This window comes from Pseudoalteromonas obscura (assembly GCF_030135505.1).
In the GTDB taxonomy this organism is placed as follows: Bacteria; Pseudomonadota; Gammaproteobacteria; order Enterobacterales; family Alteromonadaceae; genus Pseudoalteromonas; species Pseudoalteromonas obscura.
Map to the genome: position 1 here is coordinate 1 of NZ_JASJUT010000014.1, position 57671 is coordinate 57671.

At 44.3% G+C, this 57671-nt stretch carries 50 protein-coding genes and 1 tRNA gene (1 of these 51 running past the window's edge); 23 read left to right on the forward strand and 28 right to left on the reverse strand.

Annotation, left to right across the window (positions count from 1 at the left end):
* The 14 genes from QNM18_RS23770 to deoC form a co-directional block, all read right to left on the reverse strand.
* On the reverse strand, positions 1-664 hold a 664-nt coding region (locus QNM18_RS23770), incomplete at its 3' end, for a GTP-binding protein (RefSeq protein ID WP_284138617.1).
* A 57-nt stretch (positions 665-721) separates the two neighbouring features.
* On the reverse strand, positions 722-2836 hold the full coding sequence (gene fusA, locus QNM18_RS23775) for an elongation factor G (RefSeq protein WP_211012797.1): 2115 nt from the start codon (positions 2834-2836) through the stop codon (positions 722-724).
* Positions 2837-2863: 27 nt separating this feature from the next.
* Entirely contained in the window at positions 2864-3334 is a 471-nt protein-coding gene (gene rpsG / locus QNM18_RS23780) for a 30S ribosomal protein S7 (RefSeq protein WP_023400582.1), read from the reverse strand.
* A gap of 101 nt (positions 3335-3435) precedes the next feature.
* Positions 3436-3810, reverse strand: a complete 375-nt coding sequence (rpsL, locus tag QNM18_RS23785; protein WP_010387308.1) for a 30S ribosomal protein S12 — start codon at positions 3808-3810, stop codon at positions 3436-3438.
* A 427-nt stretch (positions 3811-4237) separates the two neighbouring features.
* Entirely contained in the window at positions 4238-8419 is a 4182-nt protein-coding gene (gene rpoC, locus QNM18_RS23790) for a DNA-directed RNA polymerase subunit beta' (RefSeq protein ID WP_284138618.1), read from the reverse strand.
* A 104-nt stretch (positions 8420-8523) separates the two neighbouring features.
* Positions 8524-12549, reverse strand: coding sequence for a DNA-directed RNA polymerase subunit beta (gene rpoB, locus QNM18_RS23795; protein WP_211012799.1), 4026 nt, complete (start codon positions 12547-12549; stop codon positions 8524-8526).
* 264 nt (positions 12550-12813) lie between these two features.
* Positions 12814-13176 (reverse strand): 50S ribosomal protein L7/L12, encoded by a 363-nt coding sequence (gene rplL / locus QNM18_RS23800; RefSeq protein WP_023400585.1) that lies wholly within the window; start codon positions 13174-13176, stop codon positions 12814-12816.
* 72 nt (positions 13177-13248) lie between these two features.
* On the reverse strand, positions 13249-13743 hold the full coding sequence (gene rplJ, locus QNM18_RS23805; protein ID WP_023400586.1) for a 50S ribosomal protein L10: 495 nt from the start codon (positions 13741-13743) through the stop codon (positions 13249-13251).
* 337 nt (positions 13744-14080) lie between these two features.
* Positions 14081-14785, reverse strand: coding sequence for a 50S ribosomal protein L1 (gene rplA, locus QNM18_RS23810; protein WP_023400587.1), 705 nt, complete (start codon positions 14783-14785; stop codon positions 14081-14083).
* A gap of 6 nt (positions 14786-14791) precedes the next feature.
* On the reverse strand, positions 14792-15220 hold the full coding sequence (gene rplK / locus QNM18_RS23815; protein WP_010387320.1) for a 50S ribosomal protein L11: 429 nt from the start codon (positions 15218-15220) through the stop codon (positions 14792-14794).
* 186 nt (positions 15221-15406) lie between these two features.
* Complete coding sequence (nusG, locus tag QNM18_RS23820) at positions 15407-15964, reverse strand: transcription termination/antitermination protein NusG (RefSeq protein WP_023400588.1); 558 nt, start codon at positions 15962-15964, stop codon at positions 15407-15409.
* Positions 15965-15968: 4 nt separating this feature from the next.
* Entirely contained in the window at positions 15969-16346 is a 378-nt protein-coding gene (gene secE / locus QNM18_RS23825; protein WP_023400589.1) for a preprotein translocase subunit SecE, read from the reverse strand.
* 126 nt (positions 16347-16472) lie between these two features.
* Positions 16473-16549 (reverse strand) — tRNA-Trp (locus QNM18_RS23830).
* Between the two features lie 287 nt (positions 16550-16836).
* On the reverse strand, positions 16837-17595 hold the full coding sequence (gene deoC, locus QNM18_RS23835) for a deoxyribose-phosphate aldolase (protein ID WP_284138619.1): 759 nt from the start codon (positions 17593-17595) through the stop codon (positions 16837-16839).
* A gap of 392 nt (positions 17596-17987) precedes the next feature.
* Here deoC and cysG point away from each other — a divergent pair, with 392 nt between their 5' ends.
* From cysG to QNM18_RS23870, 7 genes are all read left to right on the forward strand, one after another.
* Positions 17988-19409, forward strand: a complete 1422-nt coding sequence (cysG, locus tag QNM18_RS23840) for a siroheme synthase CysG (protein WP_284138620.1) — start codon at positions 17988-17990, stop codon at positions 19407-19409.
* 34 nt (positions 19410-19443) lie between these two features.
* Positions 19444-20343, forward strand: a complete 900-nt coding sequence (gene cysD / locus QNM18_RS23845) for a sulfate adenylyltransferase subunit CysD (RefSeq protein WP_023400592.1) — start codon at positions 19444-19446, stop codon at positions 20341-20343.
* Positions 20343-21758 (forward strand): sulfate adenylyltransferase subunit CysN, encoded by a 1416-nt coding sequence (gene cysN / locus QNM18_RS23850; protein WP_284138621.1) that lies wholly within the window; start codon positions 20343-20345, stop codon positions 21756-21758. The genes cysD and cysN overlap by 1 nt, the downstream gene beginning before the upstream one ends.
* A 64-nt stretch (positions 21759-21822) precedes the next feature.
* Complete coding sequence (locus tag QNM18_RS23855; protein ID WP_284138674.1) at positions 21823-23517, forward strand: SLC13 family permease; 1695 nt, start codon at positions 21823-21825, stop codon at positions 23515-23517.
* An 11-nt stretch (positions 23518-23528) separates the two neighbouring features.
* Positions 23529-24125 (forward strand): adenylyl-sulfate kinase, encoded by a 597-nt coding sequence (gene cysC / locus QNM18_RS23860; RefSeq protein WP_211012803.1) that lies wholly within the window; start codon positions 23529-23531, stop codon positions 24123-24125.
* Between the two features lie 12 nt (positions 24126-24137).
* Complete coding sequence (gene cysQ, locus QNM18_RS23865; RefSeq protein ID WP_211012804.1) at positions 24138-24908, forward strand: 3'(2'),5'-bisphosphate nucleotidase CysQ; 771 nt, start codon at positions 24138-24140, stop codon at positions 24906-24908.
* Between the two features lie 173 nt (positions 24909-25081).
* Positions 25082-26101, forward strand: coding sequence for a phospholipase A (locus tag QNM18_RS23870; RefSeq protein ID WP_211012805.1), 1020 nt, complete (start codon positions 25082-25084; stop codon positions 26099-26101).
* A 52-nt stretch (positions 26102-26153) separates the two neighbouring features.
* Here the strand turns inward: QNM18_RS23870 and QNM18_RS23875 are convergent, their stop codons facing one another.
* Positions 26154-27047 carry a bifunctional GNAT family N-acetyltransferase/hotdog fold thioesterase gene (locus QNM18_RS23875; protein WP_211012806.1) on the reverse strand — a complete coding sequence of 298 codons (894 nt, stop codon included), beginning with the start codon at positions 27045-27047 and terminating at the stop codon, positions 26154-26156.
* A gap of 163 nt (positions 27048-27210) precedes the next feature.
* Between QNM18_RS23875 and QNM18_RS23880 the strand changes: the two genes are divergently transcribed.
* Complete coding sequence (locus tag QNM18_RS23880; protein ID WP_211012807.1) at positions 27211-27906, forward strand: spermidine synthase; 696 nt, start codon at positions 27211-27213, stop codon at positions 27904-27906.
* On the opposite strand, the gene dtd is transcribed toward QNM18_RS23880, so the two are convergent.
* From dtd to QNM18_RS23895, 3 genes are read right to left on the reverse strand one after another with little or no spacing between them, the layout of a single operon-like run.
* A complete protein-coding gene (dtd, locus tag QNM18_RS23885) occupies positions 27903-28340 on the reverse strand; it encodes a D-aminoacyl-tRNA deacylase (protein ID WP_284138623.1) in 438 nt (145 codons plus the stop codon). The genes QNM18_RS23880 and dtd overlap by 4 nt on opposite strands.
* 1 nt (position 28341) lies before the next feature.
* Positions 28342-29292: an alpha/beta fold hydrolase gene (locus QNM18_RS23890; RefSeq protein ID WP_284138624.1), complete on the reverse strand. Its 951-nt coding sequence runs from the start codon at positions 29290-29292 to the stop codon at positions 28342-28344.
* A gap of 9 nt (positions 29293-29301) precedes the next feature.
* Positions 29302-30174 (reverse strand): virulence factor BrkB family protein, encoded by an 873-nt coding sequence (locus QNM18_RS23895; RefSeq protein WP_023400602.1) that lies wholly within the window; start codon positions 30172-30174, stop codon positions 29302-29304.
* 86 nt (positions 30175-30260) lie between these two features.
* Between QNM18_RS23895 and QNM18_RS23900 the strand changes: the two genes are divergently transcribed.
* On the forward strand, positions 30261-30923 hold the full coding sequence (locus QNM18_RS23900) for a DUF2959 domain-containing protein (RefSeq protein WP_284138625.1): 663 nt from the start codon (positions 30261-30263) through the stop codon (positions 30921-30923).
* 70 nt (positions 30924-30993) lie between these two features.
* Here the strand turns inward: QNM18_RS23900 and QNM18_RS23905 are convergent, their stop codons facing one another.
* Entirely contained in the window at positions 30994-33717 is a 2724-nt protein-coding gene (locus tag QNM18_RS23905) for a putative bifunctional diguanylate cyclase/phosphodiesterase (RefSeq protein WP_284138626.1), read from the reverse strand.
* A gap of 51 nt (positions 33718-33768) precedes the next feature.
* Here QNM18_RS23905 and QNM18_RS23910 point away from each other — a divergent pair, with 51 nt between their 5' ends.
* Complete coding sequence (locus QNM18_RS23910) at positions 33769-34758, forward strand: extracellular solute-binding protein (protein WP_211012812.1); 990 nt, start codon at positions 33769-33771, stop codon at positions 34756-34758.
* A gap of 82 nt (positions 34759-34840) precedes the next feature.
* Here QNM18_RS23910 and QNM18_RS23915 read toward each other — a convergent pair whose 3' ends face one another.
* Positions 34841-35113, reverse strand: a complete 273-nt coding sequence (locus QNM18_RS23915; protein ID WP_023400606.1) for a hypothetical protein — start codon at positions 35111-35113, stop codon at positions 34841-34843.
* A 162-nt stretch (positions 35114-35275) separates the two neighbouring features.
* Here QNM18_RS23915 and QNM18_RS23920 point away from each other — a divergent pair, with 162 nt between their 5' ends.
* From QNM18_RS23920 to QNM18_RS23930, 3 genes are read left to right on the forward strand one after another with little or no spacing between them, the layout of a single operon-like run.
* Entirely contained in the window at positions 35276-35662 is a 387-nt protein-coding gene (locus QNM18_RS23920) for an RNA-binding S4 domain-containing protein (protein ID WP_211012813.1), read from the forward strand.
* An 18-nt stretch (positions 35663-35680) separates the two neighbouring features.
* A complete protein-coding gene (locus tag QNM18_RS23925) occupies positions 35681-36139 on the forward strand; it encodes a PaaI family thioesterase (protein WP_284138627.1) in 459 nt (152 codons plus the stop codon).
* A 5-nt stretch (positions 36140-36144) separates the two neighbouring features.
* Complete coding sequence (locus tag QNM18_RS23930; protein ID WP_284138628.1) at positions 36145-37248, forward strand: NAD(P)/FAD-dependent oxidoreductase; 1104 nt, start codon at positions 36145-36147, stop codon at positions 37246-37248.
* 44 nt (positions 37249-37292) lie between these two features.
* Here QNM18_RS23930 and QNM18_RS23935 read toward each other — a convergent pair whose 3' ends face one another.
* The 4 genes from QNM18_RS23935 to QNM18_RS23950 form a co-directional block, all read right to left on the reverse strand.
* The gene (locus QNM18_RS23935) at positions 37293-37802 is read right to left on the reverse strand and encodes a DUF4124 domain-containing protein (protein WP_211012816.1); all 510 of its coding nucleotides are present in this window, start codon (positions 37800-37802) and stop codon (positions 37293-37295) included.
* A 187-nt stretch (positions 37803-37989) separates the two neighbouring features.
* Positions 37990-38730, reverse strand: a complete 741-nt coding sequence (locus QNM18_RS23940; RefSeq protein ID WP_023400611.1) for a phosphoadenylyl-sulfate reductase — start codon at positions 38728-38730, stop codon at positions 37990-37992.
* A gap of 38 nt (positions 38731-38768) precedes the next feature.
* Positions 38769-40493 (reverse strand): assimilatory sulfite reductase (NADPH) hemoprotein subunit, encoded by a 1725-nt coding sequence (cysI, locus tag QNM18_RS23945; protein ID WP_284138629.1) that lies wholly within the window; start codon positions 40491-40493, stop codon positions 38769-38771.
* 51 nt (positions 40494-40544) lie between these two features.
* A complete protein-coding gene (locus QNM18_RS23950) occupies positions 40545-42365 on the reverse strand; it encodes an assimilatory sulfite reductase (NADPH) flavoprotein subunit (protein WP_284138630.1) in 1821 nt (606 codons plus the stop codon).
* Positions 42366-42635: 270 nt separating this feature from the next.
* Between QNM18_RS23950 and QNM18_RS23955 the strand changes: the two genes are divergently transcribed.
* Positions 42636-44273 (forward strand): endonuclease, encoded by a 1638-nt coding sequence (locus QNM18_RS23955; protein ID WP_284138631.1) that lies wholly within the window; start codon positions 42636-42638, stop codon positions 44271-44273.
* Positions 44274-44430: 157 nt separating this feature from the next.
* Here the strand turns inward: QNM18_RS23955 and QNM18_RS23960 are convergent, their stop codons facing one another.
* On the reverse strand, positions 44431-45615 hold the full coding sequence (locus QNM18_RS23960; protein ID WP_284138632.1) for a DUF3103 family protein: 1185 nt from the start codon (positions 45613-45615) through the stop codon (positions 44431-44433).
* 430 nt (positions 45616-46045) lie between these two features.
* The gene (locus tag QNM18_RS23965) at positions 46046-46426 is read right to left on the reverse strand and encodes a hypothetical protein (RefSeq protein ID WP_211012821.1); all 381 of its coding nucleotides are present in this window, start codon (positions 46424-46426) and stop codon (positions 46046-46048) included.
* Between the two features lie 187 nt (positions 46427-46613).
* On the opposite strand from QNM18_RS23965, the gene QNM18_RS23970 reads away from it, so the two are divergent.
* The 5 genes from QNM18_RS23970 to QNM18_RS23990 all read left to right on the forward strand — a co-directional run bounded on the left by QNM18_RS23970 (position 46614) and on the right by QNM18_RS23990 (position 50993).
* The gene (locus QNM18_RS23970) at positions 46614-47321 is read left to right on the forward strand and encodes a hypothetical protein (RefSeq protein ID WP_284138633.1); all 708 of its coding nucleotides are present in this window, start codon (positions 46614-46616) and stop codon (positions 47319-47321) included.
* Between the two features lie 66 nt (positions 47322-47387).
* Positions 47388-48020 carry an endonuclease gene (locus QNM18_RS23975; protein WP_211012823.1) on the forward strand — a complete coding sequence of 211 codons (633 nt, stop codon included), beginning with the start codon at positions 47388-47390 and terminating at the stop codon, positions 48018-48020.
* A gap of 187 nt (positions 48021-48207) precedes the next feature.
* Entirely contained in the window at positions 48208-49830 is a 1623-nt protein-coding gene (locus QNM18_RS23980; protein WP_284138634.1) for a S41 family peptidase, read from the forward strand.
* The gene (locus tag QNM18_RS23985; RefSeq protein WP_284138635.1) at positions 49831-50214 is read left to right on the forward strand and encodes a hypothetical protein; all 384 of its coding nucleotides are present in this window, start codon (positions 49831-49833) and stop codon (positions 50212-50214) included.
* A gap of 89 nt (positions 50215-50303) precedes the next feature.
* A complete protein-coding gene (locus QNM18_RS23990) occupies positions 50304-50993 on the forward strand; it encodes a 4'-phosphopantetheinyl transferase family protein (RefSeq protein ID WP_284138636.1) in 690 nt (229 codons plus the stop codon).
* Between the two features lie 60 nt (positions 50994-51053).
* Here QNM18_RS23990 and QNM18_RS23995 read toward each other — a convergent pair whose 3' ends face one another.
* Positions 51054-51251: a TonB-dependent receptor gene (locus QNM18_RS23995; RefSeq protein ID WP_284138637.1), complete on the reverse strand. Its 198-nt coding sequence runs from the start codon at positions 51249-51251 to the stop codon at positions 51054-51056.
* A gap of 109 nt (positions 51252-51360) precedes the next feature.
* The gene (locus QNM18_RS24000; protein ID WP_284138638.1) at positions 51361-52986 is read right to left on the reverse strand and encodes a cyclic peptide export ABC transporter; all 1626 of its coding nucleotides are present in this window, start codon (positions 52984-52986) and stop codon (positions 51361-51363) included.
* A gap of 289 nt (positions 52987-53275) precedes the next feature.
* On the opposite strand from QNM18_RS24000, the gene QNM18_RS24005 reads away from it, so the two are divergent.
* The 4 genes in view from QNM18_RS24005 to QNM18_RS24020 are tightly spaced (at most 11 nt apart) and all read left to right on the forward strand, a layout consistent with a single transcriptional unit that may run on beyond the window.
* A complete protein-coding gene (locus QNM18_RS24005) occupies positions 53276-54481 on the forward strand; it encodes an isochorismate synthase (RefSeq protein WP_211012829.1) in 1206 nt (401 codons plus the stop codon).
* A gap of 4 nt (positions 54482-54485) precedes the next feature.
* Positions 54486-56084 carry a (2,3-dihydroxybenzoyl)adenylate synthase gene (locus tag QNM18_RS24010; RefSeq protein WP_211012830.1) on the forward strand — a complete coding sequence of 533 codons (1599 nt, stop codon included), beginning with the start codon at positions 54486-54488 and terminating at the stop codon, positions 56082-56084.
* An 11-nt stretch (positions 56085-56095) separates the two neighbouring features.
* A complete protein-coding gene (locus tag QNM18_RS24015) occupies positions 56096-56962 on the forward strand; it encodes an isochorismatase family protein (RefSeq protein ID WP_284138639.1) in 867 nt (288 codons plus the stop codon).
* On the forward strand, positions 56962-57671 hold the 5' portion of the coding sequence (locus QNM18_RS24020) for a condensation domain-containing protein (protein WP_284138640.1). Its footprint extends 598 nt past the window's final position; 710 of the gene's 1308 nt are visible here — the first part of the coding sequence; the start codon lies at positions 56962-56964; the stop codon falls past the right edge of the window. The genes QNM18_RS24015 and QNM18_RS24020 overlap by 1 nt, the downstream gene beginning before the upstream one ends.

A 57671-nucleotide genomic window follows, 5' to 3' on the forward strand; every position in this document is an offset into this window, starting at 1 on the left:
GGATTGAGAATACGTCTTCGATAGGCATGATGAATGGCTTATCGATGTCACGCTCTGGCTCTGGGATGTAAGAATCTAGTGCTTCTGCAAGCTCAACGATCTTGTCTTCCCACTCTTTCTCGCCTTCTAGTGCTTTAAGAGCTGAACCTTGGATTAGTGGTAGGTCATCACCTGGGAAATCGTACTCAGAAAGAAGTTCACGAACTTCCATTTCTACTAGCTCGATTAGTTCTTCGTCGTCAACCATGTCACATTTGTTCATGAATACGATGATGTAAGGTACACCAACCTGACGAGAAAGTAGGATGTGCTCACGAGTCTGAGGCATAGGACCGTCAGTTGCAGCAACTACTAGGATCGCGCCGTCCATCTGAGCAGCACCAGTGATCATGTTTTTAACGTAGTCAGCGTGTCCAGGACAGTCAACGTGTGCGTAGTGACGAGTTGGAGTATCGTACTCTACGTGTGAAGTTGCGATTGTGATACCACGCTCACGCTCTTCTGGAGCGTTATCGATTTGAGCGAAGTCACGTGCTTCACCACCGTATACTTTTGCAAGTACGTTAGTGATTGCTGCAGTTAGAGTTGTTTTACCGTGGTCAACGTGGCCGATTGTACCTACGTTTACGTGCGGTTTCGAACGTTCAAACTTTTCTTTTGCCATTTTAAAATTTCCTATAAAGAAATTAAAGTCCAGTCCTAAGACCGGACCGAACTAAAATTACTTAACAGCGCGAGCTGCAATTATTGCGTCGGCAACGTTTTTCGCCGCTTCTGCGTACTTGGAAAATTCCATTGAGTACGAGGCACGACCTTGCGTTGCAGAACGTAAATCGGTTGCATAACCAAACATTTCAGACAGTGGAACTTGCGCATTGACAAGTTTAAGACCACCAAAAGCGTCTTCCATACCTTCGATCATGCCGCGACGACGGTTTAAGTCGCCTACTACGTCACCCATGTTTTCTTCAGGGGTAGTGACTTCAACTTTCATAACAGGTTCTAAAAGCACTGGTTGCGCTTCTAAAGCACCATTTCTGAAGCCCATTGAACCGGCGATCTTAAAGGCCATTTCATTTGAGTCAACGTCGTGGAAAGAGCCGTCAAATAACGTCGCTTTCACACCTAACAGAGGGTAGCCCGCAAGCACACCTTGTTTCATTTGCTCTTGAATACCTTTATCAACCGCTGGGATGTATTCCTTAGGAACCGTACCACCTACGATTTCATTAACGAATTCGTATGTTGGTGCGTCTTCATCAGAAAAATCCATTGGTTCCAATTTCAGCCATACGTGACCATATTGACCACGACCACCTGATTGACGTACGAACTTACCTTCGGCTTCTACAGAACCACGGATGGTTTCTCTGTATGCCACCTGCGGCTTACCAACGTTACAAACAACGTTGAACTCACGTTTCATACGGTCAACAATGATATCTAGGTGAAGCTCACCCATACCAGAGATGATCGTTTGACCTGACTCTTCGTCAGTTTCAACACGGAAAGACGGATCTTCTGCCGCTAGTTTGCCTAGTGCAATACCCATTTTTTCCTGATCTGCGACTGTTTTCGGCTCTACCGCTACTGAGATCACTGGCTCTGGAAATTCCATACGCTCTAATGTGATCACTGAATCTTGAGAACAAAGCGTGTCACCAGTGGTAACGTCTTTAAGTCCAATCGCAGCAGCAATATCACCAGCGCGAACTTCTTTAATTTCTTCGCGCGAATTTGAGTGCATCTGAACAATACGACCAAAACGCTCTTTTTTACCCTTTACAGGGTTATAAACAGAGTCACCTTGACCTACTGTACCAGAATAAACTCGGAAGAAAGTCAGTGTACCAACAAATGGGTCCGTCGCAATTTTAAACGCCAACGCCGAAAACGGCGCGTCGTCGCTAGCTGGACGAGTAGCCTCAGAATCATCCTCAAGGATACCCTGAATCTCTTTAACCTCAGTTGGTGAAGGCATGAATTCAATAACCGCATCAAGCACAGCTTGAACACCTTTGTTTTTGAAAGCACTACCACAAGACATTGGTACAATTTCATTACTCAATGTCAGTTGACGAATCGCAGATTTAATCTCCTCTTCGCTCAACTCACCTTCTTCTAAATATTTGTCCATTAGCTCTTCAGTCGCTTCCGCTGCACTTTCAACTAAGTGAGAGTGCCACTCTTCAGCTAAATCCTGAAGGTCTGCCGGGATCTCTTCGTATGTGAAAGTCATACCCTGGTCATCTTCATTCCAGTTAATGGCTTTCATTTTGATGAGATCGATAACACCTTTAAATTCATCTTCAGCACCAATAGGTAGCTGAATAGGCACAGGTGTCGCACCAAGACGGTCTTTCACCTGATCCACAACTGCCAAGAAATCTGCACCAGTACGGTCCATCTTGTTAACGAAGATCATACGAGGAACTTCGTATTTATTGGCTTGACGCCAAACAGTTTCTGTTTGTGGTTGTACGCCTGATGAAGCACAAAGAACAACAACTGCACCATCAAGTACACGCAATGAGCGTTCTACTTCGATAGTAAAGTCTACGTGTCCTGGAGTATCAATGATATTGATGCGATGCTCAGGAAACTGAGCATCCATACCTTTCCAGAAACACGTTGTCGCAGCAGAAGTAATGGTAATACCACGCTCCTGCTCCTGCTCCATCCAGTCCATAGTTGCAGCACCATCATGTACCTCACCAATTTTGTGAGACAGACCCGTGTAATAAAGTACACGCTCTGTAGTGGTGGTTTTACCTGCATCTACGTGAGCACAAATACCGATGTTACGATAGCGCTCAATTGGAGTAGTACGTGCCATAATATCCTCTTAAAGGTCTTGGGCAGATTACCAACGGTAGTGAGCGAATGCTTTGTTCGCTTCAGCCATACGGTGAACGTCTTCACGTTTCTTAACCGCAGTGCCTTTGTTTTCCGCAGCGTCAAGGATCTCTTGTGCAAGACGAAGACCCATTGACTTCTCGCCACGCTTACGTGCAGAGTCAACTAACCAACGCATACCTAATGCGTTGCGACGAACTGGACGTACTTCAACTGGTACTTGGTATGTAGAACCACCAACACGGCGAGATTTAACCTCAACCGCAGGGCGTACATTTTCAAGTGCAGCTTCAAAGATTTCTAGGTGCGACTTGCCTGATTTATCAGCAGCCACGTCTAGCGCACCGTATACGATTTTTTCAGCAGTAGATTTCTTGCCGTCTAACATTACTACGTTAACGAATTTAGCAAGAAGTTCTGATCCGAACTTCGGATCTGGAAGAATTTTACGTTGACCTATTACGCGTCTTCTAGGCATTTTATCTCTCCGATATCTTCAGGTTCGTTTTTTAAACGAATACCCAAAACAAATTATTCAATATTAAAACTTAAGTGCTTGGCCTTACTAACGGAGAACCATTAGCCCTTAGGACGTTTTGCACCGTACTTAGAACGACCTTGTTTACGATCGTTAACACCCGCACAGTCAAGCGCACCACGAACTGTGTGGAAACGCACACCAGGTAAGTCTTTAACACGACCACCACGGATAAGGATTACACTGTGCTCCTGAAGGTTGTGACCTTCACCGCCAATGTAAGAAGTTACTTCGAAACCGTTCGTAAGACGAACACGCGCTACTTTACGTAGTGCAGAGTTTGGTTTCTTTGGTGTAGTTGTATATACACGAGTACATACACCACGCTTTTGTGGACAAGCTTTAAGAGCAGCAGAGTTGCTCTTTGTAACCTTGCTGCGACGTGGCTTACGTACTAGCTGGTTAATAGTTGCCATTAAATAGCTCCTGATTAGTTAAAATTACTACTGAAAAAATAAAATCGACCCAAATTTTCCTTCCATTTTAATGGAACGAATAAATGGGTGGCCGAATTTTAATGAGCAAAGATTAACCTGTCAATAAAAATCCATTTTACAGCGGTATTTTTCGTCGAATTTGTCGTTTTTGAGGCCGTACTTTTAGCTCGTAGACTTTTTATGACTTATCCTGATTTGTAAAACAGTTATATGTCACATCATAAGAAAGATATCATCTTATGCACTTCGTACCTTTATCAGAAATTTACTGAAGCCACAAATACTGACACCCGATTAAGACACCACCATGACAGGATGTACCATCTTCAAACTCGTAAAATGTGCACAGATCAAAAAGGCCGCCCTATAGGCGGCCTTTTAATAATGAGTATGGAGCGTTTAAAGCTTACTCATTACCGCCTAAAAGGTCAGCGTTAAGTGCATCTGTAAGCGCTTGTGACGCTTCTTCAGCACTAACCGTTTGCTCTTCCACTGGTAGCTCGCTTTCTTTACGACGGTTAATGCGCTCTTGGTGATACGCAAAACCAGTACCAGCTGGGATCAAACGACCAACGATAACGTTTTCTTTCAGACCACGAAGCTCGTCGCTCTTACCGTTTACAGCTGCTTCAGTTAGGACACGTGTTGTTTCCTGGAACGACGCTGCTGAGATGAACGATTCAGTTGCAAGTGATGCTTTAGTAATACCCATCAGCTGAATTTCGAATTTAGCTGGGATCTTACCTTGCTTCTCAAGCTCACGGTTTGCAATGTTAACGCGTGCAACTTCCGCTTGCTCACCAGCTAAGAACTCAGTGTCACCACCGTCAAGGATGATGCACTTACGTAGCATTTGGCGAACAATTGTTTCGATGTGCTTATCGTTAATCTTTACACCCTGAAGACGGTAAACTTCCTGAACTTCATTGGTGATGTAGTTAGAAACATCAGTTACACCACGTAGACGTAGGATGTCATGCGGAGATTCAGGACCATCGGCAATAACTTCACCTTTAGCAACCTGCTCACCTTCGAACACGTTAAGCTGACGCCATTTCGGGATCATCTCTTCGTATGCATCACCTTGATCTGGTGTGATAACTAGACGTTTCTTACCTTTAGTCTCTTTACCGAAGCTTACAGTACCAGTGATCTCTGCAAGGATGGCAGGATCTTTTGGCTTACGCGCTTCGAATAAGTCAGCAACTCGAGGTAGACCACCGGTGATATCACGAGTCTTCGAACCTTCTTGTGGGATACGCGCTAATACGTCACCCGGCTGAACAGTTGCACCATCTGTCACTTCAATCGTGGTGAATGAAGGTAGACGGATTTCCTGTAGGCCACGCTCTTCGTTTTCGATGATTAACTTAGGCTCTTTTGCATTTACCTTAGCTAGATCTTTAACTACAACACGTGTTAGACCAGTTAGTTCATCAGTCTGAGCTTCTGTGTTTGAGTCATCAATATCGCTGAACGATACCTTTGACTGGTGCTCGATAACGATTGGGTGACTATGCGGGTCCCAGTTAGCAACGATATCGCTACCTTTAACCTCTGCACCATCTTGAACAGTAAGTACAGCACCGTAAGGCACTTTATAACGCTCTTTCTCACGGCCTTGCTCATCAATAACCGTAATTTCTGTAGAACGTGAAGTTACAACGATCTTGCCGTCAGTATTAATTACAAACTTGGCGTTATGTAACTTCATGCTACCGTTGTTTTTAACTTGTACGCTGTTTTCTGCAGACGCTCGAGATGCCGCACCACCGATGTGGAATGTACGCATCGTAAGCTGTGTACCTGGCTCACCGATTGACTGAGCTGCAATTACACCGACTGCCTCACCTGGATTGATGATATGGCCACGTGCAAGGTCACGACCGTAACAGTTAGCACATACACCAAAGTCATTGTCACACGTGATTACAGAGCGAACTTTAACTTCATCTACTGAGTGCTCTTCTAAAAGGTCACACAGTTTTTCGTCAAGCATCACATTACGCTCGACCAGTACTTCATCAGTACCTGGCTTACATACGTCTTCTGCAACAACACGACCTAGAACTCGCTCGCGAAGCGGCTCTACAACGTCACCACCTTCGATAAGCGGCTTCATTACTAGGCCTTCTAACGTGCCACAATCTGATTCATTGATAACCAAATCTTGCGCAACGTCTACTAGACGACGTGTTAGGTAACCCGAGTTCGCTGTCTTAAGTGCGGTATCGGCAAGACCTTTACGTGCACCGTGCGTCGAGATGAAGTACTGAAGTACGTTTAGACCTTCACGGAAGTTTGCCGTGATTGGCGTCTCGATGATTGAACCATCTGGACGTGCCATTAGACCACGCATACCTGCTAGCTGACGGATCTGAGCGGCACTACCACGAGCACCAGAGTCGGCCATCATGAATACTGAGTTGAAAGAGTCTTGCTGCTCTTCTTTACCCTGTGCATTCACAACTGTATCTTTCGATAAGTTCGCCATCATTTCACGTGATAGGTTTTCGTTAACACGTGACCAGATATCGATAACTTTGTTGTACTTTTCACCCGCAGTTACAAGACCTGATTGGAACTGTTGGTTAATCTCAGCAACTTCAGCTTCTGCACGCTCGATGATTTCAGTCTTCGTAGGTGGAATAACCATATCGTTAATACCGATAGATACACCTGACTTCATCGCGTAGTGGAAACCTGTGTACATCACTTGGTCAGCAAACACAACTGTGTCTTTTAGACCTAGGCGACGGTAACACTCGTTAAGAAGACCAGAAATCTGCTTCTTACCTAGTGCTCTGTTGATAAGTTCAAACGGTAGACCTTTTGGCATGATCAATGAAAGGATCGCACGACCTACTGTTGTATCAACAATGTGAGTTATCTCCGAACGCTCGCCAGTTTCTTCGTCAACAATGGTTTCTGTTAGACGAACTTTAACACGTGCGTGAAGCTCTGCTGTACCTGTACGGTATGCTTTTTCAGCTTCTTTCGGGTCTTTAAACGCAATGCCTTCACCTTTTGCATTGATGCGGTCACGCGTCATGTAGTAGAGACCTAATACAACGTCCTGTGAAGGTACGATGATAGGCTCACCACTTGCAGGTGAAAGGATGTTGTTTGTAGACATCATTAGTGCACGAGCTTCTAGCTGTGCTTCTAATGTTAACGGTACGTGTACCGCCATTTGGTCACCATCGAAGTCAGCGTTATACGCCGCACACACCAACGGGTGTAGGTGGATTGCTTTACCTTCGATTAGAACTGGTTCAAATGCTTGGATACCAAGTCTGTGAAGTGTAGGAGCACGGTTCAATAGAACTGGGTGTTCACGGATCACTTCATCAAGTACGTCCCAAACCTCTGGTACTTCACGCTCTACCATCTTCTTCGCAGCTTTGATGGTAGTAGCCATGCCACGGCGCTCTAGTTTACCGTAGATAAATGGCTTGAATAGCTCTAGTGCCATCTTCTTCGGAAGACCACACTGGTGAAGTTTAAGCGTTGGACCAACTGTGATTACAGAACGGCCTGAGTAGTCAACACGCTTACCTAGAAGGTTTTGACGGAAACGACCTTGTTTACCTTTGATCATGTCTGCAAGCGACTTAAGAGGACGCTTGTTAGAACCTGTGATCGCACGACCGCGACGACCGTTATCAAGTAGTGCATCTACCGCTTCTTGTAACATACGCTTTTCGTTGCGTACGATGATGTCTGGTGCAGCTAGGTCAAGTAGACGCTTCAGACGGTTGTTACGGTTGATAACACGACGGTATAAGTCGTTCAGATCTGAAGTCGCGAAACGACCGCCATCTAGTGGTACTAGTGGGCGTAGATCTGGTGGAAGTACAGGTAGTACGCTCATGATCATCCACTCAGGGTTGTTACCTGATTGGTGGAACGATTCCATAAGCTTAAGACGCTTAGTAATTTTCTTACGCTTAGTCTCAGAGTTAATTGTTGGTAACTCTTCACGCATTTCTGCGATTAACTGACCAAGGTCTAGTTCGCGAAGTAGATCAAGTACAGCTTCTGCACCCATCTTCGCTTCAAACTCATCGCCGTGCTCTTCTAGTGCATCTAGGTACTCTTCTTCACCTAATAGCTGACCACGCTCAAGCGTTGTCATACCAGGCTCTGTTACTACGAATGATTCGAAGTAAAGTACGCGCTCGATGTCACGAAGAGTCATATCAAGCATTAAGCCGATACGAGACGGTAATGATTTAAGGAACCAAATGTGCGCTACTGGGCTCGCAAGCTCAATGTGACCCATGCGGTCACGACGCACTTTAGTAAGTGTAACTTCAACGCCACACTTCTCACAGATAACACCGCGGTGTTTTAGTCGCTTGTATTTACCACACAAACATTCGTAATCTTTTACTGGGCCGAAAATACGTGCACAGAATAAGCCATCACGCTCAGGCTTGAAAGTACGGTAGTTGATTGTCTCAGGTTTCTTTACTTCACCGTATGACCATGAACGAACCATGTCTGGAGAAGAAAGACCAATGCGAATTGCATCGAATTCTTCGGTCTTATTTTGTTGCTTCAGAAACTTAAGTAAGTCTTTCACCTTAGCTCTCCTGTCGGAGTTAATCTTGAGGGCGAGCTGTGCTCACCCCTTCATTCTTTACAGTTACAGTCCGGGTTGGCAGCTCAACTGAGCTGCCGGTCGGATTAACTTTCTTCCAACTCGATGTTGATACCTAGCGAGCGGATTTCTTTCAACAATACGTTGAATGACTCTGGCATACCCGGTTCCATCTTGTGGTTACCGTCTACGATGTTCTTATACATCTTAGTACGACCATTTACGTCATCCGACTTAACTGTCAACATTTCCTGTAGTGTATAGGCAGCACCGTATGCTTCTAATGCCCATACCTCCATCTCACCGAAACGCTGTCCACCGAACTGTGCTTTACCACCCAGCGGCTGCTGAGTAACTAGGCTGTAAGAACCCGTTGAACGCGCGTGCATCTTGTCGTCTACTAGGTGGTTTAGTTTCAGCATGTACATGTAACCAACAGTTACTTTACGCTCAAACGCATCACCAGTACGGCCATCATAAAGCGTTACCTGACCACTTGATGGGTAACCACCAAGCTCTAGTAGTTCTTTGATTTCGCTTTCTTTAGCACCATCGAATGCCGGCGTTGCGATTGGTAGACCACCTTTAAGGTTATTTGCTAGGCGACGAACTTCGTCATCTGAGAATGTAGCAATGTCTACTTCTTGACGACAGTCGCCAAGATCGTACGCTTTCTTGATGAAATCACGCAGCTCATGTAGTTCCGCTTGCTCTTTCATCATATCTTCGATGCGCTCACCGATACCACGTGCAGCAAGACCCATGTGTGTTTCAAGGATCTGACCGATGTTCATACGTGATGGTACACCTAGCGGGTTAAGAACGATGTCTACCGTACGACCTCTTTCGTCATATGGCATATCTTCTACTGGTACGATTGTCGAAATAACACCTTTGTTACCGTGACGACCAGCCATCTTATCACCCGGTTGGATACGACGTTTAACAGCTAAGTAAACTTTAACAATCTTAAGTACGCCCGGCGCTAAGTCATCACCTTGTGTGATCTTGCGACGCTTGTTCTCAAACTTTTTGTCGTATTCAGCTTTCAGTTCATCGTACTGCGCAGCTAACTGCTCAAGTTCAGCTTGTTGTGCTTCGTCAGCTAGGCTCTGAGTCAGTAGCTTTTCAGCATTTAGAAGTGCAATTGCATCTTCATTTTGACCAGATTCAACAAGTAGTTTACGAGCACGAGTTAAAATGCCGCCTTCAAGGATCTTGAATTCTTCGTTGAAGTCTTTCTTCGCTTCGCGAAGCTGCATTTCTTCAACTTCAAGTGCGCGCTTGTCTTTTTCAACGCCATCGCGGGTAAACACTTGAACGTCGATAACTGTACCAGAAACTGAGTTAGGCACTCGTAGAGAGCTATCTTTAACGTCAGAAGCTTTCTCACCGAAGATTGCACGTAGTAGCTTTTCTTCAGGCGTAAGCTGTGTTTCACCTTTAGGCGTTACTTTACCTACTAGGATATCGCCGCCTTTCACTTCGGCACCGATGTATACAACACCTGACTCATCCAGTTTACCAAGTGCAGACTCACCTACATTAGGGATATCAGCAGTGATTTCTTCTGGACCTAGCTTAGTATCACGTGCAATACACTGAAGCTCTTGGATGTGGATCGTTGTTAGACGATCTTCTTGTACAACTCGCTCTGAAAGTAGGATTGAATCCTCGAAGTTGTAACCATTCCAAGGCATGAACGCAACACGTAAGTTTTGACCAAGTGCCAAGTCACCTAAGTCCGTTGAAGGACCATCAGCAAGTACGTCACCGCGTACAACTGGCTCACCAACCATACAAGTTGGTTTTTGGTTAATACATGTGTTTTGGTTCGAACGCGTGTATTTAGTTAGATTGTAAATGTCGATGCCCGCTTCACCCGGAACACGCTCATCTTCATTAACGTTAACAACGATACGGCTCGCATCAGCGTACTTAACCACACCGCCACGCTTAGCTACGATTGTTACACCTGAATCTTTTGCAAGTGTACGCTCGATACCTGTACCTACTAACGGCTTATCAGCGCGTAGTGTTGGTACTGCTTGACGTTGCATGTTCGATCCCATCAATGCACGGTTCGCATCATCGTGTTCAAGGAATGGGATAAGTGCCGCTGCCACAGAGATAACCTGCTGTGGAGATACATCCATATATTGGATGCTGTCGCTAGGCATAAAGGTCGATTCACCTTTATGACGACATGGAATTAACTCTTCTGCAAATTGGTTCGCTTCAGTCAAGTTTGTATTCGCCTGTGCGATTACGAATTGACCTTCTTCGATTGCAGATAAGTAATCAACTTCGTCAGTCACTACGCCGTCAACAACTTTACGGTAAGGTGTTTCCAAGAAACCGTAATCATTTGTGCGTGCGTACGTCGATAATGAGTTGATTAGACCGATGTTTGGACCTTCAGGCGTTTCGATTGGACAAACACGACCGTAGTGCGTTACGTGTACGTCTCGAACTTCGAAGCCTGCGCGTTCACGTGTCAAACCACCCGGACCTAACGCAGAAATACGACGTTTGTGCGTAACTTCTGAAAGCGGGTTGTTTTGGTCCATGAACTGTGACAACTGAGAAGAACCAAAGAACTCTTTAACAGCTGCAGAAATCGGCTTAGCGTTGATCAAATCTTGTGGCATCACGTTATCTAGATCACCTAGACTTAAACGCTCACGTACAGCACGTTCAACACGTACTAGACCAACACGGAATTGGTTTTCAGCCATTTCACCAACAGAACGAATACGACGGTTACCTAAGTGGTCGATATCATCCACTTCACCTTTACCATTACGAATGTCGATAAGAACCTTCATAACAGAAACGATGTCTTCTTTGCTCAGTGTACCTGGGCCTGTATCTGAATCATAACCAACACGGCTATTGAACTTCATACGACCTACAGTTGATAGATCATAACGTTCGTCAGAGAAGAATAGGTTATCGAATAAAGCTTCAGCAGCTTCTTTCGTTGGTGGCTCACCAGGACGCATCATACGGTAGATTTCTACCAATGCTTCAAGGCGGTTTGAAGAAGAGTCAATACGAACAGTCTCTGACATGTACGCACCGCTGTCTACTTCATTGATGTAAAGCGTATCGATCTTAGTGTGACCCGCTTTCACAAGCTCAGCCATCAACTCAAGCGACAATTCAGCGTTCGCTTCAGCGATGATCTCACCTGTTGACTCATCGATGTAGTTTTTAGCAACTACGCGACCAATGATGTACTCATGTGGTACTTCAAGTTGCGTGATGCCTTTTTTCTCGATGTTTTTGATATGACGAGCTGTGATACGACGGCCCTGTTCAACCAATACTTCACCGTCTGCATCTTTGATATCAAATGCAGCCGTCTCACCGCGTAGGCGAGATGGTACTAGTTCCATCATCACTTTACCGTTTACAACTTCGAAACCAGTTGTTTCAAAGAATAGCGCTAGAATTTCTTCAGTTGTGAATTCTAGTGCGCGTAAAATGATTGAAGCCGGTAACTTACGACGACGGTCAATACGAACGAAAAGGTTATCTTTTACATCAAATTCAAAATCTAACCATGAACCACGGTAAGGGATAACACGTGCATTATAAAGCACTTTACCCGATGAATGAGATTTACCGCGGTCGTTATCAAAGAATACACCAGGTGAACGGTGTAGCTGAGAAACGATAACACGCTCGGTACCGTTGATTACGAAAGTACCTGTGTCTGTCATGAGCGGGATCTCGCCCATGTAAACTTCTTGCTCTTTAATGTCTTTGACTGTACCTGGAGCTTCTTTGTCCATAAGTACAAGACGTAATTTAACGCGAAGTGGAGCAGAATAAGTCACGCCGCGAATTTGACATTCTTTTACATCGAATACTGGTTCTCCGATACGGTAACTCACGTATTGAAGTTCAGAATTGCCCGAGTAGCTTTTGATAGGGAATACAGAACGGAATGCAGCTTCCAATCCAGTATCGCCATCCGCGTCCGGCGTAATGAATTTTTTAAACGATTCCAACTGCGTTTGCAAAAGGAAAGGTATATCCAAAACTTGTGGACGTTTACCAAAATCCTTACGGATACGTTTCTTTTCAGAATAAGAGTAAGCCATGGGGTTCCTCAGCTTGCTGATCTTTGACCCAACCTGTTCATGCAGAACAGCATTCATTGGCATCTAAGCCATGATAACAACATCTAAATTGTCTACCTAAACCCAACAGTTTCCCAAAAGGTTTAAATTATTGAAAAACTTGAAGAATTTAGGTTTTTATTGCGCAATAGTAATACTTTCGCTCTAGAGCGCAAAAGGGCCGGTGATTAAAAAATCACCAGCCCTTGCCTGATTTCTCAGGCAGCGAACCTAGCGTATGCTAGATTACTTGATCTCAACTTCAGCACCAGCTTCTTCAAGATCTTTCTTAAGTGCTTCAGCTTCTTCTTTAGAAACAGCTTCTTTGATTGGCGCAGGAGCAGACTCAACAAGAGCTTTTGCTTCTTTAAGGCCAAGACCAGTTGCACCACGTACAGCTTTGATAGCAGCAACTTTGTTACCGCCAGCGCCAGCTAGGATTACGTCGAACTCAGTCTTCTCTTCAGCAGCTTCAGCAGGACCAGCAGCAACAACAGCAGCAGCTGCAGTTACGCCGAATTTTTCTTCCATTGCTTCAACTAGTTCAACAACTTCCATTACTGACATTTCAGCAATCGCGTCAAGGATTTGGTCTTTAGTTACAGACATTTTAAGTTTCCTAATTAATCACGAACCCATGAGGTTCAAAAAAATTTATTGATGAAAGTGTAAAAGGTGCGATTAAGCAGCTTCTTCAGCTTTCTGAACACGTACAGCTTCAATTGTTTTAACCAATTTACCAGCTGACGCTTCTTTCATAGCGCTCATTAAGCGTGCAACAGCTTCGTCGTAAGTAGGTAGCTTAGCAAGCATATCTACGTCAACAACATTGCCTTCAAATGCAGCCGCTTTCAGTTCGAACAACTCGTTTTTCTTTGCGAAATCAGCAAAGATACGAGCAGCAGCACCTGGGTGCTCTGAAGAGAAAGCGATTAGGCTTGGGCCTACTAGCGATTCGTTAAGGCACTCATAATCAGTACCTTCAACAGCGCGTTTTGCAAGCGTGTTACGGACAACTTTCATCCATACGCCTGCTTCACGAGCTTCTTTACGAAGCGCAGTGATAGCATCTACTGTTACACCACGAGAATCTGCAACTACTGCAGATAGAGCACCTTTGGCAGCTTCGTTGACTTCAGCAACAATTGCTTTTTTGTCTTGAAGATTTAAAGCCATGGGTGTTACTCCTGGTTAATATGGGAACAAGTCCCCAGTTCTACTTTACTCACAGCCAACTGGCTATGAGCTGCTTTTTACGGCGAGAACCAGAAGATTAGGAAAAATCTAGCTGGGATTCACACCGTCTACGTAGGGAGATTAAGTAACAAAGTTACACCTACGGTCTTGGACGGAAACGCAATTTATCGATTTTATTGTAGACCAAATTTGATAAACAACAGTTCGAAATTATGCGCTTCAACCCGAATTCTTTGCTTCGTTGGAAGTGACTTCTCAACGAAATGGCGCAAAATTATAGTCTAATTTTTACGCCATGTAAACGCTAAAATCTAAATTACGCTAGCTGCGTGTTTAGAGTAGCTTGGTCTACAGCAACACCCGCGCCCATAGTCGTTGAGATGCTTACTTTCTTCAAGTAAGTACCTTTCGCTTGAGAAGGCTTAGCCTTCTTAAGAGCAACGATAAGTGCTTCAAGGTTTTCTTGAAGCTGGTTAGCGTCGAAGTCAACCTTACCGATTGTAGTGTGGATGATACCGTTCTTGTCGTTACGGTAACGAACCTGACCAGCTTTTGCGTTTTTAACTGCTTCTGCAACGTTAGGTGTTACAGTACCAGTTTTAGGGTTAGGCATAAGACCACGTGGACCTAGGATTTGACCTAGTTGACCAACAACGCGCATTGCATCTGGAGAAGCAACAACAACGTCAAAGTTCATTTCGCCTTTCTTAACCTGTTCAGCAAGGTCTTCCATACCTACTAAATCAGCACCAGCTTCTTTAGCAGCGTCAGCGTTAGCACCTTGAGTGAATACAGCAACGCGCACTTCACGACCAGTACCGTGTGGTAGTACAGTTGCACCACGTACGTTTTGGTCTGATTTACGAGCATCGATGCCAAGGTTTACAGCAACGTCAACACTTTCAGTGAATTTAGCAGTAGCTAGTTCTTTAAGAAGAGCAACAGCTTCGTTGATTTCGTACTCTTTAGTTACGTCAACTTTTTCGCGGATTACGCGCATACGCTTAGTTAATTTAGCCATTCTCAATTACCCTTCTACATTCAAGCCCATTGCACGTGCAGAACCTGCAATCGTGCGTACAGCTGCGTCCATATCAGCAGCAGTAAGGTCAGGACGTTTAGTCTCAACAATCTCTTCTAGTTGTGCACGTGTTACAGTACCAACTTTCTCAGTGTTTGGACGGCCAGAACCAGACTTGATACCTGCAGCCTTCTTAAGAAGGTAAGATGCAGGTGGCGTTTTCATATCAAAAGTGAATGAACGGTCGTTGTAAACAGAAATGATTACAGGAACTGGTGCACCTTTTTCGATAGACTCTGTACGTGCGTTGAACGCTTTACAGAATTCCATGATGTTTACACCGTGTTGACCTAGTGCAGGACCTACTGGAGGACTAGGGTTAGCCATACCAGCAGCAACTTGTAGCTTGATTAAAGCTTCAACTTTTTTAGCCATGTTAATAACCTCGTTAAATGGGTCTTAGCCTTGTGCGCGCGAGGACGCGTACTCAAACGGCTTCCCGATTAAAAAATTCGTACTTTTTGTAGTTAGCATTGAGCTAGCTACAAAAAGGCCGCTGATTATAGTTTAATCAGCGGCCTTTTTCAATTACTTTTTGCAATAGTACAAAAATAATGCAAATTAGGTGTCTTGTTCTACTTGGCCAAACTCTAAATCAACAGGTGTTGAACGACCAAAGATAAGTACAGACACTTTTAAGCGGCTCTTTTCGTAATCCACTTCTTCAACAACACCGTTGAAGTCTGCAAATGGACCATCGATAACACGAACCACTTCACCCGGCTCAAATAGCGTCGCAGGCTTAGGCGCTTCTGCGTTCTCTTGAAGACGGTTAAGAATACGATCAGCTTCACGCTGACTAATTGGTGCAGGACGATCAGATGTACCGCCAACAAAGCCCATTACACGTGGTGTGCTATTCACCAAGTGCCAAGTTGCGTCGTTCATCACCATTTGAACAAGGACGTAACCTGGGAAGAATTTACGCTCAGACTTGCGCTTTTGACCAGCACGCATCTCTACAACTTCTTCTGTAGGTACTAGTACTTCACCGAAGTCTTCTTCTAAGCCTTCAATTTTAATGTGCTCGATAATTGTTTGAGCAACGCGCTTTTCAAAACCAGAAAACGCCTGAATTACGTACCAACGTAATTTCTTTTCTTTGTTCTCATCCGACATGGGATCAGATCTCCAATCCAGTTAAAAAGCCAACAGCACGGAATAGCAAGCCATCTAATCCCCAAAGGATAAGTGCCATCACTACTGTTGCTGCCATCACGATAATTGTAGTATGTGTTGCTTCTTGACGCGTAGGCCATACAACTTTACGAACCTCAATACGAGACTCTTTTGCAAATGCAATAAAAGTACGACCTTTTTCAGTTGTCGCTGCGATACCTAAAGCGGCACCCACTGCAACTACAACACCGACGGCGCGAACCAACGCAGACATGTCTGCATACATATAGTTACCAACTACTGCGCCAGTGAGTAGTACAACTGCAACTAGCCATTTTACCGTGTCCATCGAGCTAGACGGGTTTTCAACATTAGTGCTCATAATTGTTTTACCTTAAATACAGACACAACAACCCTGTCTAAGACAGGGTTAATCCATTAAATCCAAATTTATAAATAAGCGACTTAAACTGCACATTATTTTAAATTGGGACTAAAAAGTATTGAGTGGCAGGGGCGGCAGGACTCGAACCCGCAACCATCGGTTTTGGAGACCGCTGTTCTACCAATTGGAACTACGCCCCTGCAAAGTGGATGCCCATTATACTGACGAACAATCTGAAAACAAGTGTAAAAGTTATACATCGTGTGATTTTCACAACTTTTGTTTTTCAATCAGTTATTCACAAGTACGTTACGGCATCACTTTTTGTCGTCTTAAAGCCCAAAACCGAATAATTCAGCCGCTTTGATTCAACACAATACAACCAATATTGGGTACATGACAGAAAATATCAAGGCCTAGGTACAAAGTGAGTTATGAAGTGGATTAAAAGTCACGTTTTCTGTTTACTTTTATTGGTTCAAAGGCATTAGCCTCGAGCAACAACTCCTTTTACATCGGCGAGCAAACTAGATGCACCAAACCTGAAATTGGCTTTTTCAACCCACCCTCTTCCCATAACCTGGCAGGCAACGTCGAGGTAAGGGCACGCCTGTGCAACCGTTTTCACCCCGCCCGCGGCTTTAAAACCAACGGGTTTGCCGTTAATTTTAATACGCTCTAACATCACCTGAGTCGCTGCTAAAGTTGCGTTAACAGTTACCTTACCAGTACTGGTTTTGATAAAATCGGCCCCAGCTAATATCGCGATATCACTGGCTTGTGCGATCAATTCTGGCGTATCTAGCACACCACTTTCAATGATCACTTTTAACTGCACGGAGCTGCCACATACTTCCTTACTCGAGCGAACATATTGCCACGGTGTATCAGGATCTCCGGCGATAACTTGGTTATATGGCATTACTAAGTCAATTTCATCAGCGCCGTCATCAATGGCTTGCTGAGTCTGCGCTAATACTTGTGAAAGGGGCTGTTCACCACAAGGAAAGTTAGTCACTGTTGCCACTTTAACGCTATACCACCCCCGCGATGACAGGTGCTTTTTACACAGCGCCACAAATTGAGGATAAACACAAACAGCAGCTGGCAATGCGACGTCTTCATCTATACTATCAAGCATCTCTAAGATACTTTTTTCTGTATCATCTTCATTGAGCGAAGTTAAATCCATTAGTTCAAGCACGTGCTTTGCAACAGCGGCAGTGACTTGATTATTTGTACTCATGAGATCTCCTTAGGACGCAAACCATCGAATAGGTTCGTCACTATCAATCTTATCCATTTACAGTGTGTTCAAGTTAAATGGATTATTTGGCCTCCCTACAGGACATTTGTCCGCCCCGATGCAGCTTTGACCTCTTCACACTCAGCACTGTGTTATTTTCATGTTCCATTATATCTCATAACCAATCGCTATAAGTTGCTAATATGGATACATTTTGCTCTCTAGACCTTGAAATATAAGCCTTAAACCAAAATCAAAGTCTGTATATAACTTTTAGTTATATATTTTGGGTTAATATTATTTTTTTGTATTTAAAGGCCGATATATTCTGCCCTCCTACTAAGTCATTTTAGTTGGCTTAAATCAAGGTTATGCATTTAGGGGCGAGTACAGTGCAATATTTACCGATATTTACTAAGTTAGACGATAGGCCAGTGCTAGTTGTCGGCGGTGGAGATGTAGCTTTACGAAAATGTCAGGCATTTTTGAAAGCCCGCGCACAGGTGACGGTTGTCGCTCCTGAATTTTGCACTGAGCTTACTGAATTAGCTGCACAAGAGAAGTTAACCTTAGTAAAAGAGTACTTCGACACTCACCACGTACTAGGTATGATGCTGGTCATTGCAGCAACCGACAATGAAACTGTTAATCAAGCGGTGTTCGACGCAGCAAACGCACAGAATATCTTTGTGAACGTGGTAGATGACCAGCCTAAGTGCGGGTTTATCTTTCCATCGATTGTCGACAGAGATCCAATCACCATTGCGATTTCAAGTGCAGGTACAGCACCTGTATTAGCACGTAGAATTAGAGAAAAACTCGAAACAGTTATTCCACATCATACCGGCAAGTTAGCACGTCTTGCCGGTGACTTTAGAGATCAAGTTAAAGCGCGATTTAAAAGCTTTTCAGACCGTCGTCAATTTTGGGAACGCGTGTTCGATTCAAGTGTTGTTAGTAAAGTACAAACTGGTGATGAACAAGGCGCACAACAGCAACTGACTGAGATGCTTACTCAACCGAGCAAACTCGAAGGCGAAGTTTATGTAGTCGGTGCGGGCCCTGGCGATCCAGAGCTACTAACAATCAAGGCATTACAACTAATGCAGCAGGCAGACGTTGTCGTTTATGATTACCTTGTATCAGACGAAATCATGGATTTAGTGAGGCGTGATGCTGACCTTGTCTGCGTTGGTAAAAGGGCTGGCAATCACAGTGTAAAACAAGAAGATACCAACCAAATGCTGGTCAACTTTGCCAAACAAGGTAAAAAAGTTTGCCGAATTAAAGGCGGTGATCCATTTATTTACGGTCGAGGTGGTGAAGAAGTTCAGGTGTTGGCGCAACATGGCGTCAAGTACCAAATAGTGCCGGGTATCACAGCAGCCGCAGGGTGTAGCGCTTATTCAGGCATACCGCTCACGCACAGAGATCATGCACAGGCAATTCAGTTTGTAACGGGTCACTGCAAGAAAGATGGCCAAGAGCTTGATTGGCGTGGTTTAGCTCAACCAAATCAGACTTTGGCTGTATACATGGGGGTGATTAAATCCCCTCATATCCAAGCCAAACTTTTAGAGCATGGTAGAGCGCCTGAAACCCCTATTGCCATTGTTGAAAATGGCACACGTCAATCACAGCGTGTTGTTAGAGGCACACTGAGCGAATTGGCAGAAAAAATAGAGCAGCACGATATTCAATCTCCAGCACTTTTGATCATTGGTGAAGTGGCTGCATTACATGAAGAATTAGCGTGGTTTGGGCAATCAGAGCAAGTAAGTAGCTTTGCACAACCCATTACCCAAGTAGCTTAACGTATTAATTTAATTAACAGTAGGACGACGAACAATGGCTTTAACCCACCTTCAGCAACTTGAAGCTGAAAGTATAAAGATTATTCGCGAAGTCGCTGCAGAGTTCGATAACCCAGTGATGCTTTACTCAATTGGTAAAGACTCTTCAGTGTTACTGCATTTGGCTCGTAAAGCATTTTACCCAGCAAAAATTCCTTTCCCACTACTACATGTAGACACAGATTGGAAATTCCGTGAAATGATTGAGTTTCGTGATCGCTTGGCACAAGAATATAACTTTGACCTGATTGTTCATAAGAACCCTGAAGGCATTGCCATGGGCGTCGGCCCGTTTACACATGGTTCAGCTAAACACACTGACGTGATGAAAACACAGGGCTTGAAACAAGCGCTTGATAAATACGGTTTTGACGCAGCATTCGGTGGCGCACGTCGCGACGAAGAGAAGTCACGAGCTAAAGAGCGTGTTTATTCTTTCCGCGACAAACACCATCGCTGGGATCCTAAAAATCAGCGCCCAGAGCTTTGGAATACCTACAACAGCCAAGTAAACCCGGGTGAAAGTATTCGTGTATTCCCATTGTCTAACTGGACAGAGCTTGATATTTGGCAATATATCTACCAAGAAAACATCGAAATTGTACCTCTGTACTTATCGGAGAAACGCCCAGTTGTTGAGCGTGATGGTACCCTTATCATGGTTGATGACGAACGTATGCCACTAGAGGAAGGCGAAGTACCAGAAATGAAATCTGTACGTTTCCGTACGCTTGGTTGTTACCCACTGACAGGTGCAGTGGAATCTGAAGCCAATACATTAACCGGCATTATCGAAGAAATGCTGTTATCCACATCATCAGAGCGTGAAGGCCGTGTTATTGATCACGATTCAGCTGGCTCTATGGAGAAGAAAAAACGCGAGGGGTATTTCTAATGTCGACAGCGAATGAAGTAAGAGAACTGGGTATTGAAGCCTACCTATCTCGCCAACAAGATAAAAGCTTATTACGCATGATGACCTGTGGTAGCGTTGATGACGGTAAGTCGACATTGATCGGACGTCTACTACATGACAGCCACCAAATTTACGAAGATCAACTTGCTGCACTGCATAAAGATAACGAAAAAGTTGGTAATGCAGGTGAAGAGCTAGATTTAGCACTACTTGTTGACGGCCTGCAAGCCGAGCGTGAGCAGGGCATCACGATTGACGTTGCATATCGTTACTTTTCAACAGCAAAGCGTAAATTCATCATTGCTGACACGCCAGGTCACGAACAGTATACCCGTAATATGGTAACTGGTGCTTCGACGAGTGACCTCGCTATCATCTTGGTTGATGCACGTTACGGTGTACAGGTACAGACTAAACGTCACAGCTTTATTTGTGACTCTTTAGGTATTAAGCAGTTTGTTGTTGCTATCAACAAAATGGACATCGTTGACTTTGACGAAGCTGTGTTTGAGAAGATCAAAGCAGATTACTTACAGTTTGCAGAGCAGCTTAACGTATCAGACATCAAGTTTATTCCTATGTCAGCGCTTAAAGGTGACAACGTAGTAACTCGTTCTGAAAAGACTCCTTACTACACAGATAAGCCGCTACTTGAACTACTAGAAGACTCGCCTGCTGCTGAAGCAAACCATGCGTTTGAAGCGCGTTTCCCTGTACAGTATGTAGTGCGTCCAAACTTAGACTTCCGCGGTTTCCAAGGTACGCTCACTTCAGGTTCATTGAGTGCTGGTCAAGCGGTTAAAGTGCTACCTTCAGGCAAATCTTCAACGATCAAAGAGCTTGTGACTTTTGATGGTAACCTTGAGCAAGCGCAAACAGGTCAAGCATTTACTATCACATTAGCAGACGAAATTGATGTCAGCCGTGGTGATGTCATCGTTCCAGCTGACTCTACTGCGGCTGTTACCAACCTTATTCAAGCAAAGCTTGTGTGGATGCACGAAGAGCCGCTTGTGTTAGGCAAAAACTACAACTTCAAGTTGGGCAGTAAAAGTACATCAGCCATTGTACGTAAGATTGACCACACCATTGATGTAAACACGTTAGAGCAAGGTCAAGCAGACCAATTGCAATTGAATGAAATTGCCATTGTCACCCTTGAGTTGACCGAGAGCATCGTGGCTGATATCTATCGCAGCAACCATGAAACAGGTTCATTTATCCTGATTGATCGCATCAGTAACCTCACCATTGGTGCTGGTATGATCGAAGCACTGCTTGCTGAAGAGTCTGCGACAACCTCTGAATTCAGTGCCTTTGAACTTGAATTCAACGCCTTGGTACGTAAGCACTTCCCACACTGGCAAGCGCTTGATATCAGCAAGTTGAAGTAAGTGGATTTATGCCTGTTATTGGGAGAAAAACGTGCTAGTTGATCAAATCATCTTAACAGGCATTATGCTCGCTTTAGTCGTGTGCTTATTTGGCACACGACTCAACCCGGCTTGGTTATTTGTCAGCGCCATTGGCGTGAGCTATCTGACTGGTTTAATCGAGCTGGAATCTATGTTGGTGAACTATGCCAACCCGTCTTTGATCACCCTTGTGTTATTGATCTTAGTTTCTATCGCAATAGAAAAAACAACACTGGTACAAAAGCTTGCCAGTACACTTGCCAGTGGTAGCTTGTCTAAGTCAGTAATGAAACTTGGCCTCTCTACGGCCTTCTTGTCATCATTTACTAATAACACCGCGGTTGTCGCATCTCTGATCAGCACCATTAAAGAGAGCCAAACACATTCGCCCTCCAAGTTATTGCTGCCTTTATCCTACACAGCCATATTGGGTGGCACCTTAACCTTAATTGGCACGTCTACGAATTTAATCGTCAATGGCTTTGCCGTTGATGCAGGTATGGCCCCACTGGGCTTTTTTGACTTTACTTTGGTTGGTGCCGGCGCTCTAATTGTTGGCTTGCTGACAATTTTATTACTCTTGAAATTCTTGCCCGACCATGGAACTGAAGACCAAGAAGTCGTGCCATTTTACTTGGAAGGCAAGGTATCAGCCGATTCAAAGTTAGTTGGTCGCACCGTTGAAGAGAACGGTCTTAGAGATCTTAAGGACCTATTCTTAGCAGAAATTATTCGCGGAGAGCGCCGAATCTGCGCTGTAACTCCGCAGCAGGAAATTTGCCAAGGCGATGTTTTATTGTTTGTTGGTGACATCAAATCTGTGCCTTTATTGCGTCGCTTTGATGGCCTTCAGGTGGTACATGATAAACACGAAAAAGACGTGGAGCATCTAGTTGAAGTGGTCGTTAGTCAGTCTTCAAAATACATCGGTAAAACCATCAAAGAGATCCGTTTTCGCGAACAGTTTCACGCAGCTGTTATCGCCATTCGACGTGGACATGACCGTCTGCAAGGTGGCCTTGGAAAAGTGAAACTGCAAGCGGGTGACTCATTAATTTTGGCCCCAGGCAGCGACTTTTATAATTTACCGGATCTAAAGCGTGAATTTGTTTATATCTCTGGATTAGATTTACAAACCCACCTGACAAAGCAGCAATCTAGTCATGTTTTGTTGGGCTTTGCTGCGGTGATTGGCTTGGGTATCTTTGATATTGTGCCCTTAGTCAAAGGCCTCATGGTTCTGCTACTTGGACTAGTAGCCCTCGGCACAATTAAAGTCAACGAAATGAAACGTCGTTTTCCAATCGAGTTGCTGGCCATTGTCGGCAGCGCCATTGGTCTTGCCAAATTAATGATTGAAACGGGTTTGGCGACGCAATTGTCCGATGCGCTGTTTTTATTGCTCGGTGATTTTGGGCCGTATGGCGCTTTTATTGCCATCTTTGTAATGACCGTGGTCTTTACCGAACTTATCACTAATAACGCCGCTGCAGCACTGTCATTTCCAGTTGCCTATGCTTTAGCGGTTGGATTTGGTGTCGATCCACTCCCCTTTATTATGGCTGTTGCTTTTGGTGCGTCAGCAAGCTTTATTTCACCCTTTGGTTATCAAACAAACTTGATGGTATATAGTGCAGGAAACTACCGGATCAAAGATTACGTCACGGTAGGCGTTCCGCTTTCAATTATATACTCTATTACCGTCCTGACCTTGATCCCATTGGTCTTTCCCTTTTAATGGATAGCTTCATGGATAAAAATATTGTTTGGCATAATTATGCCGTGGAAAAAACACATCGTAGTGAGCTCAAAGGCCATAAGCCTGTGATCCTCTGGTTTACGGGCTTTTCTGGCTCAGGGAAAAGCACAGTGGCCAATGCACTAGAAAGTGCGCTACATCAAAGTGGCGTGCATACTTATTTGCTCGATGGTGATAATGTTAGACATGGACTGTGCAAAGATCTCGGTTTCAGTGATGCCGATCGCGTTGAGAATATTCGTCGAGTTGGTGAGTTAAGCAAGCTCATGGTGGATGCCGGACTGGTGGTTTTAACCGCATTTATTTCTCCATTCCAAGCAGAAAGAGACATGGTTAGAAACCTAGTAGGTGAAGGCGAGTTTATAGAAGTGTTTTTAGACACGCCTCTTGAAATATGTGAGCAACGAGACCCTAAAGGCCTATACAAAAAAGCGCGCGCTGGTGAAATTAAGAATTTCACGGGAATTGATTCTGACTATCAGCCCCCTGTTGCGCCAGAAATAAGACTTAATACAGGTGAGAATTCTCTTGAGCAGTCCGTACAACAATTAATTGATTATTTGAAAGATAAAAACATCATCCAGTAGCAAGGATTACCTATGAATGATACAGACCTGCTCGAAGAACTTGTCGAACTTGCTCGCCTCGCAGGCGACGAAATAATGCAGATCTATGCCAAAGACTTTGCCATAGAGTTTAAGAATGATGACAGTCCAGTGACAGAAGCTGATCTGGCAGCAAATAGAGTTATCACCGCAGGTCTACAGCGTCTAACACCTGAGATCCCAATTTTAAGTGAGGAAAGTGCAGATATCAGCTGGCAAGAACGCCAAACTTGGCAGCGATACTGGCTTGTAGACCCAATTGACGGCACCAAAGAATTCATCAAAAAAAATGGGGAGTTCACCGTCAATATTGCGTTGATTGAGCAAGGCACACCGACTATGGGTGTGGTGTATGCACCTGCGCTAAATATTTGCTATTTAGCAGCGCAAAGCATCGGCGCGTTCAGAGAGTGTGATGAAGCCCGTATTGAGCTAAAAGTAACTCAAAAAGCACAACAGGGAACAATAAAAGTGGTTGGCTCTCGCTCTCATCCTTCCCCTGAACTGGCTGATTATTTAGCTCAATTTGATGATGTTGAAATGGTACCTAAAGGCAGTTCATTGAAACTGTGTTTAGTCGCTGAAGGGGAAGCTGACGTATATCCACGTCTTGGCCCAACGAGCGAATGGGACACAGGCGCAGGTCATGCAGTAGCAAAAATTGCAGGCGCCACCGTCACTCAGATTGATGGTTCACCACTGACATATAATCAAAAAGAGTCATACCTCAACCCATATTTTGTGGTTTCTAGACTCAAAGCTTAATATTTTAAAAGTGCCCAGCTTGGGCACTTTTAAAACCCACTCCACCTTTCTCTTGATTCTGCTGGGCTTTTTCATCACTTACTTATACTATAGCGCCCTGATGACTTGGTAGTCGTAGCTTCGCTACCTGTCACCCATTGTTTGAACATTTTCTTACCTGTTTGGAATAAAATATGGATTTTAACAAGCTTACTTTGGCATTGCTCTTTGCTTTACCTGCACATAGTGCAGCTGCGAAAAGTCCCTCTAAAGACGAAATTTCAGCGCTCAATCAATGTATTTTGAATCAATCAATTTCAGGCGATGACACTCGAACCGTGAAACAAGTGCGCCAATATTGTGAGCAGCAAATAGGGGCTTTAAGCCAACTAGATAAACGTATGGCAAGGGAGCGCGTCACAGAAGAAAATCGCAATGTTTTGACACCGCATCACCGCAATTACATCTTGCCAGTTTCTTATATCAAGAACCCAAACAATCGTCCGTTTGATGGCTTTATGGATAAAACAGAGAAAGATGGCGAGCCACTAGATAATGTAGAAGCAAAATATCAGATCTCATTGAAACTTCCCATCTATCACGATTTTGAAGATAAAGACCAAGCAATATATATGGGCGTAACTTTGCAGTCTTATTGGCAAGTGTATAACAAAGATATTTCATCACCCTTTCGAGAAACAAACTATGAACCCGAAATTTTTTGGGTCAATTTTTTAGATGATGAAAATGTGCTTTGGGGCGACGAAATGGCCTTTGTATTGGGTATTTCCCATCAGTCCAACGGCAGAAGTCAGCCAAATTCACGCTCTTGGAATCGCATTTATGCCAATTTCATTTGGGAATACAATGGCTTTGTATTTAGCTTTAAACCTTGGTATCGGCTGCCGGAAGATGAGAAACCAGATGCCAATGCAGCTAAAGGTGATGACAACCCAGATATTCACAAATACATGGGGTATTTTGAGCTCAGTGGCGCTTATCGCTTCAGCAACGACCACGAAGTAGGCATGATGTTACGCAACAATGCTGGCGGCGATAACCGGGGTGCCGTGCAACTAGACTGGTCATTCCCAATTACTGGAAGAGTGCGCGGCTACGCACAGTACTTTAACGGTTACGGTGAAAGTTTAATTGACTACAACGCCCATATTCAGCGACTTGGACTCGGTATTGCCATCACTGATTTGCTGTAAAGCTTGCTATCCGGCCAACATATGTTTGGCCGGATAATGGACATACAGCGATTTAACGTTTAACGAAAAATACACCGCAGAACTTGGCTACCAAGACATCACCATCGTAGACGTTGACAGGTACTGTGTATTTCGCTTTGCCTTGTGTTTCGAGTTCGCTTAGTTCACCGCTACACTCTGACAGAGTTACCGTCGCACCAGGCGCTGTAGTTAATGGCTTAAGATATTTTATCTCAGCATCCGCGAGTACAATATCCCCTTCTAAATTAAGCTCTTTAAGTGCTAAGTAAGTCGCTCCCCAACCAGTCAAAGTGGCCATGCTATACACAGAACCTGCAAACATTGAATTATGTAAATTCAAATTAGCTTTTAAATCTGCCTTGGTTGAGAACTGCCAATCGGTATAGCTTTCAACCTTGATACCCATAGCGTCACTGATCGGAATTGACTCACGCCATGTGTCTTGCAGAACTTGCGTCCAATCTGGATGTCTAAACCAACCTGGCTCGGAAGGTTTTTGCTTAACCATTTTCCAATGCTGTACATCACCGTAAGCTAGGTGGGCTTTTTCTACCACCTCATAACCGTGGCGCTCGTAAAATGCCAGTGCGCGTTCTCGCGCAAAGAGTACCAGCTCTTGTGCGTCCTGTGTCCAGGCAATTTTTTCCAGTTCATGAAGCAGCCGGCTACCTAAATGCTGTCCCCGGTGCCCTTCAGCAACGGCCATATAACGCACCTGAGCTTGAAGGTGATTATTAAAGTGCAAACGCGCAACCGCTAGGACTTCACCCTCATTATTTTTAATGTATCGGTGTTCCGCATCTTGTTCTAAATCATCTTGCTCTGATCCCCTCGGTTGATCCCATGGTGCTCTGAGTACTTGCCAGCGTAATTGATAATAATCTTGCCAATCTTGGCTACTTTGTGGCGAAATGACTGGAAACATATTTACTCCTTTTCATGCACACTCATGTGTGTGCTATTTTTGTGTTCTACCTTACAAGAAAAAGACTGAACAGGAAATGTTCAAGGTAAAATCATCGACTAATTGTGTAAAATCATCTAAACACAGTGGAATTACCTCAATCCTTGTCTATGCTGATGGAACTATGCAAGATTTTTTGACTGAATCAGGAACCGTCAGCAACGATTTTGTAGCCCAAAGCCACCAGCTTGGTCACTTGTTATATTGGCATAAGCACGGTAAGACGAGCATACAAGTTAGACAAGAAAAAACGCTCCGTTGGCTATTGATAAATAATACGTTACAGTCAATCGTTGAACTGAATCACCCAGAGCACTTGCTTTTTCCCCATCTGCAAGTGTTGGATGGCCTGTGGCAAAAATACCCTGCTCCACAACGAGTACTTGAACTAGGGCTTGGAGGCGGTGCGATCCGAGATTACTTGCACAGTATCCATCAAGATTGCCAAGTGATCTCTGTAGAAAATAACCCTGACATCATCCACTGCTACAAACGCTATTTCGGTGGAGATCATATCAGTGAAGTCAATTGCAATGACGCGTACAAGGTATTAGAACTGGATAATGCCCAGCCATTTAATTGGATTATCTTAGACCTATTTAGTGAGTTAGATGCGCCACGCTTTTTGTATCAGCACAAGTTTTACACCCTGCTACGCAATGCATTAACGGAACAGGGCGTGCTATTTATCAACTTTATTGCAGAACACGAGTCACAATTGAAACAGCTAGAGCATCTGCTGATCATCAATTTTGGGAAAAAGCCGTATATACATCAAGTACCCGGCTATGCAAATCATATTATTGCAATTGAACGCTAAACAGACAGGTTAAAAGTCACTGGACCGTCATTACATAAACTTACCTGCATATCGGCACCGAATTTACCTGTAGCGACTGTCAGGCCGGACTCCCTTGCTTGAGAAACAAAGTATTCATAAAGCTCCTTTGCCTGATCTGGTGTACCTGCAGAAGAGAAACTAGGGCGCATCCCTTTTTTGGTATCCGCCGCCAACGTAAATTGAGAAACCACCAGTAACTCCCCACTGATGTCCCTCAAACTTAAATTCATTTTCCCCGCTTCATCGGTAAAAATGCGATAATTACTCACTTTATGCAGTAACTTATCAGCCTTTTGCTCATCATCAAGTTTTTCAACTCCAAGTAATACCAAAATGCCTTGTTGAATTTCACCTACCACTTCGCCACCAACTTCCACTTTGGCAAACTTGACTCTTTGAATTAACCCTTGCACTTTAACCTCTGTTTTTATCTATTTTGCACAGCAGTAAATCTGCCGCTCTGCGAATAGCCTCCGAATATACTTGATTTGACGTACAGTGCCCAATGCCTTCTAAAATAAGTAACCTCGCTTGCACCAACTCTGCGAACCTTTGCGCAGGGGCAAACCGACAAATTAAGTCATTCCTGCTGTGAATCATCCATATTGGGAGAGACTGTAAGTCACCGGCGTTGTTAAACAGAACCCCCTCTTCTAAAAAGCACTGGTTCGACATGTAATGCACCATCAGTTTCGCCTGCGAAACCAAATGCGCGCAGCAAGGCAGTTGATACCTGTGTAACTGAGTATCTACACTTAACTGAGTTTCCCAATCGTGCCACAGCTGTGCTGCTTTATGCTGCTGTAGCTCATCTTCACCAAATAACTGTTCATGATATAGCGATAAAATTTGCTGATGCGCTGTCAAATGTTGAGAAAACTGGATAAAACGCTCTGGATAGAACTGCGCCCCAGCTCCCGTAGAACCATATAGCCAAGCAAAATCTGAATTCATTGCAAAAAAGCTTGCCCATATGATCAGCCCTGAAACACGCTCTTTATATTGCTGCGCAAATAAAACAGCCAAAGTCGCTCCCCATGAGCCACCCGCAATTACACATCGCGGAATATCCAAATAATTCAACAGCGCAATGATGTCTTCGATAAGTAACGCAGTGTGATTGTATTCAAGTGATTGCGGTGAGGAGTTGCCACACCCCCTTTGGCTATACAAAATAATGCGATAGCGCTGGGGGTTAAAATAGCTCTGTGTCATTTTTTGCAACCCCATACCGGGGCCACCATGCAATATCAACACAGGTATACCAGTTGGGTTTCCATATTCCTCAATATGCAATTGATGACCATGGGAAACTGGTAGGTGAAAACTGCGCAGCGGATCCGTAGGCTGATACAGTAAGGTCATGGACTTACCTCATTGTTGAGGTGTGTCATTCTCCTCTTTATGGTGTTCGGCTAAACAAGCTGTAAACTCAGCGCCTAATAACACTACCATCCATGATAAATACACCCAAACAAATAAAATTGGGATAGTTGCCAACGCACCGTATATGACCTCATAGGACGGAAAGTGGCTGATATACATCGCAAACCCTCTTTTCGTCAGCTCAAATAAAAAAGCAGCAAACAACGCGCCCGGTATCGCGGCTTTGAACGACACACGTGTATTTGGTACTAAAGTATAGAGCATAATAAAGCCAGCCATTGAAATTACATAAGGAAGTAACTTCAACAACAAACCACTGAACCCAGGGATCCCCTGATCGGCAAATGATACCAAAGACACTATATAGGAGGTCACACCGATACTTGCGCCCAACAGCACCGGACCTAAAGTTAAAACCATCCAGTAAATTGCGAATGAAATCATCAAGGGCCGCTTACTTTCGACTCGCCAAATTCGATTCAAGGCGCTATCTACATTGCGGATCAGCAATAATGCAACCGCCGCTAAAAAGCTGATCCCCACTGCGGTCATTTGGTTGGCATTGCCTGCAAAAGCGCTGATATGTGCTTTAATCGTGTCTGTTGAAGTAGGCACAAAATTATTAAAGATGAAGTTTTCTATTGCCAAGCGCGTATTTTCAAACCCGGGAAAAGCCGTGAATATGGCAACACCAACAGCAATAAGCGGAACCAAGGACAGCAAAGTAACATAGGCAAGATACCCTGCATTGATGGTTAACTGGTCCTCTTTACAGCGTTCGAAAAATCGCCGCCACCAACTTGGCTGTGCGTCTAACACCGCTTTTGCTCGAACTTTTAATTGTGGCCAATGCTGTTTCATAATAATTCATACATAATGATTGCTTTGCACATCTTACCAATCCACTTCATAATTTAAAGTAGCCATTTAAAGTAAAAGGATAAAGTATGCCTCTAAAATACCTAAAAGTTTATGTTTTAATTGTCGCTTGTGTCATCCTTGGTGGCTGTAAAAGCGCACAAAATGCTTACTATTCTGCATGGGAGCAAGTTGGCGTGCACAAGCGTGACATTCTGGTAGATCGCGTTGAGGATACCCAAGCGTCTCAACAAGCCTCTCAGCAAGAGTTTCAAAATGCGTTAGAGCGCTTATCTGTGCTCATTGATTTCGACGGGGGTGAGCTTAAAAACGTTTATGAGCAATTGAATAGCGATTACGAAGCGAGCCTCAAAGCAGCCGAATCTGTGAGTGATAACATAAACAAAGTAGAATCCGTTGCCGATGCCCTTTTCGAAGAGTGGCAAACTGAGCTAGAGCAATTTACTAACCCAAAACTTAGACGCAGTAGTGAAAAAACATTGCTCCAGACCCAGCAGCAATATAATAAGCTGCTTCGCTCAATGCGTAAAAGTGAGGCAAAAATGCAACCGGTCTTAGACTCTATGAAAGACAATGTCTTATATCTTAAGCACAACCTAAATGCACAGGCTATCGCCGCTATCAAAGGTGAGTTTAGCAGCTTAAAACGTGATATACAGAGTTTAATCACCGATATGAACCGCTCGATAGCTGACTCTACCAGCTTTATTGAACAAATGAACAAAGACTAGTATTTGTATCCGCACTAAGCGTATTTAGTGCGGTACTCAAGATAGTCTGCAAACACTGATGGGCTGAGGTTCAGCTGGCATGCTCTGTAATGTGCTTTTGCAAATTTTGCTGCAACAAATACAGCGCATCTTCTTCAAGCAATGGCTTGCTCATCAAGTACCCCTGTGTTTGCTGGCAATATAATGCAGATAAAACAGCTAGCTGCGCGGGTTGCTCTATGCCCTCCGCAGTCACTGTTAAATTGAAGCTCTTTGCAATCGCACAGATAGCTTCGATCAATTGCCGGGGGTTACCTGCTTTTTCGATGCCATCAATAAACGCACGATCAATTTTCAAGCCATCAACAGGCAGTATATTGAGTCGAGATAAGCTACTATAGCCAGTACCGAAGTCGTCTATATAAATACCAAAACCCATACTATACAATTTTTGTAGTGGTGCGATTAAGCTGTTTTCTTGTGTCATCATAGCCGATTCCGTCAATTCAATCTTAAACTGTGACGCGTTCAATCCTTTTACTTCAAACTGTTCTACTAACCAGTGCATAAACCCCTTGTGTTGCAATTGCAAAGGCGACACGTTAACGCTCATAAAAATATGCCTATGTGGAAAACGTTGAGCGCACTGCATCGCGTGCTGGAAAACCCAGTGACCTAGTTTGACGATTTGCGCACACTCTTCCGCGATGGGAATGAATTCAGCAGGGCTCACGATACCCAGCTTCGGACTATGCCATCTCAGCAGCGCCTCAAAACCAATAATGGTCTCGCCTAGCTGGCAATATATCGGTTGAAAACGCAGTGATAGCTCCTTATCCATATCGAGGGTTTGCAGCTCTCTCTCTATTAAAAGCCGGCGAGAAGCCTCACTTGCTATTGCTGAGGTAAAAATATGATAGTCATTTTTGCCGCGCTTTTTTGCTTCATACATGGCCACATCAGCATCGTGTAACAACTTTTCCGCCTCATAGTTGTGACAGGGCGCGGTAAAACGTCTTACTCCGACGCTTCCACTCACAGAATGTTTGGCCCCTTGATAATTAAATGGCTCACGGATCGCCACGAGAATATCTTCTAATAGCAGCTCCAATGGCTCACCAAGCGATGTCTGTTCAAAAAGTATGGCAAATTCATCACCGCCTAGTCGCGCTATATCTGCAAAGCTGCCGACCAATTCACGCATACGCATGGCAAACTCGACCAGTAACGTATCACCGGCAAGGTGGCCCAATGTATCATTGATCAGCTTAAAACGGTCTAAATCGATGTACAACAGAATAAAATGACCTGAATCACCCTGTCGGCTCTTTTCAACGAGCTGTAAGAATGTTTGCCTGTTGAGCAGATCTGTCAAACTATCATGCTGTGCTTTGTATTTAAGTTGTTCATTGAATAACTTGATTTGCGTAATATCCGTTACTCTGCCTTCATAAATGGTGTCGTGACTATGGCAGATCCAAGAGCCGGTTTGTCGCAGCCAAACACCGTTGCATTGCTCAGATCCCGCCAACCACTCTAATTCCTCATGTTGTTCAAATGTCGTCACCATTTTTCGCCACTTGGCAGCAAACTCCCCCTCCAACATAAGATCACTGAGCTTCAAAGAGTTGAGTCGCTGTCCTTCACCAATAAGTAGGGTTTTAAATGCCGGGTTGGCATCGACCAGCACACCTTGTTTGTCCAACACAAATAAACCTTCACTGCTATTCACAAACAGGCTTTTATATTTTCTTTCCGCAACAATTTGCTGTTGTAGCGATGACAAACGCTTATTTGAAGCATGCTGTAGCTGTTGATTGGCCTGTGCCAAACTGGCGGTTCGCTCTTCCACTATGGTATTAATGGTTTGATGTTGTCTGGATAGGTAACGCACTTGAAATAACACCATTAAACCAAGTGCAGCCGCAATCACCACCACCATCACAATGATCAAGGTGTAATTATTCAGTAACGAAGGTGTCAGCTGCTCTTGGGTATACAGATGAATGGCAATTGGTTGACCAAAGAAATCCATGGTTTCAACAATTCCAGGTTGTATTTCAGCTAGCCCATAACTACTTTGCCAGTCCGAAGTAAATAGCAGCTGACGCTCAGATAGCACCCGTACTTGATGGCCATTGTCTTGATAGAATTGACTAAATAGCCCTTCTAACAAATGCTGTAACTGGAAACCAATACCCAATGCCTTTGCAAGGCCATCTCTTTGAAACTGTTCAATTACCACACTCCAACGATGAGAATCCGGCCAGTTAATGGCTTGCAGTTCGCTTTTTTGTAATCGCCCAGACGATGCCTCCGAAATCACAACTGAGCTACCGAGCAAATGACCAAACTCTGATACAGGTGCCGCCTTAACTGTCGTCAAATAACGCTTACTTTCAGTCTCGGGTAAATGCACAGTAAAATCAAAAAAGCCTAAGTCGCGATATTGACGTTCCAATGCTTCTACCTGCGAACCTTCAATGATGGCATAGGACTCCAAGCTCAGTTCAAGTTCTAAGCCTGCCAATTGAGATTGTGCAAGGTGATAAAATTGCTCGGGAGTGATTTCAGGCGTTGCCCGCAAATAAGCTTCTATCGAATAGAGCAAATGGGCAAAACGCTGTAACTGCTCGCTCATTCTAGATTGATATTGCGCAACTTGTTGCTCGAGTTGGTGGTGGCTACGCTGTGTGTAATGCTCGTGAAAAACCACGGCCATATAACAGATAGCACACAAGTATGCGCTGTATATCCAACCACCGAACTTAATCGATGACTGAAAGAATTTTTCCCACTTTTTTACTCTAGACATCCGCTCATAACACTGTACCATTGCACTACTTGATAATAATTCTTATTTGCGATGATTAAAAGTAAACTTTGTTGTTTTTACCCGATTCTGCTACTAAGTACCCAAGTTTTAGCCAGTGACGATGAATTAAACGTCTATTCATTTCGCAAATATGAACTTATCAAACCTATGCTACAAGCATTTGAGCAACACAGTGGCGTAAAGGTCAACCTGGTCAACGGTAAATCTACTTTCTTATTGTCGCGACTCAAAGCTGACGGAACTGAGTCTCGGGCAGATGTCATATTAAGCTCTGATTTAGCCCAACTGAGCGCCCATCGTGATCTGTTACAACCTATGACAGAATTAAAGGGCTGGTCGATTTTACCCAGTGTATTTAAAGATCCAAATCAACGTTGGATAAGCCTGTCTATGCGCACCCGAGCATTATTTACTCGCAAAGGTGCTGGTAGTCATAAAAATACATTCGTTCCAACTCGATTTGCCCAATTTAACGAATCAAAGGTACAAGGTAAGTTTTGTGTCAGAGATTGGCGTCATAGCTATAATAAAACGCTCTTCGCAAGTCTGCTATCAGGTAAAAACCCGCAAGATACTCAATGGATGGCAAAAGCGAATCAACTCTTGGCTAAACGTCCAACGGGTGGCGACCGAGATCAATTGCGTGCACTCGCTAAAGGTCAGTGTCACTATGCTTTAGCCAATCACTACTACTGGCACATGATGAAACAGTCAAACAACAAACAAGATGTCAAACTCGCTTCGCAACTTGCAATGCACTTTTTGCAAATGGCCAACGGACAAACGCCTGTTTCAACCACCACAGCCGCTATCGCAAAACATGCACCAAACAAAAAAAACGCCCTCGCTTTCATTGATTTTCTATTGCAGCCACAAACACAAAAAATGTATGCGCAATTACTCAATGAATTTCCAGTAGTGGCTATTGATGGCTATCAGCTGCCTTTTGAACCGGCACTAAAAAACATCAACTTAGGCTTAGATTACACACAAAATGCCCATGACATTTTGTCTTTGTAAATAAAAATATTGCGATAATTTACACAAGTGGTGCACCTAGCGTCCTACTATAGTGCACTCTTTAAGGCTGGTGATTAAAGTGTTAACTCGCTTGAGAGAGCCACTTTTGCACAGCAGCTTTGGGGTAAACGACGTCTTTAAACAGTCTATGTCGCTCAAATTTCAATGCCTTTTCAGTACTGGGTAAACCCGCCTGAACTTGGCTGTGATGCGTGTTAAAACGCGAGATCAGCGAAAGTTTATCGCGCGCAATTTTAAGGTGGACGTTCAGGTAAGCCCGCACGTCATCTGCGGTCATCAAACCTAGTGCGTCTAAGTTCATTAGCTCTTTTTTTAAAGCAGAGCGAATACCCATAGTCGATCTCCCTGTGTTGTCATAATGGAATCAATCAAACTGCAAGCAAAATACACACCAAATGCTGCATTTACATTAAAGACCACCACAATCACGAAAAAGTTTCGTCATTCATCTTAACTGCGCGGTATACTGTCGCAAAGTCGCATTGAGAGTTGTGATATGAATCAAGAATACATTGAAATTGAACTGGAAGAAGAGCCGATAGAACTGTGTAACCTGCTTAAAGTGCTCGATTTCGCAGAAACGGGCGGACAAGCTAAGCAGCTAATTACACTAGGGTATGTGGCCGTGAATGATGAACTTTGCACACAAAAGCGTAAAAAAATATATTCGGGTGACACCCTGCAATTTGACGGTGAGGTGTTTAAATTAACCCTGTCTGAGGACGCACAGCCCAACCCGCGCCCAGCACCAGAAGCACCTCGTCCACCGGCACCCAAGACGTCAGCCAGTAAACCGACAAAAAATAAAACGTCCAATAAAAAACGCAAAAAACAACCTTCGGTAGATAGCAAAACAGGCCGTAGACCAATTTCATTTGGTTAGGCGAGGAGCAGATAGTCTATGAGCATTTGGTTTAAGCCAGTTACCAAAGAGCTTTGTCAATCTCTAGATAAAGGCATGCATGGCAAAGGTTCATTGATGGCTACACTCGGCATTGAGATAAGCGAAATTGGCGATGACTACCTAGTTGCCACCATGCCGGCAACGCCACACCACCACAACCCCATCGGTATGGTGCACGGAGGTGCCAATGTCGCTTTAGCGGAAACCGTTGCCAGCTATGCGGCAAATTTTGTCGTCGACTTTGAACGTTTTTATTGTGTTGGTCAGGAGATCAATGCCAATCACCTCAAAGCATCTCGTAATGGCATTTTAAGTGCAACCGCCAAACCGCTCCATCTTGGTAAACGCACTTCGGTTTGGGAGGTTAAAATAACCAATGCCAAAGGTGAGCTGTGTTGCGTATCAAGAATGACAGCGGCCGTAATTGAGCGCCCAGATAAAAAATCGAGCCGATAGATACCATGGAACATATCGATACACTCGTGATTGGCGCAGGTGTCGTCGGCTTAGCGACGGCAGCCAAACTCAGCCAAAACCAAGACGTCATAGTAATTGAGCAAGGTTCACACTTTGGCGAGCATACCAGCAGCCGCAATAGCGAAGTGATCCATGCTGGCATTTACTACCCGAGTAACAGTGGTAAAGCCCAACATTGTGTTGAAGGTAAAACACTGCTTTACCAACACTGTAAAGAGTACGGTGTGCCTTTTGCGCAACTAGGTAAAGTGATCACGGCACAAACGGCTGATGAAGCACAAACGCTCGAGGTGCTATTTCAACAAGCCAAACACAATGGGGTCACCGATCTATATTGGCTCAGTAAAGCGGAATTACAAGCTAAAGCACCACAAGTCCACGCTCGAGAAGGCCTATTTTCGCCTTCCACAGGCATAGTAGATAGTCACCAATTGATGCTCTCTTTAATTGCGCAGCTTGAGCGTAATCAGGGCCAGTTCGTGCCAAACACAGAGTTTGTGGCCGCTCACTCAACACCACAAGGGTTTGCTGTCGAGCTCAATTGTGGAGGCGAGATCTTTCAACTGAGTTGTACAAATTTGATCAATGCAGGCGGCTTATTTGCTCAGCAAAATGCAGCTAAAATTGCAGGATTGAACCATACACATATCCCACCACTTCATTATTGCCGTGGACAATATTTTAGCTATCAAGGCAAGCACCCATTTAAGCATTTGATCTATCCTGTGCCTCAACAGCATGGGCTAGGTATTCACGCTACGCTCGACCTTGCGGGTCAATTGCGCTTTGGGCCTGATACTCAGTTTATCGAGTCACTAGACTATACGACAGACTCCAGTGCGTTAGAAACATTCTACCAAGCGATACGACGATATTGGCCAAGCGTTGATAAAAGCAGGCTACAAATCGACTACGCAGGGATCCGCCCTAAGCTGCAAACAGCTGGTCCACAAGATTTTGTCATCGATTGCGAAGTACAGCATGGTGTTAAAGGACTCATCAATTTATTTGGTATAGAATCCCCAGGATTAACTGCCTGCTTATCTATTGCCAAGTTAGTGACAGAACAGCTTGAGCCATCAGAATGAAAAAGGCGACACTAGGTCGCCTTTTTCATTCTGATTTATCGCTGTTATGTATCATCAAGCTGTTTAGCTCTTTGATCCATCAGTTTTTGGACATTTTGCGCATCTTTGACCAACTTTTTCACCTCGCTTGGCTTCATGCCATTTATACCACCTTTGTCATCTAACTGATCCCCTTGTTCAGCTTTTTCCTTGAGTATGTCTGTATTTTCAGCTGCCATGATGGTGATTTTGGTCGGATCCAAAGTGTGTACTTGACTATTAACTCGGCTATTAGGTCTGTCCGAATAATGCCAATTACCTTTTGCATCTTGCCATTTATATATGGTGGCTTGTGATTTACTTTGCGTCTCATCACCCAGCGCACTTTTTGCGGAATCAACAACATTGTTGAGTTCACGTTTTGATTTGTCTAATAATGAATTTGCTTGCTGCTGAGCTTCGCCAAAGATCATATCGACGCTAAGATAAGGTTTACCATCTGGGCGCTTAATAATAAAAAGCGATGCCAATCCAACCAGCATCATCATGATTAACAGATAACTTGCAGATTTCATTTCGGCACTCCTTTTTGCTTGAGGCCACACTCTTACAGTATAGCTTGGTATTGCGTACAGTTTGACAATTGGGCAGAAAATTATCAATACAAAAAGCGCACGAAATGGTAGAGAAGCACTGTGGGTAAGAAAAGATAATCAGGGAAGATTTTGAGTCGCCACCTAAGTGTGCGACTCAATTCAAAAATTAGATGCCATCACCGTCAATATGTAAACCACATTCGCGGTTAAGGCCAAAGAAGCGAGTTTCTTCTTCTGTCATACCAGGCTCTAATTTACGTGTCGTATGCACATCACCCATAGACACATACCCTTGCTCCCAAAGCGGGTGATAAGGTAAGTCATGTTTGGTTAAATACTGATAAACATCTCGGTTGTGCCAATCAATAATAGGATAAACCTTTACACTACCTCGGCTAATCTCCAAGATTTGCTTGTCAGAGCGCGATGAAGACTGCTGACGACGCAAGCCGCTAAACCAAGTACCAACATTCAACTCTTTCAATGCTCGAGTCATTGGCTCTACTTTATTCAGAGTATTGTACTGTTTAATACCCGCTTCACCTTGCTCCCAAAGCTTACCAAATTTAGCCTCTTGCCAAGCTGGGCTGTATTCACTGCGGTAAATTTTAAGGTTTAACTTCAGCCTTTCAGTCAACTCATCCACAAACTGGTATGTTTCTGGAAATAGGTAACCGGTGTCAGTTAAGACCACAGGAATATCATTCTTCTGCTGTGATACGAGGTGCAGCATCACCGCTGCTTGAATACCAAAACTTGACGACAGCATATGGGTGTCAGGCAGATTTTCAAGCGCCCAAGCAACACGTTCTTCAACACTTTTCTGTGCCAACATGCCATTCGCATCGGCAAGTAGTGCCTGCTGTGTTGCTTTATCTAGGGTTAATATTTGCTTAAATTCGCTCATAGCTTGTCCTATTATGGGGCCCTATCGGGCCCTTGTTATTAAGCGTGGAAATCCGTTTTTGAAACTTTTACTTCCGCAACAATGCCTTTGCGGATCACAAAATCACCAAAGCACTCTTGCTCTTGACGCTCGCCAGCCCACTGACCGATTAACTCATCTAGTGCAGGCAGATAAACATCTTCACTGACGTTTTCTAGATAAAGCTTAGGAACACGTGTGCCCTCACGGTTACCGCCAAGGTATACATTGTATTTACCTGGGCCTTTACCGACAAAGCCCACTTCCGCTAACATTGCACGGCCACAACCATTTGGACAACCCACAACACGCATGATGATGTCATCATTTGGAATGCTGTGTTTTACCAGTAGTGCTTCTGTTTTCTCTACCAACTCAGGTAAATAACGTTCCGCTTCCGCCATCGCTAATGGACAAGTAGGCAGTGCGACACATGCCATTGAGCTCTTGCGCTGCTCGGTATGTGAGTCATCGATTAAGCCGTGCTCACGGGCAATTTTTTCAATCTCAGCTTTGTCTTCTTCTGCAACACCAGCAATGATCAGGTTTTGGTTCGCAGTCATGCGGAAATCACCCTTGTGGATCTCTGCAATTTTGCGGCAACCCGTTTTCAGAGGTTGACCTGGATAGTCTAAAATACGACCACTTTGCAAGAATAAAGTCAGGTGATGTTTACCATCGATGCCTTCAACCCAGCCGAAGCGATCACCACGATGAGTAAATTCGTATGGACGACTTTCTTCAAACTTAACACCTGCGCGCTTTTCAACTTCTTCTTTAAACGCGTCAATACCGAATGCATCTAACGTATACTTAGTTTTTGCGTTTTTACGATTTACACGGTTACCCCAGTCACGCTGCACACTGACAACATGCTCCGCTACTGCCAATGTATGCTCAAGTGGAATAAAACCAAAATCATCTGCACGGCGCGGATAGGTATTTACATCGCCGTGAGTCATCGCAAGACCACCACCCACAAGGACATTGAAACCAACCAATTTGCCCTCTTCAGCAATAGCCACGAAGTTCAAGTCATTGGCGTGTACATCCACTTCATTATTCGGTGGAATAGTCACTGTGGTTTTAAACTTACGCGGTAGGTAAGTAGAACCTAAAATAGGCTCTAGCTCAGTCGAGTCCTTACGCTCACCATTTAGCCAAATTTCTAAATAGGCACGTGTTTTTGGTAGTAAGTGCTCAGAGATCTTCGCTGCCCACTCATACGCCTCTTGGTGAAGTGCTGACTCAACAGGGTTCGTTGTACACAGTACATTTCGGTTAACGTCACCCGCTGTTGCGATTGAGTCGATACCCACATCATGCAAAGTTAAGTGCATTTCTTTGATATGTGGCTTTAATACACCGTGAAACTGAAATGTTTGACGTGTTGTCAGACGAATACTGCCATAAGAGGTTTTCTCTTCAGCAAACTTATCAATGGCTAACCACTGATCTGGCTGAATAATACCACCCGGCATACGCGCACGTAGCATCACGTTATGCAGTGGCTCAAGCTTTTGCTTAGCACGCTCAGCACGAATATCTCGGTCATCCTGCTGATACATGCCATGGAAACGGATCAGTTGGAAGTTGTCCTTAGTAAAGCCACCAGTTAATTGGTCACCTAAATCGGTTTCAATGGTACCGCGAAGGTGCTGACTCTCTGTTTTTAAACGCTCGTTGTCAGCAAATTTAGCCGCAGGATCGTGCTTACTATTGGGCTTGTAATCTTGATTGCTCATGGTTTTTCCTAAATTCTATACAGTGACGGTAAAAGTGCGTGATGACGCCTATTAATAGACGTCTTTTTGATAACGGTTAGCACTACGCAACTCTTTCAAATACTGCTCGGCCTGCTCATCATCTTTACCACCATGGGTCTTAACGATGTCTAGCAGCGCCTGGTGCACATCTTTGGCCATGCGTGTAGCATCACCACACACATAGAAATGCGCACCTTTTTCTAACCAAGCAAAAACTTCTTCGCCCTTTTCACGTAAGCGGTCTTGAACGTAAATTTTTTCTGCCTGATCCCGGCTAAATGCTAAATCCACTCGGTTTAGCAATCCTGACTTCACATACCCTTGAATTTCTACTTGGTATAAGAAGTCTTGTGTAAAGTGAGGGTTACCGAAGAATAACCAGTTATCCCCTTCAGCCTCACGGGCATCACGCTCTTGTAAAAACGCTCTAAATGGCGCGATACCTGTACCTGGACCAACCATGATCACAGGTGTATTATCATCACTTGGTAAACGGAAGTTGTCATTGTGCTCACTGAACACTTTAACCTTGGTTCCTTCCTCTACGCGATGCGCTAAGAATCCAGAACACCCTCCAAAATGCTGCTCACCAAACGCCTCAAACTCAACTAAACCCACCGTGAGGTGAACTTCTTCTTCTACCTCAGATTGACTCGATGCAATAGAGTACAAACGCGCTTGTTGTTTACGGCAACACTCTACAAGTGTTTGGGCTGCAATCTCGCTCGGATTTTGTTTGATCACATCAAATATCTGACGCGCTTCCAAATACTCACGCAGTGCCGCCTTGTCTGCAACTAGCTTCGCCAAGTCCTCATTCCCAGTGGCTGTTGCATACTTCTCTACAAACCCGGGATATGACTGAGTCAGTTCGAGCTTTTCAATTAGTGCATCGCGAACACTCAAGGTGTCATTGCCCAGCGTTACTTCACTTTCTGGTGCAATATTTAATGCTTTTAATACTTCATCAACCAGCACTTCATCATTTAAGAAGTAAACCCCTAATGCATCACCTGGTTGATAACTGATGTCAGAGCCTTCAAGGTCAATCTCTATATGGCGCACATCTTTGGTTGAATCACGACCAGTGATTTTCACTGCGGTCGCAATTTCAGCTGTAAATGGGTTTTGCTTTGTATACTGGCTATGTGCAGCTTGCGGTGCGCCAAAAGGGGCACTCACTACATTCGTGGCACCACCTGCAGCTTGCTGTGCTTTAAGCTCCGGCTCAAATGCATCTAGCGCTGAAGCGATCCACGCTTCAGCCTGTTCTTCGTAATCGACATCTAAATCAGCGCGGGCAACGACACTTTCGGCACCCAGCTTCTGTAAGCGCTCTTCAAAATCAATCGCTGTTTGACAAAAGAACTCGTAGCTTGAATCACCTAAACCTAATACCGCAATTTTAACGCCGTCTAACTTAGGTGCTTTTTTACCAACTAAAAATTCATGTAAATTTTCAGCATCTTCTGGTGGCTCACCCTCACCGTATGTCGAGACCGCAACGGCAATAAATTTTTCTTTCTTTAAGTTGCCAGACTTGTAGTCCGCCATGTTAACTAGCTTGACATCTAAGCCTCGCGACTTAGCTTGTGCTTCAAGCTGCGCTGCAACACCTTTGGCATTACCCGTTTGCGAACCATATAAAATAGTCAATGGAGCAGCATCTTGCGCTGGCACAGTTGCTTGACCAAGCACGCCACCAAGCGCCGCAGTATTGGCATTTGCAGCCAAGTAACCACTCACCCAAGCTTGTTGAATTGGGTTTAGTTCTGCCACTAACCCCTGTAACTTTTGCAGTTGTTCTTGTGAAAGCGGACTTGCCGCAGCACTCAGTTGACTTAACAACATTGTCTATTCCCCGTAACCCATTTCGTTTTACTTGCTCTGGCACTTTAGTGTGCAGGTCATTTAATAGCATGCAGGATACTGTTCCTATCTCTTAACAAAAAGAACAGTATCTGCTTTGTTATTCCTTTTAGTTATGAAAAGAAAAAAACACCAACGAAAACAGATTAAAAGAAATGTTTATTTTTTGATCTAATTTTTATTAGCATTTTAATAACGGGTGTGGAGTTTTAGCGCCCGTGTTTTATCAGATCAAAATAACAAGAGAACAAAATGAAACGAAACATCAAAAACCGGGCGTATATACAAATTGCGATTTTAGCAGGTATTTACAGCTCATCAGGCCACACACAAGTTGACAATGGTAGCTTTGAACAATGGCAACAAAACACCCCAAGTAGTTGGACTACCATTGATTCAGGGATCACGACATCACCTGTTAACACCCCAGTACAGCACGGCCAAAGCGCCGCCGCTATCACCGTGAATACACCAACGCAGGGCAATACGGATATACGCCAAAGCATTGCCGTGGTTGCAGGACAAACCTATGACTTTAGCACTTGGGTTTACCATACCGAAGGCGGCGTTAAGTCACGGATATATATTGATGGTTATCACGGCTATTCCAATGCACAGCAAACAGGGCAATGGCAACAGCTGACTTATCAATACAAGGCCAGTACCTCGAAAAACATTGAAATCGGTTTACGATTTTATGATGTTACCGGATTTGATGGCAGCGAAGTTGTATACGTTGATAACTTTTCTACCGGCACAGACGTCAATCCACCACCACCTCCTCCCCCGCCACCAACAGGCTGTCAGCACAACACAGTTGCCTTTAGTTTACTGACAGACAATTATGGCAGTGAAACCAGCTGGCAGTTGGAGAACAAAGCAGGACAAGTCATCAAAAGTGGCAGTGGATACGGTAATAACCAAACGATTTCAGACACGCTGTGCTTAACAGACGATACCTATACTTTTACCATTTCAGACAGCTACGGCGATGGTATTTGTTGTTCACAGGGTAACGGACGTTATGAGTTTAGCCACAATGGTCAAATATTAATTTCAGGCGGACAATTCACCGCCCAAGAGCAAAAACAATTTACATTAGGCAACGATGGCGGCAATGGTCAAGACCCCACAGGATACTATGCTAGCGCAGCTGGACTTACTGGGCTTGCACTTAAATCCGAGCTTCATGCAATCATAAAAAACCACAACAACCAAGGCTATGGCGCGCTGTGGTCCTTTATTGATCAGCATGAACGCGACCGCTATTTTGAGCAAGATAACTCCGTACTGGATCGCTATTCTGAGAAACCCAGTAGCGCAGACACCATTAACTTTGTTGCTGTCAGTGGTCAATGCGGTAGCTACCGTGCTGAGGGAGATTGCTACAATCGCGAGCATTCATTTCCTAAAAGTTGGTTTGGCGGCAAGGTAGAGCCAATGAACTCAGATGTACACCATATTGTTGCGTCAGACGGCTTCGTCAATGCGAAACGCAATAGCTTCCCCTTTGGTGAGGTTGGCAGCGCCAGTTACACTTCTTCAAATGGCAGTAAGTTAGGCGGTGCATCAGGGATTAACTATAGCGGTACCGTATTCGAGCCCATCGATGCCTTTAAAGGTGACTTTGCCCGCATTTACTTTTACATGGCGACTCGTTATGAAAATGTCATTGCCGGGTGGCACAACAAATCAAGCTACGGTAGTGATGTGCTCAATGGTACCTCAGGGCTGGTATTTGAGCCTTGGGTAATAGCCATGCTTAAGCGCTGGCACCAGCAAGATCCTGTTGATGCCATCGAACGTGCTCGTAACCAAGCTGCTTACGAATATCAAGGTAATCGCAACCCGTTTGTCGACCACCCTGAGTTTGTCGAACAGATCTGGTAGTTAATAGAGTTGTAAAATAAAAAAGCGGCCCAATCCATTGGGCCGCATAACATACTCAGCGCAGAGTCTACGTGAGTGTTAAAGTAGGTAAGGTAACTGTATTCCTAACTGATAAATCGATTCGATCTTCCACCACCGCAGCGATTTAAAAGTGCACTTACCTAGGCTCTATCGTTAAGGGAGATAAAGTCATTTTGGCATTGTTACTGGCACCCATTAAATTTGTGTACCTACGATTTTCAAACAGTGTATAAAATACATCAACATAGTCATCGTCATTGCTAAACCAATGGCTTGGCATCGCCTTTATCAATTCATTGGTCAACTGAGGAATGATGGCATAACCCTGGACATTGGGATCTGGGATTAATCTCATTGCCTGTGTGACGATGTTTAAAAAGGTTGATGCAAGCTCTTGATAATTAGTATTGTCATCATGCTCCATAAATAAAACATCGGCCGCTTGCCAGCGGTAGCGTTCCCAATGAATTAGGATTTGATTGGGCGTGTAGTCTTGTCCATCATGGTCTAAATAAGGTAGATCAACCACATCAAGTGCAGGCTCATCTCGACTCGGATTAACCCCATTTACGACTGCATAGACTTCAGCTGCCCCAGAGATCCAAGGCTCTTTGTCGTCACTCAATCGGATGCGATTAATCACTGATGTCGAAATAGAAGCACTCGCAGGAGCTTCAGCTGTGTTAGACCATTTGTTTTCAGTCTTCGCCAAAGCCAATCCACTGTGTTGTTGAAAAGTTTTTTGCATCACGGCAATACCTTCGCGATGCACTATCTGTTTATCTAGTTCAACGATTAACACTGGGCGCTTAGGCATCTGCTGTGCATCAAGTAAATGCACTTCACCATATTGATCAAATGCTTCAACATGTACCCACTCTGTATCTTCTCCTTTTGGCGCAAATGCCACCAGTGGAGACTGCCCTTGCTGCCATGCTGCAAGCATAGCACTATCGGCCAAACGCAATTGGTAGACTTGTTGGTTGTGCTCTGTTAGCCCTTTTAATTGACGTGTCAATCGACTCGCCTGAGCACCTAACATGGATGCATCAGAAGACAAAGTAGCTTGCGCTAAATTAAGCTTATTAAAACTGTTTAATTGCTTAATCCAACTTTGCTCATTAACTGCGATATCACGTGCAACCGCTTTTGCGACCACGCGTTTAATATCTGTTACTTGGAAACTCGCAGGGTTAAACCTGTCTATTGATTGCAGTGAAGTATTGAAACTACCGCCTACTTCTGCCGGCTGCGCATTCGCTTGGCCGCTGAAAACTGAAATGGCGGCTGTCAGCGTCGCCAATTTTAGTAACTTGTTCATAACATATCCTTGAAATAATCCGTGTGTTTACGAATAAAAAACCAGTAAATCGGTGTTCATTCGCATAGCCAAGATAAAACAGCATACTAAATTTATCAAGATATTAATAATGAATTAACATAAAAATTTTCAACTTTTCTCTATCACAATGAAATATATAAATAATATGGGCGTTTCCTAGATTGTAAAACAATCACCATTTACGCAATAATCTATTTTGCTTAAATAATTAACTAGCTTGCAACATGAATAGCATATAACGAAGCAAACAAACCGCTTGCCTATAAAACAAGCAAGAATAGCTTGTTGATATCAGTTGGTAATGTCATTTGCACTAAGGAATTAAAAGGCAGGTAAAATCATGGAAGTATCATTAGGTCGTGTGCTGGCGATAAAGGGCTATATGTATCATAACCCTTTTCTTACAACCCTATTTTTCCGCGGGGTACAGTGTGATCTCTATGCCTGCACCAATCGCAGATATACGCAATAAAGTATCGACATCAATGGCTTGAGAATAACACTTTGGCGTTTCACCTGAGACAAAGCCTATGTCAAACGTACGCTTTTTACATCCTAACCACTGCTTTAGTGCAGTCTTAGAGCATGACTCTATCAACTCACATAGGTGGTTGATGGCTTTGTTGGGGCTGTTGACTTCAGTACTTGATTCAATGCGCGCCAGTTCTCGATAATCGTCTTTATCATAATGAAGTACAATCGCATTACGCTTCAGGTCCTCAACCAAAGCGGAGATATCATGTTTGGATTCTAACTCTAGGTCGACATTTAAAAATTGGATTTCTGACATTGTGAATGCGTTACCTTGCTTTATGATAGGACCGAAGGTCTCAATTGTTTATACACTGTTCACCACTAAAGTGCCACGTAACTAGCTTACGCTATTAAAGTCATACTTTTGGGTGCGACAATTTGTCACTGTGGATTTTACGCCAATTTCAATAAGCTATCAGCAATTTTGATTAAAAAACAGAGCAATGATTAAAACCGCATTAAAACCAGCCAGAAAAATACATAAATACCTTGGTTACTTACTGGCATTGCAACTCTTTGCATGGCTGCTCGGTGGACTTGTTATGAGTGCCATTCCGTTAGAAATGGTCCACGGTAAACACCTGGCTAACCGACAATTAGAGAATCCATTTAACTCAACTCATTACACAGCAAGTTTGGATCAATTAACCCAACAAGTAAGTGGACTACGCAGCATTGAGTTCAAACATTTTCTCAATACACCCTTGATCAAATTAAGTGGCGATACCGATGCCTATTTTCACGGCGTCACTGGTCAACGGTTTCAAGCGCCAGCTCAAGCTGCCATAGAGCGGCAAGCCAAAGCACATTACCTCGGTGACAGCGAAATTGCCCACGCCACACTCATGGCAACGGGACCCAGAGAAGTACAATATCGAAAAAATATTTGGCGCGTCATATTTGATGATGCCCTGAGTACCACGGTTTATTTAACCCACGACAGTGGTCATGTGATCACAGTGCGCAGTACGCTTTGGCGCATTTTTGATTTTTTCTGGATGTTACATATTATGGATTATGATGAAAGAGATGATTTTAACAACCCTCTGTTGATATCTTTTTCTGCTACCAGCGTTCTATTCTGTATATCCGGTATCATACTTCTATTTCAATCTCCGCCGTGGCGACGCCGACGAACTCAGTTTAAATAAGCTATTATTAATTACATAAATAGGATAATCTGAGGGCAGTTTCGAAGTTCACCTTAGGTGAGAGACATGCCCTTTGTCCCCGCTGTTATTCTACTGCTTTCCCTTTTTTTTAGCACACTTGCAAACGCGCAGCCATTTACGAGTTTTTATCAGGCAAAAAAGCACTTGTCTCAACAACTCAGTAGATCCGTTAAAACACTTTACTGCGGTTGTGATATAACCCGGCAAGGGAAAAAGCTGGTACCTGATCCGTCTAAATGCGGCTATCAACCGCGAAAGCCCATCACGCGAAGTGGTAAACCAAATAGTCGAGCAACCCGGATAGAGTGGGAGCATATAGTACCAGCATGGGAGTTTGGCCATCAGTTACAATGCTGGCAATCTGGCGGCAGAGCGCATTGCCGTAAAGTCAGTGCCCAGTTTCGGCGCATGGAAGCAGATATTCGAAATCTAGCGCCTGCGATAGGCGAAATAAATGGAGATCGCAGTAACTATCGTTTCGGCATGCTGCCAAACACACCATACAAACATGGCGCATGTGCGGTCAAAATTGATTTTAAACAGCGGGTTATTGAGCCACCTGTATACGCTCGGAAACAAATCGCTGAAGCGTACTTTTACATGCAAAAAACATATGGCTTAAAAATCGCCGAAAAACAGCAGAAGCTGTTCCAAGTTTGGGCTAATTTAAATCAATAAAACTGCCAAATACATGAATTTTTTCATGCCCTGTATAAAAAATGGTAACAGTGGCTAATTTGATTGTAATCTACATCAGCAATTGATAATTTGACTCTAGTATTGATTTTGGACGCACAACTGAAAGCATCACCCATTGATACAGGTCTACTCAATGAGACCATCTGGCAATGCTTAGGAATGGAATATGAGATTGAATAACAAATTGTACCTAGCACTTGGTATGGCATTTACAACTACCTTACTCGCGGGTTGCGGCGGCTCTAGTGGTGGAGCAACTAATGTGACACCGACACCAACTACGCCGGCTGTGCCAAATACAACAGCGCCAACCTGGCAAGCAGGTAGATTTGATTCATCGACTCTATTTGCCAACCGCTGTGCTGAGCCACGCAGTGGTATCGATCCATTCGAGAATGAAGCGTACCCTGATGTTGCCGGTACAGCCATGCATGAGAAAATGTGGTTGCGCTCATTCAGCCACGAAACCTACCTTTGGTATGATGAAATCATCGATAATGACCCCAATGGCTTTGCGACCGTCGCCGCTTATTTTGATCAGTTAAAAACATTTGAAACAACTGCCAGTGGTCGAGATAAAGATGAGTTTCACTTCAGTGAAAGCTACGAAGACTTCAAAAAAGAATCACAAGACGGCGTATCTGCTAGTTTTGGTATTAACTGGACTATACCGCAAGCACGTATGGCCTATGTCGGATATATCGATGACAATACGCCAGCCGCCGATGCTGGAGTACAACGAGGTGACAGATTACTCAAAGTCGGCGATATTGACTTTGCGACCTTTAATAGCCGAGATACTGCGCAATACAACCAAGTTCTCACAGCCTTTATACCGCAAAAAGATCAAACCGTAACATTGACGTTGCTAGGTCGTGATGGACAAGAAAAGATCGTATCATTGACCGCAAAAGATTTGGCCCTTGTTCCTGTCAAAAATAGTCAAGTCTTCGAGTTCGAAGGCAAGCAGATCGGCTACGTACAATTTAATCAGTTTGTCGCCAGTGGGCAGGCCGATTTGATTGCGGCATTTAATCAATTTAGCCAAGGTAACGTCGACGAGCTGGTACTCGATATGCGTTACAACGGTGGTGGGCTGGTATTCCAAGCATCTCAGCTCAGTTATATGATTGCCGGAAGCCAATCTAACAATCGTACCTATTCAGTTAAAACACATAATGACAAGCAGAGCAGTAAAAACGAACCGCTCGGATTTGTAAATCAATCGATAAACTGGACTACGCTTGAATACAATGATGATCAACTGCCCTCTGCACAGATGAATCGAGTATATATGTTGACCACAAGTGATACAGCTTCAGCCAGTGAAAGCGTCATCAATGCATTGCGTGGAATAGACGTAGAAGTCATCTTGATTGGTGGCAATACTCGTGGAAAACCATATGGCTTTTTACCTGAGCAAAACTGTGGCACTGTGTACTATACAATTCAAACCAAATCTGCCAATGAAAAGGGGTTTGGTGACTATGAAGACGGGTTTATCGTCACGCCTCAAGCAAACATCATTGGTGAAATTGGCTTAGATGCCAACGTACCAGGCTGTGTGCTCAGCGATGACTTCAGTAAAGAGCTAGGTGACAAAACAGAAGGACTATTTGCAGGTGCATTGCACCATATATCTACTGGCACCTGCCCAGCCAATAGTGTTGCACGACAAGCCCGCGCTGCTCAGACCTTAATGGATACTGGTAATGTCGCACCATTCGATTTGCCTTTCCAGCCTTTAAAACATGGGGCGGTATACACCACTATCACACAAGGTAATTAAATGACCTTTAAGCAAAGCATTTGCACTCTGGCGGCACTCCTTTTGAGTGCCTGCCAGAGCCACAGCCAACCGCAGAGCCAACTCGCTCTGCTGCAAACTGTGACACCCTCGATTGTCGCTGAGATAGGTTCTGCTGTCGTAGCATTAAAAGGGGGGACAGCCCCGACCCTTGCACACAACGTATTTACTCAATCACCTCAGCTAATTTTAACGCAAGGCCAGTCAAATGGCGGGATGGAAAATACGGCCTTATCAGCACTGCCCATTAGTACCTTTGAACTACAGCTACGCTCAAATACCTGTGTGCTCTATTACCCAAAAGCCAATAAATTTGTGCCGCTGCACTACGCCACCTGTACACCCTATAAAGATACCAGTAAATAAGAAACAATTTAGGGATGCCACTTAATTACCTAACTTGCATCCATAAAAGGGATAGGACACACTAGGGCGGTTCAGCCAAGGAGTCATATATGCACATCACCCCCGTGTCACCATTTCAGCCGCAACTACCTTACATCTATCGCAGTATGGCATTCCGTCCAGATGTATACCAAGACAGCGATTTTGCGTATTTTAATCAGCCTCTACCAAGCAAACTACAGCGTGCAGTGGCAAAGCGAAAAGCCGAATACCTAGCGGGTCGCGTTTGTGCCGCACAGGCCATGCAACAGTTAGGATTACCCCATCACGTAGTGCAAACTGGCGACGACCGCGCGCCAATTTGGCCACAAGGTATTCGGGGCGCTATCACACACAGTAAAGGTATTGCGATGGCAGTAGTTACTGATAATTCAAACGTATTAGGTCTGGGTATCGACATAGAACATTTGATGTCAGACAGGCAAGAATTGGAATTGCGTAGTCAAATTTTAAGAGAGGACGAAGCCGACGCGTTCGAGTCCCTTGGTCAATCTCATCATAGGCCATTGACACTGGTTTTTTCAGCAAAAGAAAGCATATACAAAGCACTCTATGGACAAGTACAAAAGTTCTTTGGCTTTGACGCCGCCAAGTTAATTGGACATGACTCGCAGCAGTTGCACTTCACGCTGACAGCTGACTTACACCCTGATTTAACCAAGGGTACAAAAGTCAGTGTTTTTTACCAATACAATGATGAAATGGTACTTACTGAGTGTATGCACCAGCAAGCTTCTTAACTCCAAATACAAAAAACGATGCCAAGGGCATCGTTTTTTATTTACGTGGTATTGCGTCCTTTAGAAACTATATTCTAACTGCAATGCCACTTCTCGCTCCTGATCCAGCTCTACATAGTTCCAACGACGGCTGCCTTTTGAATTGAGATAGTCTTTGTCCAATAAGTTGTTCACACTCAAGAACACACCCCAGTTTTCAGGTTGATAGCCAACTCGAGCGTTCACAATAGTGCGGCTTGGGATCTCAAGATAGTCCAATACTCTCTGTTCATGGGGTTCAAGGTATCAGGTGCGGTGCGTGATATTAAATTTTGAAAGTAACAATATGATCGCGCCTGCGATCATATTGTTGAATTAGATGAAAAAATTAAATGGCAAGCTGGTTTGCGAGCCCATTTTTGCGCTCGGTTAGACAACCATTTTCCATTCGTAGTAAACGATCCGCCAGATGGAAGTATTTATCATCATGGGTGATCACAAACACGGTTTTCCCCTTTGCACTCAACTCAGGTAATAGCTCCGTATAAAAGACATCTTTGAATACTGGGTCTTGATCTGCGGCCCATTCATCAAAGATATAAAACGGTCTATCCTCTAGATAAGTCACCACCAATGCCAACCGTTTGCGTTGTCCCTGAGAAAGCTTTTGAGTGGTAAACGCACCATCTTTAATCGCCACTTTATGATGCAAATTGAGTTTTTTGATCAATGCATTACCTTTTTCCTGTAGCACTTTATCTTGACAGTCAAGCAACCTATCAAATAGGTGGAAATCACTGAACACCGCACTGAATAACTGACGATAACTGTCAAGGTGTGCCGCGGTAATGTGTTCACCGTCCACATATAAATCACCTTCCTTAGCCGGATACAGTCCACACAACAGCTTAGCAAATGTAGTTTTTCCGCTACCATTACCGCCGACTAAATAAATGATCTCGCCCTGTTTAAGGGTTAACTCAATGGGTGTGAGCGCAAATACTTCGTCACTTTGCTCATGATAATAACCATGGCTCAGCGCTTTTAGTTCAATACGTTCAAACTCAGTCCTTTGCGCCTGAGGTTGCTGTGCAATCAAGCGCATTTGAGAGGTCATTTCTGTGATCGTATTGGCTGATGCCTTTGCTGCTGCGGCCTTTGGAATAGCCGCCAACATCACTTCAAGTGGCGTAAGCATATACAAAAATAAAAGTGCAAAACCAGACATCACTTTCGTCGTATCTGCACCTTGACCGGATAGAAAATACAATGCGCCACCAATGAAGGCAAAAATACTAAACCCCCCCCAAGAGGCAGCATAGTGATAAATGGTTGCACCTTGTACGCGACGGGTACGTAGCAAAGTAATCGTATCACCAATGACTTGTTCAACAAAAATACGGCGCTTGGATTTATGTAATTTCAGTTCTTTAGCACCATCGTATATAGCATCAAATTGATCGTATAAAGAGTCTTGAACTTTGGCCGCTTCTGTCACCTTTTTAAATGCCGTGGCGTTGGCCAAACTATACCCCACAGAGCCTACCAATAAAGTCAGTACCGCAAAAATAAACACTCGCCAGTCCAGCCAAGCCATATATGCAAAGCTGCCAAGTACTATCATTGCATTGGTCAAGATCCCCGGTAGGCGTTGAAAAAACTCAGACACTCGCAGACTGTGCTCAGTTAAACAAGATTTAATTTTTCCAGCCCCTTGAGCTTCGACATCATCAAACTCAGCATTAACAACATGTTCAGCGACTTGACTACGCACAGTTGCCTGACTTTGCTCAGTTAGCTGTTCAGCAAAAACTTTTGAGCATAACTGCAAAATGACACCTGAAACTGCCAACACGGCAAAATAAGTAAATTGCTCAGACCGCGCATCTGGCGAACTGTTAATGATTTCATTGATCAGTGCAACTAAGGCCACACTGGCTAGGCCAAATAAGGTACTAGTGATGGCTGTTGCAAGAAATCGCCACCATGTGGCGCGGATTAGATTAGCGAGCACGTTACTTCTCTTTTTGTTAATTCAAATTTAGGACTAGATATAGGACGAGAATGCCCACAAAAAATTCACTATTTAAAATGCAAGCAGATGTCTTTCTGAGCCGAGTCACACCACCGACACCTAGCCAGTAATAGTTCATCGAGCTCCGTATTCCCCCGCTTTGCAACTGAGTTAAAAATATCATTGCATAGAACACTAAATCTTTTCGTGATTGACACGTCTTTAACACACATTCACGGCTGACCGACGATTTGGCAGCAGTTAAGTGACAACGCAAAAAGGTTAAATTATGCATGCTGGCGAAATATCTAACTTAGCGCAGGCTCAGTCTTTAGGTGAGTTTCTATTAGATCAAGATTGTCTTTTCGTGTCTGGTGACAGCTGTTTATTGGGGCAAGGGGTCAAACACAGGTTTAAATTGCCCATTGCCAATACTGACTACCTAGTGAGCGAGCTGCAAACACAGTTGCGCAATCACCAAGGAGAAAATGACAATACCATCGCCTTTGGTGTACTGCCTTTTTGCAAATATGAAATGGCGCAATTTATCATCCCTGAGCAGGTCGCTCGGTGGGACAAAAAGGTCTTTAGTCAGTGGCTCAATACCCAAATCACAGAGGGAAGCCATACCGAAAACCCGCTCAAAGCAGTTAACTACTTACAAGACAGAGTACATTTTGAGCATACAGTGCAGCAAGCCAAAGAGCTGTTCGACAAAGCGCTGCTAGACAAAATCGTACTCAGCAAGCAGGTGGAGCTAGAGTTTGAACACGCAATCAATCGCAAGCATGTGCTAAATCAACTACTCACGCAGAGTCAGTCGGGGTATCACTTCGCATTTCCGACCGAAAGCGAGTCTGTATTAATGGGCGTTAGCCCCGAATTATTGCTGCGAAAAGAAGGTGAAACAGTCACCAGTAACCCGTTAGCGGGGTCGATCCCAAGAGATCCCTGTAGCAAGGTTGAGGCGCAGCACCGTGCGGCATTATTCAGTTCAAAAAAAGACAGATACGAACATGCCGTAGTGATTGACGATATGCGTCAACTGCTCGAACCTGTATGCGACAACCTCGCCATTCCTGCTGAGCCATCACTATTACATACCGCCACCATGTGGCATCTGTCTACTGTGATCTCAGGTCACTTGAAAGATCCGAGCACCCATATTTTGGCATTGGCCAATCAACTTCACCCGACACCGGCATTATGCGGCAAACCAACCAAGCCTGCATATCAACATATCTTGGATCTGGAAGGCCATGGCCGCGATCTATTTTCCGGGATCATCGGCTGGTGTGATCAACAAGGCAACGGTGAGTGGGTAGTCGTGATCCGATGTGGAGAACTCAAAGCACACGTTGCTAAGTTATTTGCCGGTGCGGGGATCGTCGCCGCTTCAGACCCCAGCTCTGAATGGTTAGAAACCGAAGCCAAACTCAAAACCATGCTGAACGCACTCTCAGTCCAGCAAGCTTATACTCAGTTTAATAAGTAACATTATGCGTATCGAATATACTCCTTGGCCAGCAGAGCTGGCCGAACAATACCGCGCCAAGGGCTATTGGCAAGATAAACCTCTGACGAGCATTTTGTCTGAGCAACTCAATACCAATAGCCAAGGCATTGCCGTCGCTGATGGGCAACGTCAGCTGAGCTATGCTGAGCTAAATACTTATAGTGACAACCTTGCTGGTTACCTCAACCAACAAGGCCTGCAACAAGGCGACACCGCCATTGTGCAATTGCCAAACTGCCTCGAGTTTTACATCACTTATTTTGCTCTGTTAAAGCTGGGCGTCGCACCTGTTTGTGCACTATTCAACCATCAGCGCACTGAACTGCAAAGTTACTGTGAGATCTTGCAACCCAAAGCCATGATCGTTTCTTCCGCGCACGCTTTATTCACGGATGAACAATTTACTCAAGCGTTGTTTAATCGCTTCGGCTGTTTAAACAACATCATCATAGATCACAGTAAAGGCAATAGTGAATTAAAACAGGGCTATCTCAATAAACACGCTTTTACAGCACCAGATCTCAACCCTGAAGAAGTCGCTTTTTTTCAACTTTCAGGCGGCAGTACAGGTACACCCAAACTGATCCCGCGTACACATAACGACTACCTCTATTCAGTGGTTGCAAGTAAAGACATCTGTGAACTCGATGGTGATACACGCTACTTGTGTGCCCTGCCTGCACCTCATAACTTCCCTTTGAGTTCACCAGGCGCACTGGGCGTATTTATTGCGGGTGGTACCGTGATCTTAGCCAGTGATCCCAGTCCTGCGGTGTGTTTTGGCCTAATTGAGCACTATGCCATTACTCATACGGCACTTGTGCCGCCAGCGCTGCAATTGTGGTTACAGCATGCGCCTGCTAGTCAACATGATCTAAATAGCTTGCAAGTGATCCAAGTAGGCGGTGCAAAGCTCAGCCGCAGTGTTGCTGAGCAGGTGACACCGGTTTTAGGCTGTCAGTTACAGCAAGTTTTTGGCATGGCCGAGGGCCTCGTTAATTACACCCGCTACAACGATGATCCCGAGCTAATTCTCACGACACAAGGCCGACCTATCAGCGAACTTGATGAGATTAAAATTGTTGATGAACACGGACAAGAGGTTGCACAAGGAGAGTCAGGCCGCCTAATGACGCGTGGTCCCTATACTTTCCGAGGTTATTATAAGTCGCCAACTCACAACGCCTCAGCATTCGACGATGCAGGATTTTACAGCTCAGGTGACATTGTTAAGCAATTGCCCTCAGGGCATTTAGTCGTTGAGGGACGAGATAAAGATCAAATTAACCGCGGTGGTGAGAAGATCGCCGCTGAAGAAGTTGAGAACCATTTACTTGGCCACGAACACATTCAACAAGTCGCAATTGTCTCTATGCCTGATGACACATTAGGTGAAAAGAGTTGTGCATTTGTCGTGGCAGATCAGGATATTAAACTGACTACCCTGATCTTACGAAAATACCTACGTCAGCTTGGTATTGCCGACTATAAAGTGCCCGATAAATTTAAATTTGTAACCCAACTACCGTTAACTGCCGTAGGCAAAGTCGATAAAAAAGCCTTGCGTGCCACGTTCGAATAACAGAGAAAACCATGAGCATTCCAAAGTTAAACCACTATCCGTTACCACGCGACGCTGAGCTGCCAGAAAACCGAGTTGATTGGCAGCTTGATTCAAACCGCGCCGCTTTGTTGATCCATGATGTACAACATTACTTTGTTGGTTTTTATGGCGAAGATAACCCGTTGATCAATTTAATGATCCAAAATATCCAAGCGCTAAAAGCTTACTGTTATGAACACAATATCCCTGTTTATTACACCGCACAGCCAATCAAACAAGGCAAACATGAACGCGGCCTGCTCTCTGATATGTGGGGTCCTGGATTACAAGATCCAGCACAACAGCCGATCGTTGACGCACTGGCGCCGACTGACAAAGATGTGGTTTTAACTAAGTGGCGCTATAGTGCATTTCAAAAGTGCGATTTCGAGCAACAGCTTCGTGAACAACAGCGAGATCAGCTGGTGATTGTTGGGATCTATGGTCATATCGGCGTGATGACCACTGCAGTCGATGCCTTTATGCGTGACATAGAACCATTTTTGGTCGCCGATGCCATTGCGGACTTTAGCAAAGAAGAGCATATGATGGCGCTCAACTTTGTTGCCAAACGCTGTGGTAAAGTAGTTTCAATGTCAGAGATCCTTGGCACACAAACTCAAGATCTAACCTCTTTTGCAGGGCTCAAGGCACACATATTGACGCTGATCGAGTGTGAAGAGGAGGAGTTTGACGAACACGAAAGCTTGATCGATTACGGCTTAGATTCTGTCCAAGTGATGAACTTGATCTCCCTCTGGCAACAGCAAGGGATCGAAACCAACTTTATCGAGCTAGCTCAGATCCCGACGCTTGCAGCTTGGGTAGAATTACTTGAAGAGCGTAAGGAAGACTAATGACTCTGCCACTAACTGATTCGCAGCACGCCATGTGGTTGCTGCATACCATCAGTGGTCGAGGTGAGCTATTCAATGTTGCCGAGTGCCTAGAATTTAAAGGTAAAATTTCGGCAAGTTGGCTGCAACAATCGTTGCAGCACGTATGGCAGGCAAGCGATATGCTTGCTTGTCGCTTTATCAGCGATGACAACTATACTCCTAAGCTCCATACCGACAGCACTGTTGTAAAAATTCTTGTTCAAGATCTCGAGCAAGATCCAGAAAATGTACTGGCGTTTGCACAAAACTTTGCCAAACCCTATTTAACAAAACCATTTGATTTCAATACAGAAGCACTCATGAAGTTGTTTCTGCTTCGTGGCCCAGAACAAGATTACCTCGTCATTGTCGCTCATCACCTATTATTAGATGGCTATGGGTTTGGTTTGTTCTCGCAATCACTCAACCGCTGTTACAACGCCTTAAGTAAAGGCAAATCGTTACCTAAATTACGCTTTACACAGCAACAGCAGCTCCTTGAATTGCATCAAAGCGACGACTACCTTGCACAGCAGAAAAAAGCACAAACCACATTAAATCAATGGCTTGATGATATACCTAAGGCCCTCACCTACAGCACTTCCAAAGCCGATGTCTCTGAGCCAAATCACCGCCTCACCACGACTTTTTCGCAGTCAGTGTGGCACACCGTTCAATCTGCCGCCCA

Coding starts and splice junctions, on each gene's coding strand:
- fusA (WP_211012797.1), bottom strand. CDS start 2,836: ATGGCACGTACTACTCCAATTGAGCGCTATCGTAACATCGGTATTTGT.
- rpsG (WP_023400582.1), bottom strand. CDS start 3,334: ATGCCTAGAAGACGCGTAATAGGTCAACGTAAAATTCTTCCAGATCCG.
- rpsL (WP_010387308.1), bottom strand. CDS start 3,810: ATGGCAACTATTAACCAGCTAGTACGTAAGCCACGTCGCAGCAAGGTT.
- rpoB (WP_211012799.1), bottom strand. CDS start 12,549: ATGGCTTACTCTTATTCTGAAAAGAAACGTATCCGTAAGGATTTTGGT.
- rplL (WP_023400585.1), bottom strand. CDS start 13,176: ATGTCTGTAACTAAAGACCAAATCCTTGACGCGATTGCTGAAATGTCA.
- rplJ (WP_023400586.1), bottom strand. CDS start 13,743: ATGGCTTTAAATCTTCAAGACAAAAAAGCAATTGTTGCTGAAGTCAAC.
- rplA (WP_023400587.1), bottom strand. CDS start 14,785: ATGGCTAAATTAACTAAGCGTATGCGCGTAATCCGCGAAAAAGTTGAC.
- rplK (WP_010387320.1), bottom strand. CDS start 15,220: ATGGCTAAAAAAGTTGAAGCTTTAATCAAGCTACAAGTTGCTGCTGGT.
- nusG (WP_023400588.1), bottom strand. CDS start 15,964: ATGTCGGATGAGAACAAAGAAAAGAAATTACGTTGGTACGTAATTCAG.
- secE (WP_023400589.1), bottom strand. CDS start 16,346: ATGAGCACTAATGTTGAAAACCCGTCTAGCTCGATGGACACGGTAAAA.
- deoC (WP_284138619.1), bottom strand. CDS start 17,595: ATGAGTACAAATAATCAAGTCACTGCCGCTGTTGCAAAGCACGTGCTT.
- cysD (WP_023400592.1), top strand. CDS start 19,444: ATGGCTTTAACCCACCTTCAGCAACTTGAAGCTGAAAGTATAAAGATT.
- cysN (WP_284138621.1), top strand. CDS start 20,343: ATGTCGACAGCGAATGAAGTAAGAGAACTGGGTATTGAAGCCTACCTA.
- QNM18_RS23855 (WP_284138674.1), top strand. CDS start 21,823: ATGCTCGCTTTAGTCGTGTGCTTATTTGGCACACGACTCAACCCGGCT.
- cysC (WP_211012803.1), top strand. CDS start 23,529: ATGGATAAAAATATTGTTTGGCATAATTATGCCGTGGAAAAAACACAT.
- cysQ (WP_211012804.1), top strand. CDS start 24,138: ATGAATGATACAGACCTGCTCGAAGAACTTGTCGAACTTGCTCGCCTC.
- QNM18_RS23870 (WP_211012805.1), top strand. CDS start 25,082: ATGGATTTTAACAAGCTTACTTTGGCATTGCTCTTTGCTTTACCTGCA.
- QNM18_RS23875 (WP_211012806.1), bottom strand. CDS start 27,047: ATGTTTCCAGTCATTTCGCCACAAAGTAGCCAAGATTGGCAAGATTAT.
- QNM18_RS23880 (WP_211012807.1), top strand. CDS start 27,211: ATGCAAGATTTTTTGACTGAATCAGGAACCGTCAGCAACGATTTTGTA.
- QNM18_RS23890 (WP_284138624.1), bottom strand. CDS start 29,292: ATGACCTTACTGTATCAGCCTACGGATCCGCTGCGCAGTTTTCACCTA.
- QNM18_RS23895 (WP_023400602.1), bottom strand. CDS start 30,174: ATGAAACAGCATTGGCCACAATTAAAAGTTCGAGCAAAAGCGGTGTTA.
- QNM18_RS23900 (WP_284138625.1), top strand. CDS start 30,261: ATGCCTCTAAAATACCTAAAAGTTTATGTTTTAATTGTCGCTTGTGTC.
- QNM18_RS23905 (WP_284138626.1), bottom strand. CDS start 33,717: ATGTCTAGAGTAAAAAAGTGGGAAAAATTCTTTCAGTCATCGATTAAG.
- QNM18_RS23910 (WP_211012812.1), top strand. CDS start 33,769: ATGATTAAAAGTAAACTTTGTTGTTTTTACCCGATTCTGCTACTAAGT.
- QNM18_RS23915 (WP_023400606.1), bottom strand. CDS start 35,113: ATGGGTATTCGCTCTGCTTTAAAAAAAGAGCTAATGAACTTAGACGCA.
- QNM18_RS23920 (WP_211012813.1), top strand. CDS start 35,276: ATGAATCAAGAATACATTGAAATTGAACTGGAAGAAGAGCCGATAGAA.
- QNM18_RS23925 (WP_284138627.1), top strand. CDS start 35,681: ATGAGCATTTGGTTTAAGCCAGTTACCAAAGAGCTTTGTCAATCTCTA.
- QNM18_RS23930 (WP_284138628.1), top strand. CDS start 36,145: ATGGAACATATCGATACACTCGTGATTGGCGCAGGTGTCGTCGGCTTA.
- QNM18_RS23935 (WP_211012816.1), bottom strand. CDS start 37,802: ATGAAATCTGCAAGTTATCTGTTAATCATGATGATGCTGGTTGGATTG.
- QNM18_RS23940 (WP_023400611.1), bottom strand. CDS start 38,730: ATGAGCGAATTTAAGCAAATATTAACCCTAGATAAAGCAACACAGCAG.
- cysI (WP_284138629.1), bottom strand. CDS start 40,493: ATGAGCAATCAAGATTACAAGCCCAATAGTAAGCACGATCCTGCGGCT.
- QNM18_RS23950 (WP_284138630.1), bottom strand. CDS start 42,365: ATGTTGTTAAGTCAACTGAGTGCTGCGGCAAGTCCGCTTTCACAAGAA.
- QNM18_RS23955 (WP_284138631.1), top strand. CDS start 42,636: ATGAAACGAAACATCAAAAACCGGGCGTATATACAAATTGCGATTTTA.
- QNM18_RS23960 (WP_284138632.1), bottom strand. CDS start 45,615: ATGAACAAGTTACTAAAATTGGCGACGCTGACAGCCGCCATTTCAGTT.
- QNM18_RS23965 (WP_211012821.1), bottom strand. CDS start 46,426: ATGTCAGAAATCCAATTTTTAAATGTCGACCTAGAGTTAGAATCCAAA.
- QNM18_RS23970 (WP_284138633.1), top strand. CDS start 46,614: ATGATTAAAACCGCATTAAAACCAGCCAGAAAAATACATAAATACCTT.
- QNM18_RS23975 (WP_211012823.1), top strand. CDS start 47,388: ATGCCCTTTGTCCCCGCTGTTATTCTACTGCTTTCCCTTTTTTTTAGC.
- QNM18_RS23980 (WP_284138634.1), top strand. CDS start 48,208: ATGAGATTGAATAACAAATTGTACCTAGCACTTGGTATGGCATTTACA.
- QNM18_RS23985 (WP_284138635.1), top strand. CDS start 49,831: ATGACCTTTAAGCAAAGCATTTGCACTCTGGCGGCACTCCTTTTGAGT.
- QNM18_RS23990 (WP_284138636.1), top strand. CDS start 50,304: ATGCACATCACCCCCGTGTCACCATTTCAGCCGCAACTACCTTACATC.
- QNM18_RS24005 (WP_211012829.1), top strand. CDS start 53,276: ATGCATGCTGGCGAAATATCTAACTTAGCGCAGGCTCAGTCTTTAGGT.
- QNM18_RS24010 (WP_211012830.1), top strand. CDS start 54,486: ATGCGTATCGAATATACTCCTTGGCCAGCAGAGCTGGCCGAACAATAC.
- QNM18_RS24015 (WP_284138639.1), top strand. CDS start 56,096: ATGAGCATTCCAAAGTTAAACCACTATCCGTTACCACGCGACGCTGAG.